Origin of the sequence: Faecalibacterium sp. Marseille-Q4896, assembly GCF_017377615.1 — a bacterium.
Taxonomy (GTDB): domain Bacteria; phylum Bacillota; class Clostridia; order Oscillospirales; family Ruminococcaceae; genus Faecalibacterium; species Faecalibacterium taiwanense.
Map to the genome: position 1 here is coordinate 507,561 of NZ_JAFREG010000001.1, position 57,671 is coordinate 565,231.

Here is a 57,671-nt window from a genome sequence, read left to right on the forward strand (position 1 = left end):
AACTGGCCTCAGACTGCCGACGGCTGCGGCCGGTACGAGCCGAAGAAAAAGTGGCGTAAAGAATAAAAGACACAAAAATGCCCTCTGAAAAACTTACCGTTTCTCAGAGGGCATTCTCATGTCTCTCTTTGTGAATAATCGCCTGATAGTATCAAAGCAGTATCACAGAGCCTTTTGGCTCTCGAAATATTGCATTGCATCAATACTTTTCAGATTTTGAAGATTACTCGAGCTCAATGGTTGCCGGCGGCTTACCGGTGCAATCATAGAACACGCGGTTCACATGCTTGACCTCATTGACGATGCGGCTGGTGACAGTGCCCAGAACATCCCAGGGCATATTATAGCTCTCCGCGGTCATAAAGTCGGTGGTGGTCACAGCACGCAGCGCCACAGCGTAATCATAGGTGCGCTCGTCGCCCATGACGCCCACACTGTGCATGTTGGTCAAGGCTGCATAGTACTGGCTGATCTCCTTATCCAGACCCGCCTTTGCGATCTCCTCACGCCAGATCGCGTCGGCATCCTGCACGATTGCCACCTTCTCAGGGGTCACTTCGCCGATGATGCGGATGCCAAGGCCCGGGCCGGGGAACGGCTGACGGCTGACCAGATATTCGGGCAGGCCCAGCTCACGGCCGGCCTGACGCACCTCGTCTTTGAACAGGTTGCGCAGCGGCTCCACCAACTCCTTGAAGTCCACGGTGTCGGGCAGACCGCCAACGTTGTGGTGGCTCTTGATAACAGTGGACTCACCGCCCAGACCGCTCTCAACGACATCCGGGTAAATGGTACCCTGTGCCAGGAAATCCACCTTGCCGATCTTCTTGGCCTGCTCTTCAAACACACGGATGAACTCTTCGCCGATGATCTTGCGCTTGCGCTCCGGCTCGGTGACACCAGCCAGCTTTGCAAAGTAGCGTTCGCGGGCATCCACACAGATAAAGTTGATATCAAAGCCGTTGGCATTGCCCGGGCCGAATACAGAGCAGACCTCTTCCTTCTCGTTCTTACGCAGCAGACCGTGATCCACGAACACGCAGGTCAGCTGCTTGCCGATGGCCTTAGCCAACATAGCTGCCAGAACGGAGGAATCCACGCCGCCGGACAAGGCGCACAGCACCTTGCCATCGCCGATGCGCTCACGCAGGGCCTTGACGTTGTTCTCCACAAAGGAGTCCATCTTCCAGTCGCCGGTGCAGCCGCAGACATTGTACACGAAGTTGCGCAGCATCTTCTTGCCTTCCGCAGTGTGCAGCACTTCCGGATGGAACTGGACCGCGTACAGGCCCTTCTCAGCGTTCTCTGCCGCAGCTACCGGACAGTTGACCGTGTGAGCAGTGATCTTAAAGCCGGGCGCTGCCTGCTCAATATAGTCGTTGTGGCTCATCCAGCAAATGGTGGAGGGCTGCACATCGGTGAACATCTTGCTGTTCGTGTCCACGAACACCTCAGTCTTGCCGTACTCGCGCTCCGGTGCGCGGCAGACATGGCCGCCCAGCAGATGCATCATCAGCTGGCTGCCGTAGCAGATGCCCAGCACAGGCACACCCCAGTTGAAGATCTCAGGGTCGATCGTGGGGGAATCCTCCAGATAAACGCTGTTGGGGCCACCGGTAAAGATGATACCCTTGGGGTTCTTTGCCTTGATAACCGACAGATCGGTTTTATAGGAATAGATTTCACAGTAGACATTGTTCTCGCGGACGCGGCGCGCGATCAGCTGATTGTACTGGCCGCCAAAGTCCAGCACGATGACAGTTTCATGCTGCATGAAGTTCTCTCCTCCCTTATCCATTCAATGTGTTTCTACAGATAAAATCAGTATAGCACATCTGCCAAATAAAAGCGACATCATTTGTGAATTTTCCTGTTTTTATTTTTCACGTATGGGATGCCGCAACACCGTTTTCAGTGTTCCCGGTGCAGCGCGGCGAGGATCACTCAGATAAATCTCGTGGTGGAAGCGTGTCTCTGAAAAATCAAGCATATACCCCTGCTCTACGGCAAAGGCATCCATCTGCGCCAGCGTTTTCGGTTCTTCATCATAAGGGCCGATATGCAGGCACTGAACGCAAAGTCCCTCGTCATAGGTCAGAAATTCCGCCTTGGAAAAATCCTTTTTCTTTTTTGCCGTTGCTTCCTGTACGGCCCAATCAAACGCTTCCGGCGTCACGAATTCTGGCAGTCGGATCATGGATGTCCACTCAAATGTTTCTTTATGTGCATAGTCAACGCCATCCACGCCCTTCTGATGCCACAAGCCCTCCAACGGTGGAACCACATATTCAAAATAGCCGTCCATCTTGTGGCTGCCCTTATAGCTCATTTTGATGGTGAAAGCAATGCCGTACAGCACTCCCATAGCCTCCTGATAGGCTCCACCCGGAGCATTCGGGTCGCCCTTGCCGTGCACTGCCACAAAATTCATACGCGGTATCGTAATCAGGTGCGGTTTTTTCGGCGGGAGATAAAATTCCCTGTACTCTTTCTTATAATCAAACGGCATTACTCTTCACCCCATCCAGAAGTTCATGCTGCTTCTTTTTTGCTGAATCCCCTCAGCACCAGCCGATAGGACTTTTCCAGCATTTCCTTTTTCAGTATACCAGAACAACCTTGTTTTGTAAACAAAAAGTTGTGACATGCCGCAAAAAAATCCCCTGCCCTTACGGACAGAGGATCTAAAACAAAAAGAGACCTTCCCACTCTCCGGAATGGGAAGGTCTCTCGTAAGTTTAACCTTTAGCCTTAGGAAAGGCGCGAAGGGTCAAAATCACTCAATGATCTTGCCAACAACGCCAGAACCAACGGTACGGCCACCCTCACGGATAGCGAAACGCAGGCCCTCTTCCATAGCAACAGGGGTCAGCAGCTCAACGTGCATCATGACGTTATCGCCGGGCATGCACATCTCAGTGCCTTCGGGCAGAGTGATGATACCGGTCACGTCGGTGGTGCGGAAGTAGAACTGAGGACGATAGTTGGAGAAGAACGGGGTGTGACGGCCGCCTTCGTCCTTGGTCAGAACGTACACCTGAGACTCGAAAGTCTTGTGGGGGTGCACAGAACCGGGCTTAGCCAGAACCTGACCACGCTCGATCTGGGTACGATCAACACCACGCAGCAGAGCGCCGATGTTATCGCCAGCCTCAGCGAAGTCCAGAGACTTACGGAACATCTCCAGACCGGTGATGGTGGTGCTCAGACGATCGGGCTTGATGCCGACGATCTCCATAGCATCGCCAACCTTAGCAATACCACGCTCAACACGACCGGTTGCAACAGTACCACGGCCAGAAATGGTCATGACATCCTCGATGGGCATCAGGAAGGGCTTGTCTTCCTCACGATCGGGGTTGGGGATATAGGTGTCAACAGCGTCCATCAGCTCCTTGATGCAAGCATACTCGGGAGCATTGGGATCAGTGGAGGTAGACTCCAGAGCCTTCAGAGCGGAACCACGAATGATCGGGGTGTCGTCGCCGGGGAAGTCGTACTCGGTCAGCAGCTCACGGATCTCCATCTCGACCAGATCCAGCAGCTCTTCGTCGTCGACCATATCGCACTTGTTCATGAACACGACGATATAGGGCACGCCGACCTGACGAGCCAGCAGGATGTGCTCACGGGTCTGGGGCATGGGACCATCGGTAGCAGCAACGACCAGAATAGCGCCGTCCATCTGAGCAGCACCAGTGATCATGTTCTTAACGTAGTCAGCATGGCCCGGGCAGTCAACGTGAGCGTAGTGACGAGCGTCGGTCTGATACTCAACGTGAGCGGAGTTGATCGTGATACCACGAGCACGCTCCTCAGGAGCCTTATCGATGTTGGCATAATCCATGAAGTCTGCGTCGCCCTTCAGAGCCAGGTACTTGGTGATAGCGGCGGTCAGAGTGGTCTTGCCGTGGTCAACGTGACCGATGGTGCCGATGTTCACATGCGGCTTAGAACGGTCGAACTTTGCCTTTTCAGCCATTGGAATATCCTCCCTTAATTTAGGTTTTGATATTTGGTTACAACAACCCTGCAAGATGCAGACATTGCATTGCAAGGCTATTCTACTAAATTTGCCCTGTAAAATCAAGTGCTTTTACAGGAAATTTTGCCGGAGTTACACTACCCCGGCAAAATCTTTATCCATTTTTCAGGAATCAGCCCTTGGTGCGGCCAGCAATGATCTGGTCAGCAATGTTCTTGGGCACCGGCTCGTAGTGAGACGGCTCCATGACATACTGGCCACGGCCCTGAGTCTTGGAACGCAGGTCGGTAGCGTAGCCGAACATCTGAGCCAGAGGCACAAATGCATTGACGCGCTGAGTACCAGCCATAGCTTCCATGCCCTGGATCTGACCACGGCGTGCATTCAGGTCGCCGATAACATCGCCCAGATACTCATCGGGAACGATAACTGCAACCTTCATGATAGGCTCAGTGATGATAGGATCAGCCTTGCGCATAGCATCCTTGAATGCCATAGAACCAGCAATGGAGAAAGCCATTTCAGAGGAGTCGACCTCATGATAAGAACCATCCCACAGGGTAACCTTGACATCAACGACAGGATAGCCAGCCAGAACACCGGACTTCATAGCACCCTGGATACCGTTGTCGATAGCCGGGATGTATTCCTTCGGGATGGCACCGCCAACGATGGCGTTGACGAACTCGTAACCCTTGCCGGGCTCGTTGGGCTCGATCTTGATCTTAACATGACCGTACTGGCCCTTACCACCGGACTGACGTGCGTACTTGGTCTCCTGGTTGGCCTCTTTGCGGATGGTCTCACGGTAAGCAACCTGAGGTGCACCCACGTTTGCTTCAACCTTGAACTCACGCAGCAGACGGTCAACGATGATCTCCAGGTGCAGCTCGCCCATACCGGCGATGATGGTCTGACCGGTCTCTTCGTCAGTGTAGGTCTTGAAGGTCGGATCCTCTTCGGCCAGCTTTGCCAGCGCGATACCCATCTTCTCGTTGCCGGCCTTGGTCTTAGGCTCGATGGCAACACGGATAACAGGCTCGGGGAACTTCATGGACTCCAGAATGATGGGATGATTCTCATCACACAGAGTGTCACCGGTAGTGGTGTTCTTCAGACCGACAACAGCAGCGATATCACCTGCGTAGCAGCAGTCGATATCCTTGCGGTGGTTAGAATGCATCTGCAGGATGCGGCCCATACGCTCCTTGCTGTCCTTCACGGAGTTGTAGACAGTGGTACCTGCCTCAACCTTACCGGAGTAAACACGGAAGTATGCCAGCTTACCAACGAACGGGTCGGTAGCGATCTTGAAGGCCAGAGCTGCGAAGGGAGCGTCGTCGGAAGACGGACGGGTCTCCTCTTCCTCAGTCTCGGGATTCACGCCCTTGATGTCAGGGACGTCGGTAGGAGCGGGCATATAGTCAACGATAGCGTCCAGCAGCTTCTGGACACCACGGTTCTTGTAGGAAGAACCGCAGACAACGGGAACCAGCGTGTTAGCGATGGTCTCCTTGCGGATCGCAGCCTTCAGCTCGGCACGGGTGATCTCCTCGCCCTCGAGGTACTTCTCCATCAACTCTTCGTCGTTCTCAGCAACAGCCTCGATCAGAATGTTGTGGTACTCCTCGGCCTGCTCACGCATATCCTCGGGGATGGGCTCAGTGCGCATGTCGTTGCCCATATCGTCGTAGTAGACCTCAGCGTTCATATCGACCAGGTCAACGATACCGCGGAAGGTATCCTCCTGACCGATAGGCAGCTGGATCGCCACGCCGTTTGCGTGCAGACGATCGTGCAGCATCTTGATGCAGCGGAAGAAGTCGGCACCCATGGTGTCCATCTTGTTAACGTACACCATACGGGGAACCTTATACTCGTCAGCCTGACGCCAAACGGTCTCAGACTGCGGCTCAACACCGCCCTTTGCAGCCAGAACGGTCACAGAACCGTCCAGCACGCGCAGGGAACGCTGGACCTCAACAGTGAAGTCCACGTGGCCCGGGGTGTCGATGATGTTGATGCGGTGACGGTTCTTCTTGAATGCAACCGGATCCTTCTGGGTCTCAGAGTGGCTCCAGTAGCAGGTGGTAGCAGCGGAAGTGATGGTGATACCACGCTCCTGCTCCTGAACCATCCAGTCCATGGTAGCGCCGCCATCATGAACTTCGCCGATCTTGTGATTGATACCGGTGTAGTACAGAATACGCTCGGTAGTAGTAGTCTTACCAGCATCAATGTGGGCCATAATGCCGATATTTCTCGTCATCTGAAGAGAAACTTCTCTGGGTGTAGCCATGAAATTAACCTCCTACAGAACAGATCAATAACGGAAATGAGCGAAAGCCTTGTTAGCCTCTGCCATCTTGTGAGTATCCTCACGCTTCTTCACGGCGTTACCAGTGTTGTTGGCAGCATCCATGATTTCAGCAGCCAGACGCTGAGCCATGGTCTTCTCACCACGGCTGCGGCTGTAGGCAGTCAGCCAGCGCAGACCCAGGGTCTCGCGGCGAGCCGGGCTGACTTCCAGAGGAACCTGGTAGTTAGCACCGCCAACGCGGCGGGTCTTGCACTCGAGGCTGGGCATGATGTTCTCCATCGCCTTCTCGAAAGTCTCCAGAGGATCGTTGCCGGTCTTCTCCTGAATCATGGAGAAAGCTTCGTAAACGATCTTCTGAGCGACGCCCTTCTTGCCATCCAGCATAACGCTGTTGACCAGACGAGTGACCATCTTGGAATTGTAAATAGGATCAGCTAAGACATCGCGCTTAGCAATGTTACCTCTTCTAGGCATCTTTCTTCCCTCCTTCACAGAATGATATCATCGGTACTCGAAAGTAATAAAACTCCCGTTGTGTCACAAAGAGCTGACCTTTACATAAACTGTTGCCCTCCGCTTTGCAAGCGGACTTGTTATTTATATAATGGAAAGCCGTTTATGGCGGTTGTCCTCAATTACTTCTTTGCAGCACCGGCCTTAGGACGCTTTGCGCCGTACTTGGAGCGGGCCTGATTACGGCCTGCCACACCCTGAGTATCCAGGGTACCACGGATGATGTGGTAACGCACACCGGGCAGGTCCTTAACACGACCGCCACGGATCAGCACGACGGAGTGCTCCTGCAGGTTATGGCCGATACCGGGAATGTAAGAGGTGACCTCGATACCATTCGTGAGGCGGACACGAGCAACCTTACGCAGAGCAGAGTTGGGCTTCTTGGGGGTCATGGTACGAACAGCAGTGCAGACACCACGCTTCTGGGGGCTGTTCAGATCAGAATACTGTTTCTTCTGAGAATTGTAGCTCTTCAGCAGTGCGGGAGCGGTGCTCTTGGTAGCCAGAACCTGACGGCCCTTGCGTACAAGCTGGTTAAAAGTAGGCATTTTGTTTCTCCTTTCTTAATAATGCACATCGGACTTTTTCCGACTTTTTTGCCGCACTATCCCCATGAGGGATGCGCAACAGTTATATAATACTCGCTTTACAGGCGGATGTCAACAGTTTTTGCAAAGTTTTTTGCATTTATTCCAGATTTTTTCTTTCAGCATTTTTTCGACGCAAAACGCACAGTTTTCTCCCCTGTTTCCGCTTTTCCGGGCATATAAAAACCGCCCTGCAGGCGGATGCCCACAGAGCGGTCCATTGTTTTATTTCAGAAGAAGGAGCTTTGCTTACTGTACAGCAGCTGCCTGTTCGGCAGCGATCTCAGCATCGCGCTCAGCCTCACGGTTCTTCAGATCCTCACGGACTTCCGGCAGACCGGTACCTGCGGGGATCAGTTTACCAATGATGACGTTCTCCTTCAGGCCGGCCAGCGGGTCGACCTTGCCCTTGATGGCAGCTTCGGTCAGCACGCGGGTGGTCTCCTGGAAGGATGCAGCGGACAGGAAGGAGTCGTTTGCCAGAGCAGCCTTGGTGATGCCCAGCAGCACCTGCTGGTACTCAACCAGCTTCAGGCCCTCTTCACCAGCGTCGATGCGCTGCTGCAGATCGGCGTTGATGCTCTCCACTTCCAGACGGCTTGCCAGTGCACCGCCGATCAGGTTGGAAGAACCGGAATCCGTCACGCGCACCTTGCGGCACATCTGACGGACGATGACTTCGATATGCTTATCGTTGATCTCAACGCCCTGCAGACGGTAGACCTTCTGAACTTCGTTGATCAGGTAGTTCTGGACATCCTCCAGACCCTTGATTGCCAGAATATCCTGCGGATACAGAACACCTTCACGGGTGATGATGTCGCCCTTCTCCACACGGTCGCCCGGCATCACGCGGGAATGCTGGGTGAACGGGATGGAGTAGCTCTTTACAACCTCGGCACCGTTCTCGTCCTTGCCGGTCACCTTGATAACGACATTCTTCTTGGTATCGTCCTGAGAAACGACACCAGAGATCTCGCTCATGATGGCCATGCTCTTGGGACGGCGGCTCTCGAACAGCTCTTCAACACGGGGAAGACCCTGCGTGATATCTTCAGCAGATGCGATACCGCCGGTATGGAAGGTACGCATGGTCAGCTGAGTACCAGGCTCGCCGATGGACTCTGCGGCGATAACGCCGACAGACTCGCCCAGACGGACCGGCTCGCCGTTTGCCATATCGGAACCGTAGCAGCGTGCGCAGACACCGGTCTTTGCACGGCAGGTCAGCAGGCTGCGGATCTTCAGCTTGGTAATGCCAGCAGCCTCGATCTCGTTTGCATCGTACAGGTCGATCATCTTGCCTTCCGGCACGATCACCTTGCCGGTGACGGGGTTGACCACATCGCCCACAGCGAAGCGGCCGATCAAGCGCTCGCGGAAGCTCTCGATCTTCTCCTTGCCCTCGTGGATCTCAGACACCCACAGGCCGTCGGTGGTGCCGCAGTCGATCTCGCGCACGATGACATCCTGAGAGACATCGACCATGCGGCGGGTCAGGTAACCGGAGTCAGCGGTACGCAGAGCGGTATCGGCCAGACCCTTACGGGCGCCACGGGCAGAAACGAAATATTCCAGAATATTCAGACCTTCACGGTAGTTGGCACGAATGGGCATCTCGATGGTGTGGCCAGCGGTGTTTGCCAGCAGGCCGCGCATGCCGGCCAGCTGCTTGATCTGGTTCATAGAACCACGAGCACCGGAGTCTGCCATCATATAGATCTCATTATCCTTGGGCAGGTTGTCTGCCAGAGCCTTGGAGACCTTATCGGTGGTAGCCTGCCAGATGGCGATGGTCTGGTTGTAACGCTCGTTGTCGGAGATCAGGCCGCGGTTGAACAGCTTGCCGACCTTTGCGATCTGCTGGTCAGCCTCAGCGATCAGTTCCTGCTTCTGCGGCGGGATCACAGCGTCGCACACAGCGACGGAGATTGCAGACAGAGTGGAGTACTTGTAGCCCTGTGCCTTGATGGCATCCAGCATCTTTGCACACTTGCGGGTGCCGTTGCGGGTCATGCAGCGGGAAATGATGTCGGGCAGAGTCTTCTTGGTCACGCGGAAGCTGACCTCATACTCCAGCCAGTGCTCGGGATCAGTACGGTCGATATAACCCAGATTCTGAGGAACAGGGTTATTGAAGATGATGCGGCCGACGGTGGTTTCCACCAGACCGGTGCGCTCCACGCCGTCAATGGTCATGGTGCGGCGCACCTTGATGGGTGCGTGCAGGGTAACGATGTGCTCTGCATAAGCCATCAGGGCTTCGTTCTCATCGCGGAACACCTTGCCTGCGCCCTCGTCATTTTCACGAACGGTGGTCAGGTAGTAGCTGCCCAGGATCATATCCTGCGTAGGCACGGTAACAGGTGCGCCGTCAGAGGGCTTCAGCAGGTTGCCGGAAGCCAGCATCAGCATCTTGGCCTCACGGCAGGCATCCTCGCCCAGAGGCAGATGCACTGCCATCTGGTCACCGTCGAAGTCGGCGTTGAATGCGGTACATGCCAGCGGGTGCAGCTTGATTGCACGGCCCTCCACCAGCACCGGGTTGAAAGCCTGAATGCCCAGACGGTGCAGGGTAGGTGCACGGTTCAGCAGAACGGGGTGGCCCTTGATCACGGTCTCCAGGCTGTCCCACACTTCGGGCTTAGCGCGCTCCACCATCTTGCGGGCGGACTTGATGTTGTTGGCAATGCCCTTCTCCACCAGATCCTTCATGACAAAGGGCTTGAACAGCTCCAGAGCCATTTCCTTGGGCAGACCGCACTGATCCATCTTCAGCTCAGGGCCGACGACGATAACAGAACGACCGGAGTAGTCAACACGCTTGCCCAGCAGGTTCTGACGGAAGCGGCCCTGCTTACCCTTCAGCATATCGGAAAGGCTCTTCAGTGCGCGGTTGTTGGGTCCGGTGACCGGACGGCCGCGGCGGCCGTTGTCGATCAGGCTGTCCACTGCTTCCTGCAGCATACGCTTCTCGTTGCGCACGATGATGTCGGGAGCGCCCAGCTCCAGCAGACGGCGCAGACGGTTGTTGCGGTTGATCACGCGGCGGTACAGGTCGTTCAGGTCGGAGGTGGCAAAACGGCCGCCGTCCAGCTGGACCATGGGGCGCAGGTCAGGCGGCAGAACAGGCAGCACATCCATGACCATCCATTCAGGACGGTTGCCGGAAATGCGGAATGCCTCAACTACTTCCAGACGCTTGAGGATGCGCACGCGCTTCTGGCCGGAGGACTTTTCCACCTCGGCAGTCAGCTCTTCACTCAGCTGATCCAGATCGATCTCCTTCAGCAGATCCTGAATGGCCTCAGCGCCCATAGCAGCCTCGAACTCATCACCGTAGTGGTCGCGCATCTCACGATACTCGCTCTCGGTGAGCAGCTGCTTCTTTTCCAGACGGGTAGCGCCCGGATCAGTGACGATATAGCTTGCAAAGTACAGCACCTTCTCCAGCAGGCGGGGGCTGATGTCCAGCATCAGGCCGATGCGGCTGGGGATGCCCTTGAAGTACCAGATGTGGCTGACGGGAGCGGCCAGCTCAATGTGGCCCATGCGCTCACGGCGGACCTTGGCCTTGGTCACTTCAACGCCGCAGCGGTCGCAGATCTTGCCCTTGTAGCGGATGCGCTTATACTTACCGCAGTGGCACTCCCAGTCCTTGGTAGGTCCAAAAATGCGCTCACAGTACAAGCCGTCGCGCTCCGGCTTCAGGGTACGGTAGTTGATGGTCTCAGGCTTTTTGACCTCGCCGTAGCTCCAGTTGCGGATCTGCTCCGGGGAGGCAAGGCCGATCTTGATGGAATCGAAAACGTTGTTTTCCATGAAACGAACCCTTTCTTAATCTCTAGTTGTCTCGATGATACAGGCGGCTTTCTTGTTCAGACCACAGGCCCCTCTCCCCTGCCGCAGCACGCGGAACAGGGGGCTTGAGGCTTGTGTTCTTTGTCTGATCAGAAATCTACTTCGTCAGAAGAAGCGGGAGCTTCGGCACCGGAGTTATTGTCCTCCAGCACAGAAGGATCATCGAAACCGGCATCGGCATCCTTAATATTATAATCGTTGAGCAGTTCGCTCTCCTGCACGACGTTCTCAGTGCCGGCAACATCGCGCATATCAAAGCCGGTCTCTTCGTCGTCGAAGTTCTGACGCATGTCGATCTCGTTGCCGTCCTTGTCCTGAACAACAACATCCAGACCCAGAGACTGCAGTTCCTTCAGCATAACGCGGAAGGACTCGGGGATGCCGGGCTGCGGGATCGGCTCACCCTTAACGATGGCCTCGTAGGTCTTCACACGGCCCTCCACGTCGTCGGACTTGACGGTCAGGATCTCCTGCAGAGTGTAAGCAGCGCCGTAAGCTTCCAGTGCCCAGACTTCCATTTCGCCAAAGCGCTGGCCGCCGAACTGGGCCTTGCCGCCCAGAGGCTGCTGAGTGACCAGAGAGTAGGGGCCGGTAGAACGTGCATGGATCTTATCATCGACCAGGTGATGCAGCTTCAGGTAGTACATATAACCGACGGTAACGCGGTTATCGAACTTTTCGCCGGTGCGGCCATCGTAAACGGTGGTCTTGCCATCGCGGTCCAGCTCGATCTTGGAGAAGTCGATGATGTGTCCCTTCTCGCCCATGATCTTGGGGAGCTTCGTGGGATATGCAGGAGCATTCTCACCATGCCACATCTCGCGGGCGGTATCAAAGGTATCGCCGATGTCGTTCTCACGAGCGGAATCGAAGACGGGAGTCATGACCTTGATGCCGCATGCCTTGGCAGCGTAGCCCAGGTTGACTTCCAGCACCTGACCGATGTTCATACGGGAAGGCACGCCCAGAGGGTTCAGCACGATGTCCAGCGGAGTGCCGTCGGGCAGGTAGGGCATGTCCTCCTGCGGCAGAATGCGGGAAACGACACCCTTGTTGCCGTGACGGCCTGCCATCTTATCGCCAACGCTGATCTTGCGCTTCTGGGCAATATAGCAGCGGACGACCTCGCGCACGCCGGGCTGCAGTTCGTCGCTGTTCTCCGGGGTGAACACCTTGACATCCACAATGATGCCGTATGCACCATGGGGCACGCGCAGAGAAGTATCACGCACTTCGCGTGCCTTCTCGCCGAAGATGGCGCGCAGCAGGCGCTCTTCAGCGGTCAGCTCGGTCTCGCCCTTCGGGGTGACCTTACCGACCAGAATGTCGCCGCTCTTGACCTCGGCACCGATGCGGATGATGCCGCGCTCGTCCAGATCCTTCAGTGCATCCTCAGAAACGTTGGGGATATCACGGGTGATCTCTTCGGGTCCCAGCTTGGTGTCGCGGCTCTCGGTCTCGTACTCTTCAATATGAATGGAGGTGTACACGTCCTCGCGCACGATCTTCTCGTTCAGCAGAACGGCATCCTCGTAGTTGTAGCCTTCCCAGGTCATGAAGCCGATCAGAGCGTTCTTACCCAGAGAAATTTCGCCGTTGCGCATTGCAGGGCCGTCGGCCAGCACCTGACCGGCCTTGACACTCTCGCCGACCTCCACGATGGGACGCTGGTTGATGCAGGTGCCTGCGTTGGAGCGTGCAAACTTGACCAGAGGATAATCCTCCAGCTCGCCCTTGTTGTTGCGCACAACAACATGATCGGCATCCATCTTCTCAACGATACCGTCATTCTTTGCCAGAACAGCGGTGCCGGAGTCGGTAGCAGCCTTGTACTCCATACCGGTAGCAACGATGGGCTGCTGGGTGACCATCAGAGGCACTGCCTGACGCTGCATGTTGGAACCCATCAGAGCACGGTTACAGTCATCGTTCTCCAGGAAGGGGATGCAGGCGGTAGCAACAGAGACCATCATTCGCGGAGAAACGTCCATGTAATCGACTTTCTCTGCATCAATTTCAAGGATCTCGTCGCGGCGGCGGGCAGAAACGCGGGGACGCACGAAGTGCTTGCCCTCATCCAGCGGCTCGTTGGCCTGTGCCACAACGTACTCGTCCTCGACATCAGCGGTCATATACTCGACCTCGTCGGTGACGACCTGTTCCTTCAGGTTGCCGTTCTCGTCATAGATCTTCTTGACCTTGCGGTACGGAGCTTCCACGAAGCCGTACTCGTTGATCTTGGCGTAAGATGCCAGATAGGAGATCAGACCGATGTTGGGGCCTTCAGGAGTCTCGATGGGGCACATACGGCCGTAGTGGCTGTAGTGAACGTCGCGGACCTCGAAACCTGCGCGGTCACGGCTCAGACCGCCGGGGCCCAGAGCAGACAGGCGGCGCTTGTGGGTCAGCTCAGCCAGCGGGTTGTTCTGATCCATGAACTGGGACAGCGGAGAAGAACCGAAGAACTCCTTGATGGCTGCCACCACCGGACGGATGTTGATGAGGGCCTGCGGGGTGATGACGCTCTGATCCTGGCTCTGCAGGGTCATGCGCTCACGGATGACGCGCTCCATGCGGGAGAAGCCGATGCGGAACTGGTTCTGCAGCAGCTCGCCCACGCTGCGGATGCGGCGGTTGCCCAGATGGTCGATATCATCGGTGGTGCCAATATTGTGGCCCAGACCGTTCAGGTAGTTGATGGAAGCCAGAATATCGGCGACCGTAACGGTGCGGCCGATCAGCTGGTCGTGGTTGCGGCGCAGCATCTCCTTCTGCTCTTCCACATCAGAGGTGGTGTCGAGGATCTTCTTGATCTCATCGAAGGAGCAGCGCTCGTTGATGCCGCACTCCTTCACGTCGAAGGAGAAGAAGCCCTGTGCATCCACACAGCCGTTGGTGATGACCTTGATCTTCCGGCTCTCTTCCTTCATGGGATCGTCGAGCTTCAGCACGACCAGATTCACACCGGCATTGTCAGCCTTCTCGGCCAGCTCGCGGGTGATCTTGGCACCAGCCTCGATCAGGATCTCGCCGGTCAGCGGAGCGACCACATTCTCAGCAGCCACCTGACCGGTGATGCGGCGTGCCAGAGACAGCTTCTTGTTCATCTTATAACGGCCGAAACGAGACAGGTCATAACGACGCGGGTCGAAGAACAGCATGTTGATCTGGCTGGTAGCAGACTCCACCGTGGGAGGCTCGCCGGGGCGCAGCTTGCGGTAGACTTCCAGCAGGCCCTCTTCCTGATTCTTGGTGGTATCCTTTTCCAGAGTAGCGAGGATGCGCTCATCGTCGCCAAAGAAGTTCAGGATGTCCTCGTTGGTGGACAGGCCCAGTGCACGGCACAGCACGGTGACAGGCAGCTTGCGGTTCTTATCGATACGGACATAGAACACATCGGAAGCATCGGTCTCGTACTCCAGCCATGCACCGCGGTTGGGGTTCATGGTGGCGCTGTACAGGTCGTTGCCCACCTTATCCTTGGCATCGCCGTAGAACACGCCGGGAGAACGCACCAGCTGGCTGACGATAGCACGCTCTGCACCGTTGATCACAAAGGTGCCGGCATCGGTCATCAGCGGGAAATCGCCCATGAAGATCTCCTGATCCTTCACTTCGCCGGTCTCCTTGTTCAGCAGACGGGCGGTGACGCGCAGGGGTGCTGCATAGGTCACGTCGCGCTCCTTGCACTCCTTGATGCTGTACTTCGGCTCCTTGTCCAGGCGGAAGTCCACAAAGCTCAGTGCCAGATTGCCGGTGTAGTCCTCAATGGTGCCGATATCGTGGAAGACCTCTTTCAGGCCCTCGTCCAGGAACCACTGATAAGAGTTCTTCTGGACCTCGATCAGGTTCGGCATACTGATGACTTCGTCGATGTGGGAGAAGCTCATGCGCTCGGTTTTGCCGAGCTTTACGGGCTTGACTTTCATCATAAAATCAACCACTCCTTACTTTTATACTCTACGGGATGTCGTATACACGGGTCAAATTTGAGCAGACACACATAATTCGACCCGCGTCGAAGGGAACCTTTCGGCGTTTTTCACAAACTTTTCGGTTTGACCCGTCCAGCCGCCGCCTGCGTATTCCCCTTTTTGGCGCACTAGTCCATTATGTGATACTAATGCAGTATACACCCTAAAAGCCTTGCTGTCAAGCCATTTTTCAGATTTTTGCCAAAACAAATTTATTTTTCTTTCATTTTCGCACGCCCGGCAGCGTGTTGCGTTTTGCTGTTTTAGGGCTTGATTTTTTTATTTTGCACGTTCCTGTTCATAATCCCCTTGTGCAATTTGTCTATCTTTGCCCTTGTGTTTTGGCGTATTACTTTTACAGTCGGATATGCCCGTTTTCCCTTGCGGCCCTTTTTTGTGAAAAAGCAGCTCAGAAAAGCTCGCAGGCTTTTCTGAGCTGCAAATATAAAAATAATGTTTTCTCTAATATTGCCAGAGCGCAAGCGGCGGCAATTATAATCGTTCACTCATCCAGATAATCCCGCAGGCGTTTTGCACGGCTGGGATGCCGCAGCTTGCGCAGGGCCTTGGCTTCGATCTGCCGCACCCGCTCCCGGGTCACATTGAACTCCTTACCCAGCTCTTCCAGCGTGTGCGCCCGGCCATCCTCCAGCCCGAAGCGCAGTGCGATCACCCGCTCTTCCCTCGGTGTCAGGCTTTTGAGCACGCTGAACAGTTCCCGCCGCAGCAGCTGCCGCCCGGCTTCATCCACCGGGACGCCTGCATCCTCGTCCTGAATAAAATCTTCAAGGTGGGCATCCTCTTCCTCGCCCACCGGCGTTTCCAAGCTGATAGGGTCCTGCGCCAGCTGCAGCAATTCCCGCACACGGTCCGGCTCCATGTCCAGCTGAACAGCGATCTCTTCCGCGGTAGGCTCCCGGCCATTTTTCCGCAGCAGGTCACCCGTCGTCTTTTTGACCCGGTTGATGCTCTCCACAAGGTGCACCGGGATGCGGATGGTCCTCCCCTGATCTGCAATGGCGCGGGTGATGGACTGACGGATCCACCACGTGGCATAGGTGGAAAATTTGAAGCCGCGCTCCGGCTCAAACTTTTCCGCCGCCTTCATCAGACCGAGATTGCCTTCCTGAATGAGATCCAGAAACGGCAGGCCCCGCCCTGCATAGCGCTTTGCCACCGACACCACCAGCCGCAGGTTCGCTTCGCTGAGCTTCCGCCGGGCATCCTCATCCCCGGCCTGCGCGGCACGGGCAAGCTCCGTTTCCTGTTCTGCCGTCAGCAGCGGCACCCGGCCGATCTCCTTCAAATAGGCCTTTACCGGGTCGTCCAGCGCCACCCCCTCTGCCGAAAGCTCATGTTCCAGCCTGCCGATCTGCGTTTCATCCAACGCAGGCAGGTCCGCTTCCTCTTCGGTCAGGTGCACGCCGCGGTCCTCCAGTGCCGTATACAGCTCGTCCAGCTGCGCCACATCGTAATCCTGTTCGTCCATGGCACGGCTGATCTGCTCCGGTGTCAGGGCATGGTGGCGTGCCCGCGCAGCCAATGTTCTGGCCAATTCCTCCGTTTGCGACAATTTCTGCATGGTTCCTGCTCCTTTCCTCTCCTGCTCCAGCCGGAGGGGAAAGCGGGGGATCATTCTTCTACAGGCACATTTCCCTGCTTCTTTTCGCGCATCGACTGGAGGTAATCACTCAGTTCCTCATTGGACATATGCGCCGCCTTGCCTGCCATGGGCATCCCCCGGGCAATGCGGTCCAGATACAGCCGGATATCATCCGGCGTACAATTCACATCGCTGTATTGTGCCGCAAGATGGCTCAGTTCATTCAGCGCTTCTTCGCTTACAAAAGCGCGCAGCGTGGTCAGGCTGATCTCAATGCCCTCCTGTCGGCAGCGCAGCATGGCTTCAAACAGCTCCTTCTGCTGCGGCAGCACGAACTGTTCTGCGGTCAGCTGCCCCTGCACCAGATCGATATAGTGCGGCTCCCGCAGCATGGCCGCCAGCAGTCGCTGCTGTGCGCTGGCAATGCCCAGCGCCTGACTGCCGCCCGCACTGTACGGCACGTTGATCTGATTCATCTCACCGGACTTGAGCGCCTGCTGCTTTTTCTCCCAGCGGTGCTTGCTGCCCGCCCTCTTCACGGCGGTCTCCAGCTGGGTCATGATAGCTGTTTTGGAGATGTTGGTCTCCTCAGCCAGACGCCCCGCATACACTTCCTGCTCGGTAGGGTTGGAGCGCTCTGCTAGCATATTCACAGCTTCCTTCACGTATTCCAGCCGCTGGGCATCCTGTGCCAGATCGTACTGGCTGCGCAGACGGCCCAGCCGGAAGTCCAGTGCATTGCCCACACCGTCCAGCAGGGCTTTGAATCGCTCTGCGCCATACTTTTTGATGTACTCGTCCGGGTCCTTTGCACCGGGGATCTGCAGCACGCCCACCTTTACCGGGCTGTTGCGGAACAGTTCCAGCGAGCGCAGCGTGGCCTTCTGGCCTGCTTCGTCCGAATCGTAGCTCAGGATCACCTCGTCAGCATACTCGCTGATGAGCCGCACCTGCTCCGGGGTCAGGGCCGTGCCGCAGGCGCACACTGCTGTGTCGATGCCTGCCTGATGCATACTGATCACGTCCATGTAGCCCTCGCACAGCACGAACCGGCGCACCGCGCTGCGCTTTGCGATCTGCAGCGCAAACACCGTCTCTGATTTGTGGTACACCAGCGTTTCCGGGCTGTTGACATATTTCGGTTTGGAATCGTCCAGCACGCGCCCACCAAACGCAATGATGTTGCCGCGCAGGTCAAAGATGGGGGTCATCACCCGCTTCCAGAACAGGCAGTAGATGCGGCCGGACGCACTGCGCTTGAACAGGCCGCTGGCATCCAGCTCCTGCTGATTGTAGCCCTTATCGCGCAGGAACTGATACAGCGCCTGTCCGTCGTTTGGCGCATAGCCCAGCCCGAACCGGACGATCGTCTTGTCGTCCAGACCGCGCCGCCGCCAGTAGGCACGGGCCTGCCGGGCTTCCTCCACGGTGGAGTTCAGGCAGGCGTGGAAAAACCGTGCCGCCTCCTTGTTCATGGAGAGGATGCGGCTGCGCATCCGGCCTGTTTTGTCGTCCTCCTGCGGCTCCGGCATACCGGCCCGCGCTGCCAGCAGCTTAACGGCCTCCGGGTAATCGATGCTGTTGATCTTTTTCGTAAAGGTAATGGCATCGCCGCCTGCGCCGCAGCCAAAGCAGTAAAAGCTCTGGGTGTCCGGGTAGACGTAGAATGAGGGCGTTTTTTCGCTGTGAAAGGGGCACAGGCCGCCATACAAACGTCCCTTGCGCTTGAGCTGCACATAGCTGCCCACCAGCTCCACAATGTCGGTGCGGCGGGTCAGTTCTTCAATGTATTCGTGTGGGATCATAGATCTTTCAAACGACCTTTCGGATTTATAGGACATGCCACTTCCGGGGCACAAACAATTCCTCAAAAGTACGGATGGCAAATTCATCGCTCATGCCACTGATGTAATCGGTCACTGCGCGTTCTCCGCCCTCCTGATAAGCCAGCTGGATGTAGAAGTTGGACATCCGGTCCACATGGTTCAGGTAGTAATCGTACAGTTCCCCGATCACCTTGTCCACCTTCTGCTCTTCCCGCTTGGCGGTCTTGTCCACGTACACGGTGGCGTACATGAAATCCCGCAGCGCAAGGAAGGCTTCGTTTTCCTCTGCGCCCACCTTCACATCCCCATCGCTGTTGGCAAGGATACTGTTGATCATGGTGGTGATGCGGGCAGATTTTGTCTGGCCCAGCACGGCGGTGCATTCCTTCGGCAGGGTGGCTGGGTCCAGCACACCGGCGCGCACCGCGTCCTCAATGTCATGGTTCACATAGGCGATCTGATCCGCCATGCGCACGATGCGCCCTTCCGGCGTTGCCGCCCAGGTGCCCTTTGTGTGGGTCACGATGCCGTTGCGCACCTCCCACGTCAGGTTCAGGCCCCGGCCGTCCTTTTCCAGCTTGTCCACCACACGCAGGCTCTGCATGTAGTGCTTGAAGCCGTCCGGGCACAGCTCATTCAGCGCGCGCTCCCCGGCATGGCCAAACGGCGTGTGGCCCAGATCATGGGCAAGGCTGATCGCTTCAGTCAGATCTTCGTTCAGCCGCAGAGCGCGGGCAATGGTCCGCGCGATCTGCGAGACCTCCAGCGTATGGGTCAGTCGGGTGCGGTACAGGTCTCCCTCCGGCGAGAGGAACACCTGCGTCTTTTGTTTGAGCCGTCGGAATGCCTTGCAGTGCAGCACCCGGTCACGGTCACGCTGGAACACCGGCCGGATCGGGTCCTGCTCTTCCGGCAGCATGCGGCCGCGGCTCTGGTCGCTGAAGGTAGCCCACAGCGCGAAGGTCATATGTTCGATCTCTTCTGTGCGCTGACGTACATCCATACAAAGTCGCCCTCCCTTTTTGTCGCCATTCCCCCTCTCTGTTTCGGCACAGCCGATCCCAATTGCTGCGTCTGCGGCAATTGTAGCACACCCGCTTTGTCGAAGGGGGAAAAAGCCTGTCGGTTCGCAAAATAATGCTTGCTTTTTTATTTTTGCCGCTTCCGGGTTCAGAACGGTGCGTAGAACGGGTCGGATACCGTCACCTGCGCGCTGCCGCGCGTCAGCTCCCGCAGCTGTTCCAGCAGCGGGCCTTCGGTGTGTTCCGGCATCTGCCAGCACAGGGTCACGCGATCCGTGAACTGCGGCGCGGCCTGTTTTGCTCCCGCCGCATCGATCAGCAGCGATGCACGCTCATAAAGGGAGTAATCCACCGTCACGCGCAGCTCCACCACGCTGCGCACCGTGACCACCTCGGCATTTTCCAGTGCACGGGCCGTAGCCGTGGTGTATGCACGCACCAAGCCGCCGGTGCCCAGCAGCACACCGCCAAAGTAACGGGTCACCACCACGATCAGATCCGTCAGGCCGCTGTGCTGCAGCACCTCCAGCGCTGGTGTGCCCGCCGTCTTGGCCGGTTCACCATCATCTGAATAGCGTTCCCGGTTGCCTTCCCTCAGGCGGTAGGCATACACATTGTGGCGGGCGGTGCGGTTGGCCGCACGCACCTGTTCCAGAAATGCAACGGCAGCTTCCTCGCTGTCCGCAAATGACAGCGCCGCAATGAAGCGGCTCTTCTTTTCTTCGTATTCTCCTGTGGCCGTGCCATGGATGGTGCGGTAATCCTCCACTGTGGTTCCTCCTGCATGTTATTCAAAACAAGTATAACATAAATCGTCCGTTGTGCAACCACTGCCGCATACGTTTTTGCGTCAAGGCCAGCTCCTGGTACCGCTGCCCGCATGTCCTCTGCCAGAAAAAAGCGCAGCAAAAAATCGGCCAAGCCTTGCAGCTCAGCCGATCTTTTGTTAGAAGAAAGCAGATGATCACTTCGTAAAGAGCTGGATCCACTGATGGCCCCAAGTACTGGAGCTGTTGTAGTAGTAGCCAACACCCATTGCACGGGCTTCGGGATCCAGAATGTTTGCGCGATGGCCTTCGGAGTTCATCCAGGCATTCACGACTTCTTCAGGAGAAACGCTGCCCCATGCGGCATTCTCGCCAGCAGCGGCATCCGTCACGCCGTACTCGCTGAGAACAGTGTACCACTTGGTACCATTGGGACGAACGTGAGAATTGACGGTTGCGATCTCTTCGGCGCGCCGCTGAGCAGCTGCGGTGAGCTTTGCATCGCCCATGACCAGGGGCTGCAGGCCGTACTTTGCACGCTCGGCATTGACCAGATTCAGAACTTCCTGACGGTAGTTGCTGGTGTAAGAGTTTTCGGGGCAAGAGAAGATCAGCACCCAGTAGTTGTTGTAAACGCCGCCTTCGTAGTGGCCCACGCTCATGGTGGTCACATCCGCATTCAGCATGCGCTCACGTGCGAAATCAATGTTCATCCACTGATCCACCGCTGCATCGGGGGTAGAAACGCCAGCTATGTAGTTTTCGCCAACGGACGCATCGTCGATACCATTCTCTGCGAAGATGGTAAAATCGCGCTGGCCATTGGGACGAACGTAGGAATAAGAAGAGGCCAGTTCCTTAGCGCGCTCCTGAGCGGCACTATTGTGGTTGCTGTCGCCCAGCTGAACGGGCTTCAGGCCAGCCTTTACGCGCTCGTTGTTTACGCGGCGCAGGAACTCGTTCTGATAAGCTTCGTCCTGAAAGCTGATGTAGGAATTTTCTTCTTCGATGGAGGCAGAAACCGAAGCCTCAGCTGCGTTTGCAGTAACGGGCTTAAGAGATGCAGCACCAAAAACCACAGCCAAAGTCATAGCTGCTGCTGCGATATTCTTCAGGGTGCGCATCTCGAGTTTCATAAGACATCCTCCGTAAGCTTTTGTATATAAAAGCTTTTTTGCATTCATGTGAATGCGTACTGCAACACATTTGCAACTCTTCCGTTTCAAATGTGTTGCTTTTGTGCAACAAAAGTATCACAATAGCATCTCATCGTCAAGGGGTTTCTGTCAATTTTTTGAGAGAAAATGCAAAAAAATCAAAATTTCCCGTTCCGAAAACGTTTCACAAGCGCAACAGGTTCATCCAAGATACCGTAAATTTGTTACGTCCGTGTTGCACTTCACCGTTTTCAGGATTGTTTCGTCACACTTAACGTGTTGCATTTTATTTTTCTACACCTTTTCTGCAATGTTTTTCATGCATTTTTCTGTATGTTTATTCGCTTATATGCATATTTCAAAGTGTAACAGACTTTTGTGTGCGCTTTTTCCGTCTCACTCCCCTTCCGCAGCCCTTTTCTGGGCTGCAGCCAGCCTTTGGCTGTACTTTCTGCAACAAAAAACAGCACAGGCAGCCTTTTCAGGGCCATCTGTGCTGTGCCGTATTCCTTATATAAAAAGAAGAGCGGCTCCGAAGAGCCGCCCTCCCACAATTCAGGCTATGCTATAAAAAGATCTCGCGTCAGTCGATCACTGAGCAGCCTTTGCTGCCTCGATCTGCTTGATCAGTTCGGGCACGACCTTGAACAGGTCGCCCACGATGCCGTAGTCGGCAACACCGAAGATGGGTGCGCCCTCATTCTTGTTGACAGCGATGATGCACTCGGAGTCCTGCATACCAGCGGTGTGCTGGATAGCGCCGGAGATGCCCAGAGCAACATAGATCTTGGGATGCACGGTCTTGCCGGTCTGGCCAACCTGATGGTCAGCAGTCATCCAGCCTGCATCGGTGACGGCACGGGAAGCACCCACAACGCCGCCGCCCAGAGCAGCTGCCAGCTGCTCAGCCAGCTCAATGCCCTTGTTGACATCCTTGCTGATGCCGCGGCCAACAGAGACGATCACGTCTGCGCCGATCAGATCGACCAGCTTCTCAGCGGCCTTCTCAACGCTCAGGACCTCGGTCTTGATGTCCTCAGCAGCCAGAGCGAATGCGGGCTTCACGATCTGGCAGGCATCAGCCTTGGCCTGATCGAAGGGAGCCTTCTTCATAACGCCGGGACGCACGGTGGACATCTGCGGACGGAAGCGGGGGCAGATGATGGTAGCCATCAGATGGCCGCCGAATGCGGGACGGGTCATCTTCAGGTTGCGGTCTTCCATATCGAACTTCTGCTTGGACAGGTCGATGGTGGAGCTCTCCTTCAGGAAATCGATGTACTTTGCAGTGTCGATGTCCAGATGGGTAGCATCAGCGGTCAGGCCGGTGTGCAGACGAGCTGCGCAGCGGGGGCCCAGATCGCGGCCGATGTTGGTTGCACCGATCAGCAGGACTTCGGGCTTGTACTCGTTGACCATGTCGCACACGACCTTAGCGTATGCATCGGTGGTGTAGTCCTTCAGCAGGGGGCTGTCGCAGACCATGACCTTATCGGCACCATAGCCGCCCAGCTCCTTGGCAATGCCTTCCACGTTGTCGCCCAGCAGCAGACCGGTGACCTCGCAGCCCAGCTCATCAGCCAGCTTGCGGGCCTCGCTCACCAGCTCGAAATCAGTGGGCATCAATGCGCCCTGGCGCTGCTCGCAGAAGACCCATACGCCCTTGTATTCGTTAAAATCAGCCATTGTAATCCTATGCTCCTTTCATCAGATCAGGTGCTTCTTGGCCAGGATACCAGCCAGCTGTGCGGCAGTATCGTCGCCCTTCAGCATGGTGCCTGCGCCCTTCTGCGGAGGAGTGAAGGACTTAAAGACGTTCGTCGGAGAACCCTTCAGACCGATGGTATCAACCTCGATCAGCGGATCGTCCTTCAGTGCGTTGTAATCAAACACTTCCATCGGCTTGTCGTAGCAGGTGAAGATGCCATTCACGCTCATGTAACGGGGCTGGTTCAGCTCCTTGATGCAGGTCAGCAGGCAGGGAGTCTGCACCTTGACCATCATGTAGCCGTCTTCCAGCATACGCTTCACGGTCAGGGTGTTGCCATCCTTCTGGATGTCTGCCACGTAGGTGACCTGAGGCAGATGCAGCTTTTCAGCGATCTGCGGGCCGACCTGTGCGGTATCGCCATCGATTGCCTGACGGCCGCAGAACACAACGTCCTCGGGGCCAACGCCGATCTTGTTGACAGCAGCAGCCAGGATCTGGCTGGTTGCAAAGGTATCGGAGCCGCCGAACTCACGGCCGGAGACCAGAACAGCCTTATCAGCGCCGCGGGCCAGCAGCTCACGCAGCATGCCTTCTGCCGGCGGGGGACCCATGGTAACAACAACGACTTCGCAGCCGGTAGCGTCCTTGAGCTTCAGAGCAGCCTCCAGAGCGTTCAGGTCATCAGGGTTGGTGATGGTAGCCATCGAAGCACGGTCCAGAGTGCCATCGGGCTTGACGGACACCTTGCCGGAGGTATCAGGAACCTGCTTTACACAAACAATTGCTTTCATTGTAACTCTTGCCTCCCTTACTTCAGCAGCGCGCCGGAAATGACCATCATCTGCACTTCGCTGGTGCCCTCGTAGATCTCGGTGATCTTGGCATCACGCATCATGCGCTCGATGGGATAGTCACGGGTGTAGCCGTAACCGCCGAACAGCTGCAGGCAGCGACGGGTCACATCGCTTGCGGTGCGGGCTGCGATCAGCTTTGCCTGAGCAGCCTCGACGCTGTAGCGGACCTTCTTGCCGTCCATAGCCTCCTGCTTCTTCAGAGCAGCAGCGTAGACCAGATACTTTGCAGCCTCAACGCGTGCCTTCATCTCAGCCAGCTCGAACTGGGTGTTCTGGAATGCGGAAATGCTGCGGCCGAACTGCTTGCGCTCCTTGACGTAAGCAACGGTCTCTTCCAGAGCGCCCTCGGCGATGCCCAAAGCCTGAGAAGCAATGCCGATACGGCCACCGTCCAGAGTAGCCATAGCCAGCTGGAAGCCGCGGCCACGCACACCCAGCATACGGTCAGCAGGGATGCGGCAGTCCTCAAAGATCAGCTCGCAGGTGGAAGAACCGCGGATGCCCATCTTGTCCTCAGCCTTACCGACGGAGAAGCCCGGGTCGGTGCGCTCCACGATAAAGGCGGAGCACTGCTTGGTGGGACGGCCCTTCTTGTCGGGCACGATATCGGTGACAGCAATAACGATAAAAACGTTTGCGTAGCCGGCGTTGGTGATGAAGATCTTGGAACCGTTCAGGATCCAATCACCGGTCTCGGGGTCCTGCTTTGCAAAGGTCTGCTGACCCTGTGCATCGGTGCCGGCACCCGGCTCAGTCAGGCCGAAAGCACCCAGCCACTCACCGCTGCACAGCTTGGGCAGATACTTTGCCTTCTGCTCGGGAGTACCATTTTCATAAATAGGAGCAGCACACAGGCTGGTGTGAGCAGAGACGATGACACCGGTGGTGCCGCAGACCTTGCTCAGCTCTTCCACTGCCATGACGTAGGACAGCACATCGCCGCCTGCACCGCCGACCTCAGTCGGGAAATAAATGCCCATCATGCCGAGCTTGCCCATCTTTTCGACGGTCTCTTTGGGGAAGTACTCTTCCGCATCAACCTTCTTTGCCAGGGGCTTGACTTCGTTCTCAGCAAACTCGCGGTACATTTTCTGTACCATCTGCTGCTGCTTGGACAGAGTAAAATCCATCGCTATATCCTCCTAACGGGTCTTTTTCATTTACCGGAATTGCCCGGTGCAAACAAATTCCTCCCGGCCGCGTTTCCGCGGTCGGGAGAAATGTTTATCAGAATTTACAGCTGGTCAACAGGGGTCTTGGTGCGGTCTGCGTTGTAAACGTAGAAGCCCTTGCCGCTCTTGCAGCCCAGGTTGCCGCCGCGGACCATCTTGCGGATCAGCGGGCAGGCACGATACTTGCTGTCGCCGGTCTCCTTGTACAGCACATCCATGATGGCCAGGCAGATATCCAGGCCGATGAAGTCGCCCAGCTCCAGGGGACCCATGGGGTGGTTGGCACCCAGCTTCATAGCGGTGTCGATGCCGGCGATATCGGAAACGCCTTCCATCTTGATGAAAGCAGCTTCGTTGATCATGGGGATCAGGATGCGGTTGACGACGAAGCCTGCAGCCTCATTGACCTGAACCGGCTGCTTGCCGATGGCAACAGAGATCTCCTTGATCTTCTCAACGGTCTCAGCGGGAGTGTTGCAGCCTGCGATGACCTCGATCAGCTTCATGCGGTCTGCGGGGTTAAAGAAGTGCATGCCGACCAGCGGACGGCTAACGCCCTTGCCGATCTCGGTGATGGACAGAGAAGAAGTGTTGGAAGCGAAGATGCACTCGGGCTTGCAGATCTTATCCAGCTCGCCGAAGGTGGTCTGCTTGACCTTCATATCCTCAAAAGCAGCCTCAACGACCAGATCGCAGTCAGCGCACAGGTCTTCCTTCAGGCCCGGGGTGATGGCAGCAACGATAGCGTCTGCCTTTTCCTGCGTCATCTTTCCCTTAGCAACCAGCTTCTCGTAGCCCTTCTTGATCTTTGCCAGACCATTCTCGGCCCACTCCTGCTTGATGTCGCACAGAGCAACGGTGTTGCCCTCAACCTGTGCAAATGCCTTTGCGATGCCCTGGCCCATGGTGCCAGCGCCGATAACACCGATCTTCATAGGAAACCTCTCCTTTAATATCAAAAATTATGTAGTAATGGATTAGTTGTTGGTGAACACTGCCTTGGGCTTCGGCTTCTCACGGCTCAGGAAGCAGGCCATGCCTTCCTTCTGGTCGTGGGTCTCGAAGCAGTCGCCGAACAGCTTTTCCTCGACCTCAACAGCCTTCTCGATGGGCAGGCTGATGCCGCCGTTGATTGCCTTCTTGCAGTTGCGTACAGCGATGGGTGCATTCTTTGCGATCTTGCCGGCCAGCTTCAGCACATTCTCCATCAGTTCAGCCTGAGGATACACAGCGTTCACCAGACCAATGCGCAGAGCCTCGTCCGCCTTGATGTTCAGTGCAGAGTAGACCAGCTGCTTTGCCATACCCATGCCGACCAGACGTGCCAGACGCTGGGTGCCGCCGAAGCCCGGGGTGATGCCCAGACCCACTTCCGGCTGGCCGAACACAGCGTTGTCAGAGCAGATGCGGATGTCGCAGCTCATAGCCAGCTCGTTGCCGCCGCCCAGTGCAAAGCCGTTCACGGCTGCAATAACGGGAATGGGGAAGCTCTCGATCATCAGGAACACATCATTGCCCAGCTTGCCGAAGGCCTCGCCCTCTGCCTTGGTCATGGTGCTCATGGAACCGATATCTGCGCCTGCCACGAAGCTCTTGTCGCCTTCGCCGGTCAGAACAATGCAGCGGACAGTCTCCTGATCCACAGCCTCAAAAGCTGCCTTCAGATCTGCCAGAACTTCGGGGTTCAGGGCATTCAGTGCCTTGGGGCGGTCGATGGTGATGATCTCAACTGCACCCTGCACCTCGGTTTTTACAAATGCCATTGTGAAAACCTCCTATTCAAATCTTATCAATTATCACAAACAGCCCCCGGACGGAGGAAAGGCTCTCCGGTTCCCTTCCCCGTCCGGGTCTGTCATTCAGTCAGGATTCCAAGAGGTGGAGCTTAGTCCATCTCAACGATGGTAGCGCAGCCCATGCCGCCGCCGATGCACAGGGTAGCCAGGCCCTTGTGTGCACCGTGATGCTTCATAGCATACAGCAGGGTGACCAGGATACGAGCGCCGGAAGCGCCGACCGGGTGGCCCAGAGCAATTGCGCCGCCGTTGACGTTCACCTTGCTCATATCAAAGTTCAGAGCCTGGCTGACAGCCACAGACTGAGCAGCAAATGCCTCGTTGGCCTCGATCAGATCCATGTCAGCAACAGTCAGGCCGGTCTTTGCCATGACCTTCTTGGTAGCGGCGATGGGGCCCAGGCCCATGACTTCGGGCTCAACGCCTGCCAGAGCACCGGCGACCCAGGTAGCCAGAGGCTTCACGCCCAGCTCCTTGGCCTTCTCCTCGCTCATGATGACCAGAGCAGCAGCGCCGTCATTGATGGCGGAAGAGTTGCCGGCGGTCACGATGCCGTCCTTGGTGAAAGCGGGCTTCAGCTTTGCCAGCACTTCAGGAGCGCTCAGACGGGGGCCTTCATCGGTATCGAACACGGTGTCGCCCTTCTTGCCCTTGATCACAACGGGAACGATCTCGTCCTTGAAAGCGCCGTCCTTGATGGCCTTGTCAGCCTTCAGCTGGCTGTTGTATGAGAACTCGTCCAGCATCTCACGGGTGATGGGGCTGTAGCCGTACTTCTTCTGATAGGTCTCGTTGGTGCAGACGTTCTCAGCGGTCATGCCCATGTGCTTGTTGAAGCCGCAGGCATCCCACAGAGCATCGTTGACCATGGTATCCACGATCTCGCTCTTGCCCATGGGTGCGCCCATGCGGTAGCCGTAACGAGCCTTCTGCAGTGCGAAGGGAGCCATGTCCATGTTCTCCATGCCGCCTGCGACCACGATGTCAGCATCGCCAGCCTCGATCATCTGAGCAGCCATGTTGACGCAGTTCAGACCGGAGCCGCACACCACGTTGACGGTGACAGCCGGGGTCTCGATGGGCAGGCCAGCCTTCAGAGCAGCCTGACGAGCGACGTTCTGGCCCAGACCGGCCTGAATGACGCAGCCCATGTAGACATGATCGACCTGCTCGGGAGCGACGTTTGCACGGTTCAGAGCTTCCTTGATGACGATGGAGCCCAGCTCAACTGCGGGAACGTTTGCCAGAGTGCCGCCGAACTTGCCAATAGCGGTACGGCATGCAGATGCGATAACGATCTTTTTCATGTGAATAGCCTCCTGAATTGTGTATGTGTTACTTTTCGTAAGCCATTTTTATCAAAACGCCCGTAAGCGCTTTTACAAATTAGGTCTCGGGGTCTTTTTTCTGCCGGATCAGCGCATACTTTTCGTTGACCGCCTTTTCCACATTGGGTGTGACGAACTTACCGATGTCGCTGCCGTAGTAAGCTGCCTCTTTTACAATGGTGGAAGAAAGGTAGCTCCACTTGATGCTCGTTGCCAGAAACATGGTCTCGATGCCGGGCATCAGTGCGTGATTGGTCTGCGCAAGCTGGATCTCGTTTTCAAAATCCGTCACCGCCCGCAGGCCCCGCACCATCACCGAAGCGTGCCGTTTCTTGGCGAACTCCACGGTCAGGCCGTCGAAGCTCTCCACCGAAACATTCTGGATGCCCTTGCAGCATTCCTTTAGAAGCTCCACGCGTTCCTCCACGGTGAACAGCGGATTCTTTGCGCTGTTGTTGAGCACCGCCACGATCAGATGATCGTTGATCTTTGCTGCGCGCTTGATGATATCGAGATGCCCTTTTGTGACCGGATCGAACGAACCGGGATAAACTGCTGTTGCCATCGTCTGGTGTCCTCCTTGAGCGCTGTGAAAAGCGCGTTTTGGTTCTGCCATGATAGCACTTTCCAGTCTTGGGTGCAAGATTTTTGTGCAAGCTGTACGTTTTATCGTTAAAATTTAAACAATCAATGTCGTGCTGCATCGCAGCTGCCTGCTACGCTATAAGTAAACCATATCGTCAAAATTTTATCAAGTCCTTTTGCAAAGATTTTGGTTTTTCAGTACCAAACAATCGTCCAAAAACTCCGCGAATTTTGTCCATATTGCCAGTCGGTCAAAATTTTCTCGATAAACTATTGATTCTGCACATTGTTAATGTTATAACTAAGTTGTGCAGATCTGCTGCCCTGTCCGACAGCTGCCTTCTGCTGGTTATCAGGATATCATCCGCCTGTGTCAGAGCTGTGTTCAAATTGCCAACAGGTGGTAAACATCCTGCAAAGATTTGTCCGTGCAGGAAGAGTAAATGATAAATTTACAATTCCTTTATGTTATTATAGGAGAGGATGGTTTATAATGGATTTTACGGAACTGTATGCTCAGAAGAAAATGACCGCCGCTCAGGCTGCCGCACTGGTCAAAAGCGGTGACTGGGTGGATTACGGCTGGGCTGTGAACACCCCTGTGGCGGTGGATGCCGAGATCGCAAAGCGTCTGCCTGAGCTGGAAGGTGTCAACTTCCGCGGCGGCATCCTGATGTGGGTGCCCGCGATCTTCCAGATCGACGATCCCGCTGCACACATGACATGGAACAGCTGGCATATGGGCGGCATTGAGCGCAAGGCCATTGCACAGGGCTTCTCCTTCTACTCCCCCATCCGTTATTCCGAGCTGCCCCGCTACTACCGCGAAAGCCCGGATCCGCTGGATGTGGCGGTGTTCCAGGTGACCCCCATGGACGAGCATGGCTACTTCAACTTCGGCCCCAGTGCATCTCATCTGGGTGCTGTGTGCGAAAAAGCCAAGAAGATCATCGTTGAGGTCAACAAGAACATGCCCCGCTGCCTTGGCGGCATGGAGAACTGCATCCACATTTCTCAGGTCACCGGCATCGTGGAAGGCGAGAACCCGCCCATCGGCCAGATGGCCGCTCCTGGTGCTGCTACCGAAGTGGATCTGAAGGTTGCCAACCTGATCGTTCCGCAGATCCCCAACGGTGCCTGCCTGCAGCTGGGCATCGGCGGTATGCCCAATGCCATCGGCAGCCTGATCGCACAGAGCGATTTGAAGGATCTGGGCGTGCACACCGAAATGTATGTGGATGCCTTTGTGGATATCGCCAAGGCCGGCAAGATCACCGGTGCATGCAAGCAGCTGGACAAGGGCCGTCAGGTCTACGCCTTCGGTGCCGGCACCCAGAAAATGTACGATTACCTGAACGATAACCCGGAGTGCATGTCTGCACCCGTGGACTACACCAACGATATCCGCAGCATCTCCGCACTGGATAACTTTATTTCCATCAACAACGCTGTGGACATCGACCTGTTCGGTCAGGTGAACGCCGAGACTGCAGGCCTCAAGCACATCTCCGGTGCCGGCGGTCAGCTGGACTTCGTTCTGGGCGCATACCTTTCCAAGGGCGGCAAGAGCTTTATCTGCCTGTCCTCTACCTTCTTTAATAAGAAGACCGGCCAGCTGGAGAGCCGCATCCGTCCCACTCTGGAAAACGGCAGCATCGTCACCGATACCCGTGCCAACATCCACTACCTGTGCACCGAGTACGGCTGCGTGAACCTGAAGGGCCTGACCACCTGGGAAAAGGCCGAAGCTCTGATCAACGTAGCACATCCCGACTTCCGTGAAGACCTGATCAAGGAAGCCGAAAAAATGCACATCTGGCGCAGGAGCAACAAAATCTGATAAGTGCCGCGGAGATTCCTGCTGTCCGCGGCTGAAATGGAGTCTATCATGATGGACAAAAAGCCGCACATCAAGCCCTATCTCTACGGGATGTTGGCAGGATTTGGAGCGATCTCCCTGAGCATCATCTTCTTTTTCCTGATCTACCGCTTCGATGGTTTTGGCGATGCCATCTCCACGCTGACCGGCATTCTGATGCCGTTCATCTACGGTGCCGTCATCGCCTACCTGCTCAAACCTGTATGCAACACCATCGAGAGCTTTCTGCGCCGGTTCATCCCGGAAAAGATGCATGGTCTGGTCAATATGCTGTCCATTACGCTGACCATCCTGTTCGGCCTGCTCCTCATCTACGCTTTGTGCATGATGATCATTCCGCAGCTCATTACCAGCGTGACCACCCTGTACTACACTGCGCAGCGCAACCTTGCAAAGTTCGTGCAGTGGGCGAATCATGTGGAGTTCATTGAGAACAACCAGCAGATCATGGACATGCTCAACTCTGCTTATGCCACCATCAGCACCAATATCGATGATCTGATCAAGACCCGGCTCCTGCCCTCCATGCAGAACATCGTCAGCGGTGCCGCAGCGGGTGTGCTGAACGTAGTGACCATGGCCAAGAACCTGATCATCGGCATCATCGTGGCCGTGTATATGCTGGCCAGCCGCAAGCGCTTTGTGCAGCAGGCCAAGCTGGTGCTCTACAGCATCTTCAAGCCCCGCTGGGCAGAGCTGATCAAGGAAGAAGTGAAGTACGCCGATAAGATGTTCGGCGGTTTCATCAACGGCAAGATCATGGATTCCGCCATCATCGGCGTGCTGTGCTATATCGGCTGCCTGATCTTCAAGTTCCCCAGTGCCCTTCTGGTTTCCGTGATCATCGGCGTGACCAATGTGATCCCCTTCTTCGGCCCGTTCATCGGTGCCGTGCCCGCCACCCTGCTGATCCTCATTCAGAACCCCATCAAGGCGCTGTGGTTCGTCCTGTTCGTTCTGGTGCTGCAGCAGCTGGACGGAAACGTGATCGGCCCCAAGATCCTGGGCAACACCACCGGTCTTTCCAGTTTCTGGGTACTGTTCGCCATCCTGCTGTTCGGCGGTCTGTGGGGCTTTGTGGGCATGATCGTAGGTGTGCCGCTGTTTGCAGTCATCTATGATGTGATCAAAAAGCTGGTCATCCACGGCCTGAAGCGCAACAAGGAGATCGACCTGCTGCAGACTTACCACGACAACTTCGGCGACCCGGAGGACGATGTTCCGGTAGAAACGTCTGCATCGGAAGCGCCTCCTGTCGAAACAAATAATCTATAAATCACAATGCCCTGGCATTCCATGTGATACGCTACCCCTAGAGTAGACAGAGTAAAGAACAAAAACTCTGAGTACTCTGGGGGTATTTTCATGTCAAGAAAGAGCGCTCACTCTTCACGATTGACTGCTGCAACAGCCGCCGTTGCCAGCACCGTCTGTTCATCCAGATGTCGATGCAGGCTCATGTCGGTGCCATGAACCGAGCTGCACAAAAAATTCGCCGTCTCTTTGTGGAAACGGCGAACAAAAACCTTATATTATTTTTTTGTCTACTTGACAGAATGCACTTCAGTGATTCAGAGCGGGTCCTGTTTTGTTATTTCTGTTTCGTGCAGGGCTTTCTGGCTGCGTTTTGTGCCGTCACTCCACGGTCACGCTCTTGGCCAGATTACGCGGCTTATCCACGTCACAGCCGCGCAGAACAGCCATATAATAGGCAAACAGCTGTAACGGCACAATGAGCTGCAGCGGCATCAGGATATCCTCATACTCATCCAGCCGGATCACGGCATCTGCCACGCCTTCCGGCACCACGGCATCCTTTGTGGTAAACAGCAGCACCCTTGCGCCGCGGCTGCGGGTCTCCTTGGCATTGGAAATGGTCTTTTCGTACACCTGTTTCTGGGTGGCCAGTGCGATCACCGGCACGCCATCGGTGATCAGGCTGATGGTACCATGTTTCAGTTCACCGGCTGCATAGGCATCCGAGTGCACATAGCTGATCTCCTTGAGTTTCAGGCTGCCCTCCAGCGAGAGCGCATAGTCGAACCCGCGCCCAATGAAGAAGCAGCTCTGGGTGTTCACATAGCGGCTGGCAAGGTACTTGATCTGCTCACAATCTGCAAGGCGCGGCTTGATGACCTCCGGTGCGCGCAGCAGCTGGGCCGTAAAGCGGCGGGTCTCTGCCTCGCTCAGCCGTCCGTGCGCATAGGCCAGCCGCAGTGCAAACAGATACAACACGCACATCTGCACCATATACGCCTTGGTGGATGCTACCGCGATCTCCGGCCCGGCGTAGGTGTACATTACATAATCTGCGGCACGTGCAATGGAGCTGCCCACCACATTCACGATGGCCAGCACCGGCACGCCGCGGCTCTTGGCCAGCTTGAGCGCTGCCAACGTGTCGCTGGTCTCGCCGGACTGGCTGATGATGATGACCAGATCGTTCTTTTCCAGAATGGGGTCCCGGTAACGGAACTCGCTGGCAATGTCCACCTCGGCGGGCACACGGGCCAGCGTTTCGATGGCAGATTTGCCCACCATACCGGCATGCATCGCCGTACCGCAGCCCACCAGATGCACTCGGCCAATACCGCGCAGCACTTCATCGGTCAGCTCCGGGATGCGCAGCACCGGCAGTCCGTCCTCTACACGGGGGCTGACCGTGGCCATAATGGCTGCAGGCTGCTCGTTGATCTCCTTGAGCATAAAGTGGGGATAGCCGCCCTTTTCGGCAGCTTCCATATCCCAGTCCGCCTTCAGCTGCTGGCGCTCCACCGGCTCACCAAATTCGTTGTAGAAGCGGATGCCCTCTGTGGTGCAGACGGCCATATCCCCTTCTTCCAGCACGCTGTATTTCCGGGTATACTTGAGCAGTGCCGGAATATCCGAAGCCACAAAGTTTTCGCCCTCGCCCCAGCCGACGATCAGCGGGCTTTCCCGTTTGACTGCAAAAATGGTGTCCGGGTAATCCCGGAACAGCACGGCCAGCGCATAGCTGCCGCGCACCTTGGCAAGCGCCTGCTGCAGTGCACGCAGCGGGTCACCGGTATAGCAGCTGTCGATCAACTTTACCAGCACTTCGGTGTCCGTCTCACTCTGGAAGGTATAGCCTTTTGCGGCCAAGCGCTCCTTGAGCAGGCCGTAATTTTCAATGATGCCATTGTGCACAATGCTCACACGCGGGGTCGAATGCGGGTGGCTGTTCACATCGCTGGGCTCGCCATGGGTAGCCCAACGGGTGTGGCCGATGCCGCAGAAGCTTTGTGCCAGCTGCTGCGCCGCCAGCTTTTCCCGCAGGGCGGTGAGCCGTCCTTTGCTTTTTACCACGCGGATGCCGCCGTCCAGCGCAAGCGCCACACCGGCGGAGTCGTACCCGCGATACTCCAGCTTTTCCAGACCATCCAGCAGCACGTCCTGCGCACTGCGCTTACCGACATAACCAACAATGCCGCACATACAAAACACCTCCATACCGACCGTTCCCGCGCAAAAAGGCGCAGTGATATCCAGTCAGCTTCCTAGTACAGTTTATGTTCTTGTATGGCTTTCTTTGAAGGGATCTGTTGCGGTATTGCTGCCGTTTTTTGCCCTTCTCTGCGGCTGGTCTAGCCCTCAGCCGGAGAAACATCCGCCGAATCTTTCGATGATTCCTCTCCTCGTCACCCTCGCGGCTGTCACCCGCGTGGCCCGGCGCTTTGCGTTACCTGTGTGCTGCGCTCTCCCCTTTCTGATGCCCCATTATAGCACAAAGGCTGGCTCAGCGCCAGCCCAAAGTTTTATGAAGTTTCGGCCGCCAGACCAGCCGGTACATCATGAGCATGTTATGCAATGCCCGGTCGTACAGCACAAAGGCAACATTGCCCATGACCAGCGTTGCCAGCGAGACAGCCAGCGCGGTGGTGCGCAGCTCCTGCGAAATGCTGCCTGCCGGCACCAGCAGAAATACCAGCCCGTACATGGCCAGCACTGCGCCGTTGCACAGCAGCAGCTTGCAGACAATGCGCAGAACCGCAGGGCGGATGCGCTCAAACTTCGGCTTTGCCAGCGGGTAATACCCCAGCAAAAACACAAAGATCAGCGCTACTTCCTTATCCGGCACGAACAGCAGTGCCAGCAGGCTGACTGCCGCATAGGCCGTCAAAGCCAGCTGCATCCCGCACTCCACGCACACCGTTGCAACAAGGAAGCCTGCCACTGCAGGCGCAATGAACATGGCAATGGGGATCACAGCTCCCAGCAGCATCAGTGCGACGCACAGCGCCGCCACAATGCCGCAGTAAGCCATGGCCCAGCTTTTTTGATGGTTTTGCTTCATGGGATCTCCCAGTTTTCGTGCTCAGCACCGGCTTCCAGCGGTTCCACCGCATGGTGCAGGCCAAGCAGCATGATGTTATCCAGAAGGCCGCGGTTCAATTTGATGTCCAGCATACTGTACACGCGGATCAGATCGTTGGCGGCAGCCAGTGCCTGACGGCGGGCATTCTCCACCGCCGCAGCCTGTCCCTGCAGGTCGTTGACTACGAACACGTTGTAGCGGCCGCTGCTCTTGTCCATCTCAAAGCGCTCAGCCTTATCCAGCAGGTAAAAAATGCGGCCGATGCTGCTGCCGATGTAGCGCATGCTCTTGCGCTGGCTGGGGTCGTCGGTGGCAAGGGTGGAATACAGTGCACCGTAAATGTTGCTCATGGGTTCAGCGGCAAGAGAGTAGTTCTTGGCGCTCAGGTTCATCTGCACCACGGCCTGATCCCGCTCCTGCACGAACAGCCGTTCCAGCGCCGGGTTCTCCTGCACGGCACGCTCATAGGCGCGGCGCAGCAGCAGACGGTCCACCGCACGGCGCAGGCGCTTGAGCGGCCGCAGCTCGCTGTATTTGCGGTCCTGCAGGTTGTGCCAGCCCAGCAGCACCTCCACCTGTGCGGCCAGCCGGATGCCCTGGGTCTGGCACATGAGCCTGCGCCAGGCCAGTGTGCCCGGGACCCGCTTGCGCTGGCAAGTGGCCTGCCGCCCGGCCAGACTGTCCGAAAGGATGGCAAACAGCACGCCGTTGCTCCGCAGCAGATGGCAGGAATATAATCCGTACGCCTCGTACAGCTGACGTCGCACCCCGCGCAGATAGCGCAGGTAGATATTGTAATCCCGGATGGTGAGCTCCGGCAGATATGGCCGCATCCTACCCTTCATACGCACCTTTTCCTCCTCGGAAGAACCGCAGAATAATAAGGTAAGTATAATCCATTTTCTGCCCGGGTTCAACCATCCTTTGTAAAAAGAGCATGAATTTGTCTCATCTTTGCCGCACGTGGCGCGGAACACAGCGTAAAACTTCCTGTGTTTGCGTCCATTTCCATCTCCTGCCAATTCAGGTCCCGCTTTGTTTTTTTCCGGTAATTACCGGCTGCAATGTAAAAAGCCGCACTGGACAGCTCCGGTGCGGCAGGTAACATTTTTCAATTACTTCTTGTTAAAGCGGTTCGGTGCAGTGCGCTTGCCGTCAAAGCCGGACTTCGGCATCGGCTTTGCAGTGTGCTCAAACTTGGGCGCGCTGTAGTACATATACAGCTGGCAGGGGATCATGCCGTTGTACATCTTGCGGCGCTTGTTGGCACGCTTGCCGTAGTGGGTCTCAAAATCCATATCGGCAGTGATCGCATACACGCCTGCACAGGGGTGTGCTTCCATCTGCCGGCCCAGCGTGCGGGCCAGCTTTGCAGCACCTTCAATGGTGCTCATGCGCTCGCCATACGGGGGATTCGTCAGCACGATGGCCTCCTGCTTTGCGGCAAAGTCGGCCACATCAGCCACTTCAAAGTGGCAGCGCTTTTCCACACCGGCCAGCTTTGCGTTGGCGTTAGCCAGAGCCACAGCGGCAGGGTCGATATCATAGCCAAAGGCTTCAAAGCCCACATCCAGCTTGGCCTCGGCCAGTGCCTTCTGACGCTGCTCGGCCCAGATAGCTGCCGGCACAAAGCCATAGCGCTCGGCGGCAAAGCGGCGCTTCAGGCCGGGGGCAATGTTCATGGCTTTCTGAGCAGCTTCGATCAGCAGCGTGCCGCTGCCGCAGAAGGGGTCCTCCACCAGACTGTCACGGCGCACACGGCCAAGGTCTGCAATGGTAGCCGCCAAAGTCTCGCGGATGGGTGCCTCCATGGCGTTGCGGCGGTAGCCGCGCTTGTGCAGGCCGTCGCCGGTGGTGTCCAGCATGATCTCACACTGATCCTTGCGCAGCATGAAGCGGATCTTGTACTCCGCGCCGGTCTCCGGCAGCACAGAGGTGTGGTGCTTTGCCATCAGGCGCTTGACCACAGCTTTTTTGATGATGCTCTGGCAGGCAGGCACACTGGACAGCTGGCTGTTCAGCGAAGAGCCGGTGACCGGAAAGGCTGCGTCTGCGGGCAGCAGCTCCTCCCACGGGATATCGTACACGCCGTCGAACAGGTCATCAAAGGTGGCGGCCCTGTAGCGGGCCAGCAGCAGCATCACGCGCTCCACCGTGCGCAGATTGAGGTTTGCAGCAGCGATCATCTCTGCGCCGCCGGCAAAGCTCAGACGGCCATCGTCCACGCGGATATTCTCTGCGCCGATGCGGGTCAGCTCAAATTTTGCAGTGGATTCACACCCAAAAAAGCAGGGCGCGATCAGTTCAAATTTTGCAGGCATTGTGGTTCCTTTCTTTTATTACGGAAAAAACAGACCTGCCCGATCAAATGAGACAGGTCTGTTTCCGTTATTTTGATTCGGCTTGAAAAGCGCAGGCCTTTCCGCTCAGCGGCGGCCACCGCGGCCGCGAGGCGCATAACCACCGCCGCGGCGGTTATTGGTCTCGTGATCAAGATCGGCCATCTTCTCTTCGCTCTGGCTCTTGAAGCGGCTCATCATGTCCTCAAAACTCATGTTATCGGAACGGACGGGAGCCTTGGGCTGCCATACACGGGGTGCGCTGTCGCGGGCAGGGCCTCTGCCGCCCTCACGCGGGGGGCGGCCAGCGCCGCCGCGGCCTGCACCAAAATGACCACCCTCGCGGGGGCCGCCCGGACGGGGACCACCAGAGCGCGGACCGCCTGCAGGGCCTCTGCCCTCACGCGCCGGGCGCGGAGGCGGCGGCAGCAGGCGCTTGATGGACAGCGCGATCTTGCCATCCGGTGCAATGTTGATCACCTGCACCTTGACGATATCACCATCGTGCAGAACAGCTGCAATGTCCTGCACGAACTCGTTGGACACCTCGGAAATATGGACCATGCCTACACGGCCCTCCGGCAGTGCGACAAAAGCGCCAAACGGCTTTACACCGGTGACGCGGCCCTCGAATACGTTCCCTACCTCAATTGCCAAAACTCAATACTCCTTGTTTTCCATAGAATGGGCAGCAATTCAGCTGCCGGTCACATCCACAAAGATGCGCTCGTTGGGTGCAGCGTAATTGTAAGAATCCCGCGCGACCCACTCGGTGATCTGGTCTGCATCGCCGCTGAGAATGCGCTGCATCTCCTCGTTTTCAGTCTTTTGCTGGGCGATCTGCTCGTTCAGCGTGTCCAGCTCCGCACGTTTGGAGCTGATGGTGACCTGATTGGAAATGTATGCTGCCAGCATACTCAGCAGCAGCAGGACAAAAAACACCCGTACAAGCGTTTTAACGACCACTTTCTTCTTGCGTTTTCTGCGGTCCGGTGCTGCCATGATCTCTTCTGCCCCCGTTGCATTTGACTCTTACTTTAACACATATGAATTATACATCATGCGGCGCTGGTTTGGCAAGTTCTTTTTGCGCTTTTTTGCAGTTCTTTTTGCGCTGCGGCGTAGTTTGTGCACCTTTCTCCGCCGGGCGCGCCGCCGCTCTGCCGGCCGGAGCACCCGGCGCTGTAAAACGCCTCCCGCTGCACGCAGCGGTGCACCCAGCACAAAGGCTGCTGCACCGGCACCGGCAAAGGCTGCCGCAGCCATGTACCAGCGCAGAACACCGGCACTGCTCTGCCCTGCTGCGTAGTTCTGCACAGCAGCCAGCACAGCACCCATCCACACCAGATCCGGCACAAAAGCTGCACGCCCTCTGGCCGGGAATACAGCCCGCAGTGCGCCGATACTGGCTCCCAGCACCGTGCAGGCAGCGATCTCCTGCCCAAGGGCTGCAGGCGGCAGTACCGGGATCATCGCAGCAGGCGGCGCAGGAAACCGCCCGCCGGTGCGCTGGCCGTATATTCCAGCGTGTCGATGCGGCCGGTGAACTTCGCCTCCCCGGTCTCCAGATCCAGCGCCGCCATGTTCAGCTGCGCCCCGGTCAGGTGCAGCGTGCCCTTGCCCGTTTCCATGGCAGCGCTGTCGGCATTGCAGTGCAGTACCTTCTGCACACCGGTCACCGTCAGGCGGGCGCGGCTTTCCAAGATCAGATCGTGCGGCGCGGGCTGCGGATCTCTGGGTGTTTTTTCCGGCATGGTTCGTCTCCCCTTTTCTGGTGCATCCTATGCACCGGACCGGGGCTTTTATGCCTGCTCGCCCTCTGCAATGATCTCGTACATCTCGCGGGCCACATCCTTGGTGCGCGGCTCCACATCCGAGAGCACCTTTACCTTGATGGGCCGGTTGCCGAAGGTCACCTCGATGATGTCGCCCGCCTTGACGGCCTGACTGGCCTTGGCGATCTTGCCGTTGATGAGGATGCGGCCTGCATCGGCCACCTCGTTTGCCACGGTGCGGCGCTTGATCAGACGCGAAACTTTCAAATATTTATCCAGACGCATGGTTCTTCCTCCTGTCACAAAAAAAGCCGCCGCACCCTCTTGCAGGCAGCGGCGGCAAAGCAGATACAGCTTACAGGGTGTCCTTCAGGGACTTGCCGGGCTTGAACACGATGCTGCGGGAAGCGGCAATGGTGATCGGCTCACGGGTGCGGGGGTTGATGCCCTGACGCTCGGCGCGCTCACGCATCTCAAAGGTGCCAAAACCGGAAATGGTGATCTTTTCGCCCTCAGACATGGCCTTGCTCAGTGCTTCAAACACAGCATTGACAGCCTGCTCAGCGCTCTTCTTGCTCATCTCAGTGTTCGCAGCAACCTGTGCGATCAGATCGGTCTTCGTCATAAAAATACCCTCCAGATTTGTTACTTGGTGTTCTTTTTTCTCTATCGGAGCAGGTCACTCGACCTGAGTACCGCTTTGTTCTTTCTGCGCCAGCAGTTCTGCACAATAGCGCTTGGATGCAAAGGTCAGCGCTTCCTCCGCGTCCACACCAGCCAGCCGCATGGCATTGGCCGCAGCAAACAGCAGTTCTCCCGCCGCCTGTGCGTCCTGTTCCCGGTTCCAGCCGTCCAGCGCTGCCTGCAAAGCCTGCCGTGCCGTTTCCGGCGCAGACTGCTCTGCCCCGCAGCGGTCGGCACGCTTCTGCAGCTTCTGGGCACGCATCAAAGCAGGCAGCGTAACCGGCACTGTGCCCAGCTCATCAGCCAGAGTGGTGCGGCCCTTTTCCTTATTTTTGAGCGCATCCCAGCCGTTTATACCCGCATTTTGTGCCGCCGAGGACGCAAAGATGTTCGGATGCCGGAACACCAGCTTCTCGCACACCTCACGGCAGACATCCTCAAAAGTAAAGCGCCCGCGCTCTTCTTCGATCACCGCGTGGAACGCCACCTGCATCAGCACATCGCCCAGCTCTTCCTGCATCAACTGCGGATCGTCAGCATCAATGGCCTCCAGCGCTTCGCAGGTCTCTTCCAGAAAGTTCTTCCGGATGGAAGCATGGGTCTGTACCTTATCCCACGGACAGCCGTTCTCCGGGTCCCGCAGGATACGCAGAATTTCCAGCAGCTGCTCTGCCGTATAGGGTGCCTTTGGCTGCCAGTCCAGCACAGCGCTCACCTGCCTTGTAAAAGATACTGTATATTGTATCGCATCTCATGCAGTTTTGCAAGACAAAGTGCGCAAATTTCCCGCATTTCGCCTGCATTTTCCGCTCGCAAAAACAGGACGGTGCCCTGTGGGGAGCGCCGCCCTGTTGCTGAACCGTTTTATTACAGCTGTGCACCGCACTTGTTGCAGAACAGTGCATCGTCCGAGACGGGAGCACCGCACTGCGGGCAGGCTTTGTGCTCTTCCGGTTGGTCAGCAGGAACTTCCTCGTGCACCACATATTCCACCTCGGCAGCTTCCGCCGGGGTCAGGGATGCTTTCAGACGGGCGATCTCCTGCTCGATGTTATCGATCATCTCGATATACTTATCCACCAGCGGCTGGTTTTCTTCCTTGCCCTTGGCCAGACTGTACACCAGTGCGCCCAACTGGCGCTGTGCCTTGAGCAGCTTGCCCTGCTCATTTACGATCAAAGCCTGAGTCTTGCCCTTTTCGGCCAGGTCCAGCGCAGCGTTCTTGCCTTTTTCGGCATATTCCAGACCCATTTCCTTGATCTTGTTGAAATCCATAAAAGACACCTCTCTTACTATCGGCCTGTTTATCGTTGGCCATGTGCGGATGTTATCTCCATTATAGCGCACAGGCCGCTCGTTTGCAATGAACGGACCGCATTTTTTACAGTTTGGTGCCGGTTTGGAAACAATTTTTTCGCATTCGGCCTAAATTCACACGATAATTTCACACATCGGCATTCTGTGCCCTGCGGTCGGCTGCGCCGCCATAGAATTCCCGCAGCATGCTGTCCTCCGGCAGCAGCTCCAGCTCCAGCGGTGCCACATGCTCAAAGCGGCGGGCTGTCTCGTCCCACAGCTCGGCATTGTGGCCTTCCAGCGTGAACTGACGGCGCACCACGCCCAGCAGCTTGGAGATCAGGCCCAGCTCGTAGGTAAAGGAGGTATCCAGCAAAAAGTCTGCCGTGGTTTTGAAGCCCTTGATATACCGCGTCTCACCGTCCAGCACGCGGTCCCACATGGCAAGGGTCTTTTCCGGGCTGCGGCCGCGCGCTGCAGCGTCCCGCAGGGTGCGGCGGCACAGGCGGATATCCTGCGTGTTGATGACGCGGCGGCCATCGATGCAGTATTCCTCCCGCAGGCCTGCATAGATGCGGTAGATGTCGTCGCCCTTTACAAGGCCGGTCAGCTCCGGGTTCAGCGCATGGATGCCCTCCACGATGCATACACCGCCCTGCAGGTCGATGGGCTCCACCTCTGCCGAGCGCTTTTCGGCAGAGAAATCGTAGATGGGCAGCACGGTCTTGCCCGTCTCGCTCAGCTCCCGCAGGCACTGCTTGATGAGCGGCAGATCCAGCGTATCGGGGTTCTCGTAGTCCAGCGTGCCGTCCGGCAGGCGCGGATAGAACTCTGCGCCTTTGAAGAAATTATCCAGACTGACCACCTGCGCCGGGGTCCCGCGCTTTTGCAGAGCCTTTGCAATGCAGTGGGCGCTGGTGGTCTTGCCGCTGGCCGACGGGCCGGTGAGCATGACGATCTTTGCGCCGGAAAGCTGCACTTTCTGGGCGGCGTAATCTACCCTTTGGGCATAGCTCTGCTCACTCAGGTCGGCAAGTGCCTGCGGGCTGCGGGCTGCCACATTGTACAGATCGATCTCAACCAGACGTTTGGGTACCCAAATCGTGATCATAAAAATCAGCCACTCCTTTTTTGCGTTCCAGCACCTCCGCAAAACGCTGGATATATTCGTTCGGATACTTAAAATTGAAAATGCGCTGCATCCGTTTTCCGCCGTCGGCCACCAGCTTGGTGCTGCCGCCTGCACCGGCGGAGAGGATGGTCTGGACTTCCTCCATGATATAGATGTTGTAATATCCCTCGTGGCCCGGCTTGCACCAGCCCACGTTCTCAAGGTTCTGCAGAGTATTCTTCTGGCGGTAGAGGTAGTAGGGCCGGTAACCCGCCTCGGCCAGCAGGTTGCACTTTTCCAGCATGGCGGCGACGTCGGCGTAGTCGTTCTCCTTCTGGTCCTCAATGACGATGCGGGAAGCGCGCTTGAGGGTGAGGGTGTGCACGGTGATGTTCTCCGGGTCCAGCGCGATGGCCTGCCGCAGGCTGCGCTCAAAACTTTCCACCGTGTCGCCGGGCAGACCGGCGATCAGGTCCATGTTGATATCATCATGACCGGCCTTGCGCGCTTCGGCATAGCAGTCCAGAATGTCCTGCGCCGAGTGCTTGCGCCCAATGCCCGCCAGCACCTCGTCCGAGAAGGTCTGCGGGTTGATGGAGATGCGGGTAGCGCCGTATTCCTTGATGACCGCCAGCTTTTCGGCATCCGTGCAGTCCGGACGGCCTGCTTCCACCGTATATTCCACGACCTTCGAGAGGTCAAAATTCGCCCGGACCGTGCCCATCAGCTGCCGCAGCTGGTCGGCAGACAGGCTGGTGGGCGTGCCGCCGCCGATGTAGATGCTGCACAGTTTCAGGCCCGCCTTGTCGGCCTGAATGCGGATCTCTTCCACCTCTCGGCACAGACAGTCCACATAAGGCTGCACCATCTTGCGGTCGCGGTCCAGATTGCAGCTGACAAAGCTGCAGTAGCTGCACCGGGACGGGCAGAACGGGATGCCGATGTACAGGCTGTAGGTCCCGGGTTCATTGCCCACTTTCAAAATCGGCTCCTGCAGGTCGGCAATGGCCTTGGCCATCTGGTATTTCTGCTGGGAGCAGTCGAACCGGTCAAGGAAAAAGTGGTCGATTTCCGCTTCCGTCCAGCCTGCGGCGCGCTTGTCGTGGATGAGCCGCACCGGGCGCACACCGGTCATTTTGCCCCATGGCGGGCGGATGCCGGTCCAATCCCGCAGCAGATCATAGGTCAGGCTGGCAAGGCTGAATTCCGGGGTCTCGCCGCCCTGTTCCACAGGCGCGGGCAGCGGTGCGTGTCGTTCAGCACTTCTGCCGTCCTGACGCACCAGTGCATGCAGGCCGTCCGGCGTTTTTTCTGCCCAGACGCAGTCCTCGGCGTTCTCCGGCGGGGTGAGGGTGAGCGGTGCCATGGGGTAAAACAAACGCACCAGATGCTCCACTTCGTAGCCGGAAGGCAGGCCGGTAATATAAATCTTCATGTTGTTCACTCTTTAAAATAAATCATTGTTGCCGCGCACAGCGCTGCGGATGAAGTAATTGTTGTCCAGTTCATCGCCAAAGGTGGAGAACTCGCCATGGCCGGGCAGCACCTGCGTGCCGCGCGGGATGGGCAGCTTTGCCAGCTTACGCAGACTCTCGGCCATCTGTGCACTACTGCCGCCCTCCAGATCGGTACGGCCGATGCTGCCTGCAAACAGGGTATCGCCGCAGAAGAGATACTCGCCGCACAGCAGCACCACGCCGCCGGGCGTATGGCCGGGCGTGTGCCAGACCGTGAACTGCAGCTCGTCTACCGAGACAGTCTCCCCTTCTGCGTAGCCGCAGTCCGCTGCGCTCAGCGGATACATGCGGTCGCCTGCAAGGTCGGCAGCCTCACAGTAGAGCTTTGCGTTCCACTCGGTACGCAAGGCTTCGGCGCTGCCCACATGGTCGTAGTGGCCGTGGGTGCACAGGATGGTGGTGAGCTGCGCATTGTTTTCCTTTAAAATTTTATCGTAGGTCTGCGCATCTGCCGCCGGATCAATGACCACGGCATGGCCTGCGTCGGAAATGAGCAGGAAGGTATTGGTATACAGCGGCGCAGCGCCCGGAATATGAAAAGCCTGCATGGCGGTCACTCCTTTTTCTTCCACTCGTCGGTATCGATGATAATGGTGCAGGGTCCTTCGTTCACAAGAGCCACCTGCATGTCCGCGCCAAACTCGCCGTGCTGAACATCCTTCAGGCCCTGTTTGTTCATCTCTGCAAGGAACAGCTCGTAAGCATCCACGGAGAGCGGCGGCTTTGCGGCCTTGATAAAGCTGGGCCGGTAGCCTTTTTTCGTGTCGCCGTAAAGGGTGAACTGGCTCACCACCAGAGCCGAATAGCCAAGGTCCTTTGCGCTGAGATTCAGCTTGCCCTCTGCGTCCGGAAAGATGCGCAGGCCCGCGCATTTATCGGCAAGCTTGGGCACGATGTCCAGACTGTCGGTATCCCTGACACCCAGCAGGATCATAAGGCCCGGCCCGATGGCCCGCGGCTCACCGCCGTTTACCCGCACACTGGCGGAAGACACCGCCTGAATGACTGCACGCATGTTTTAGCTCCTTGTCACCTTGAGCACGTCCTTCACCTTGGAAAGTCTTGCGACCACGCGGTTGAGGTGCTCGGTATTGTTGATGCCGATGGTCAGGCTGACCATGGCGCAGTTGTTTTCCACCTGACGGGCGTTCACCGCATAGATGGGCACCCGGATATCCGCCAGCGCAGCCAGCACATCCTGCAGCAGTTCGTTGCGGTTCAGCGCAATGATCTCAATGCCGGCCTTATAGCTGTCCTTGACGCTGTCGGCCCAGTACGCCTTGACCCAGCGGGGGGCGTTGGTGGGATCCTTCATGCTGGAAATGGCGTTCACGCAGCTCTGCTTGTGGATGGAAACGCCAAAGCCGCGGGTGATAAAGCCCACGATGGGGTCGCCCGGCAGCGGGCTGCAGCACTTGGCAAACTTGATGGGGGTGTTATCGAAGCCTTCCACCACCACGCCGTCGGTAGCGTGCACACGGCTCAGGTCCACCTTGGGCAGGTCTTCCCCGGCCTTTTCCTCCGAAGCTTTCAGCTTCTGCCACTCCTCCTTGAGCTTGGGCAGGCAGTTGGCAATGGTCATGCCGCCGTAGCCGATGGCGGCATAAAGCTCCTCGGCATTGTTCTGGCGCAGGCGGCGGGAACAGCTGTTGATAAAATCGTCCAGCTGGTCGTCCGGAATGATGATCATTTCCCTGCGCAGCTCACGGGCCAGTGCATCACGTCCCTGCGTGATATTTTCCTCGCGGCGCATCTTTTTGAACCAGTTTCGGATCTTACTCTTCGCTTCGCTGGTGCGCACGATCTTGAGCCAGTCGCGGCTGGGGCCTTTGTCCGCCGGGCCAAGGATCACTTCGATGATCTCGCCGGTGGAAACGATGTGGTCGATGGGCACCATGCGGTTGTTCACCTTGCAGCCCACCATGCGGTTGCCCACCGCCGAATGGATCGCATAGGCAAAATCGATGCAGGTAGCGCCGGTGGGCAGGTTGATGACATCGCCCTTGGGGGTAAAGGCAAACACTTCCTCCGGCAGCAGATCGCTCTTGAGGTCGTGCAGCAGATTGCCGGAATCCTCGCTGACGCGCTGGTTTTCCAACAGCTGGCTCACCCATGCCAGACGTTCGTCCAGCTTGTCGTGGCCATCCAGACCTTCTTTATACTTCCAGTGGGCCGCAACGCCGTACTCGGCCTGCTCGTCCATCTTGCGGGTGCGGATCTGCACCTCAAAGGGGATGCCCTCGTGGCCGATGACGGTGGTGTGCAGGCTCTGGTAGCCATTGGGCTTGGGAGTGGAGATATAGTCCTTGAAGCGGTTGGGCAGCGGATGGTACATATCGTGGATGAGGCCCAGAGTGCTGTAGCACTCGGCCAGCGTATCCAGAATGACACGCACCGCATAGATATCGTAGATCTCATCAAAGGACTTGTTCTGCATGATGGTCTTGCGATAGATGCCGTAAATGCTCTTGACGCGGCGCTTGATGGTAGCGCCCTCAATGCCGCTTTCGGCCAGCCGCCGCTCGATCACACCGGACACCTTTGCAAGGAACTCCTCGCCTGCACGCTCACTGAGCATCCGGCTGATCTCCTCGTAGCCCACAGGGTCAAGGTAATGCAGGCTGCGGTCTTCCAGCTCTTCCTTCACGTTCAGGATTCCCAGACGGTTGGCGATGGGGGCATACACCTCCATAGTCTCGCGGGCTTTATCGCGGCGCTTCTGTTCCGGCCATGCATCACCGGTGCGCATGTTGTGCAGCCGGTCGCACAGCTTAATGATCATCACGCGCACATCGCGGCTCATGGCCAGCAGCATCTTGCGCAGGTTTTCAGCCTGCAGTTCCTCAATGTTAGAGAACTGGATCTTGGTCAGCTTGGTCACGCCGTCCACCAGCAGGGCAACTTCCTCGCCAAAGGCGGCTTTTAGGTCGTCCAGTGTAGTGGGAGTGTCCTCCACCACATCGTGCAGCAGGGCCGCAGCAATGCTCTCGGAGTCCATGCCAAGATCCAGCACCAGCCGTGCCACAGCCAGCGGATGGCAGATATACGGCTCGCCGCTGCGGCGGCACACCCCCTTGTGGGCAGTGTTGGCAAGGTCATATGCCTTTTCGATCATCTCCATATTGTAGGAGCGGCCGCTGGCCTTGATGGCCTCACACAGCTTTTCCCAGGTAACGATCTCCGGCCGCACCTCCGAAGGCAGCGCGCCTTCCGGGGCATCGGCCAGCTGTGCTGTTGCAGAAACGGTAGCCGTTTCCTGCACCGGTACCGGCTGATGCAGGTGGGTCTTTGCGGAGTAGAGATCCTCTTCCCGCACCGGCTTCGGTGCAGGGACAGCAGTTTTCTTTCCCTCTGGCATTTTACATTCCCTCCAAACATTTCAGGACCGGGGCATCCGCAAGGTTCTTTTTGCCCTGCGCAGGCACAAGCTCCAGATATTTTGCTCCGCCCTTTTCCACCGTGGCGATCAGTCCCACCTGTTCCAAGGCCGTGACCGCCACCAGCGTTTTGCCTGTATTTTCCTCGCCCAGTTTTGCGCACAGCGGCTGCAGATCTTCTGCGTGCCAGCGACGCGCCTGCAGCTCACGGTACACTGTGACGATATCACTGCGCTCAGGCGTAATAAGCTTTTTCTGTTCCTCGGTCAGGGGTGTGCCGCGGCGCAGCGCCACCACAAAAGCAGCCTGCTCCGCAAGCTTTGTGCCCAGCCCTGCCGGATGCAGGTCCAGAATGCGGCCCGAAAGCTGTGCGCCCCGGGGCGAATCGTAGACCGAAAGGTTCAGCGCAGCATCCACCACATCGCCCATGGCATAGGGCAGCTGTTCCGGCGGCATACCGAACCACACGGCATACACGCTGGCATTGCCCTGCCGCAGGCGCAGGCGGCTGTGCCTGCCCTCCGATACCGGGTATACCCCATCCAGCACGGCGTTCTGCAAAAGGAACACCGGGGTCGGGTTCTCGGCCCCATAGGGAGCCAGCTGGTCGAGCTTCCGCACACTTTCCACGGTCACACGGTCCAGATGGATGGGCAGGTCGCACTCCAGCGGGGTGGTATGCAGCACCGGGCATTCCCGTGCTGCCCAGTCGTTCAGGCGGCGGCGCAGAGCGGGCAGATTTTCTTCCCGCACCGAAAGGCCCGCAGCCATGGCATGGCCGCCGTAGCGGATGAGCAGATCTGCACAGGCACCAATGCAGGCATGCAAATTGAATCCCTGCACGCTGCGTCCGCTGCCCTTGCATTCGCCGTGCTCGTCGATCGTCACCACGATTACAGGCCGGCCGGTGCGTTCCACCAGCCGGGATGCCACGATGCCAATGACACCGGGGTGCCAATCGCGGCCCCACAGCAGCATCACGCGGTCTTCCAGCCGCTCCGGTTCCTGTTCCAGCAGTTCCTGCGCGGCCTTGAAGATCTGCAGCTCTGTCTCCTGACGCTTTGTATTGATCTCGTTCAGTTTATGGGCCAGCTCTGCGGCGCGGTCCGGGTCCTCACACATCACCAGCTGCAAAGCCGTAACAGCGTTGTCCATGCGGCCAGCCGCATTGATGCGGGGCGCAATGGCGTAGCTGACATTTTCTGCGGTGACCGGTTTGCCCGCAAGGCCCACCTCTTCCAGCAACGCTTCCAGACCCGGACGGTCCGTGTTCTGCAGCTGGCGCAGGCCCGCCTTGACAAGGGTGCGGTTTTCGCCGGTAAGCGGCATCACGTCCGCCACAGTACCCACAGCGGCAAGGTCGCCGCAGTAGTCCAGCATTTCTTCCGGCGGGCAGCCATCCAGTGCGGCACACAGCTTGAACGCCACGCCCGCACCGCACAGGCCCTTGAAGGGACTGGTGTCGTCCTCACGACGGGGGTCTACCACGGCAATGGCCTTGGGCAGAGTTTCCGGCGGCAGATGATGGTCGGTAATGATCAGGTCAATACCCAGTTCAGCGGCATAATCGGCTTCTTCCACAGCAGAAATGCCGTTATCCACCGTCACGATCAGCTTGCAGCCCTTATCGTGGATGGAACGGATGGCATTGCGCGAAAGGCCGTAGCCGTCGCCCTCGCGGCTGGGCAGCATACATTTTACGGTAGCCCCCATGCCCTTGAGATGCTGGTACAGCAGGGCCGTGGCCGTCACGCCGTCCACGTCATAATCGCCGAACACCACAATGGTCTCGCCCTCGTCAATGGCCCGCCAGATGCGCTCACAGGCCTTGTCCATATCGGTGAGCAGCGAGGGGTCGCTCAACTCTTCCTCACCGGCAAGCAGGGTCAGTGCTTCGGTAGGGTCGGTAATGCCGCGGGCCGTCAGCACGCCCGCCAACAGGGCATTTTCCTTCTGCTGGGCGGCAAGGGCGGCCGCATATTTTTGCTCGCTCCACGGCTCGTCGTTCTGTGCGTTATATTCCAGTTCTTCGGTGGCCTGCTCCGCAATCGCCTGCGTCAGCTCCCGCAGCGCGGCACGGTCCAGCGGCTTCAGATTCCATGCACGGTAGGTCATTCAAAATTTCCTCCCGTCAGGCCGTCGTTGGCCAGCATTCCCTGCAGGGCGGCGATCTCAGAAGAGACATCCATCGCTACATCCGAGAGCAGCGTATCGTACAGGGTGTCGTAGGCCTGATTCAGCGTGTGAAGGATGCCCGCGATATCGCGGCGGATGGTCTCGGCGTTTTCGCCCTGCTGGCCCTGCACATCGTTGTAGGTGTGCAGCAGCTTGAGGGTGGTGGGGATATAGTATTCCGCAAAGCGGCGGGCCTTGGGCAGGCTTTCCGGGTGTGCTTCCAGCCAGTCACAGATGGCAGTGGTGGTGGTCTGCATATGGTCCAGCTCTTCGCGGCCCTGCGCATCCTGCATCAGCTGTTTTTCCTGCTGCAGCACGGCGGCAAAGCGGCGCGCCGTCTCAAGATTGAGCGGCACATCGTCCGTTTTTTCTGCCGCCGGTTCCGGCTGCGGCGGTGCCTTGGAGGCTGCGGCAGCTTCCTGCGCGGCACGGTAATCCTCAGCAGTCAGGTAAAGCTTTTCCGCTTTTTCGTCCACCCATGCACTCAGCCAGCCATTGCGGATGAATCTGCGCACCCGCTTGAGTGCCCGGGCCTTTTTCTCGTCCACGGCTTCCAGCGGCAGGCCCTTTTTGCAGTCAAAGCCTTCTGCTGCCTCGGCCAGACGGAGCAGCGTCTTGCTGGCCTTCAGGCGGGATGCACCGGCAGTGATCATCCACACGAACACGGCGGTGACAGCCGCAAAGCACCAGCCGGTGATCCGCACCGCCCCCAGCGCAAAGCTGCCCATGGCTGCAGCATTTTCAGCCATAAAGCTGTCCTGCAGAAGGGCCTGCAGAACCGCCGCATTGGGCGTAAACAGGCCCGCCGCACCCAGACAGGAAACTGCCGTGATGCCAAAGATCACCGTAAACGTGATGCCGACTGCCAGCAATGCACAGCCTGCGCTGTAGCGCTTTTTGGCACTGGTGCGGATCTCGTCTGCCGGGGTCGTCTCTGCCTTGCCGAACATCTGCCGGAACCAGCCGGAAACGCCTACGGCCTGCGCGTTGATATTGTCCTCATTCAAGCCCTGTTTTTTCGTATTCTGCGCATTCTGACGGCTGCGGTAGTATTCATCCCGGCTGCTGCGGAACGCCTTTGCCGCTTCGCCAAGGCCAAAGTTTGCAGCATTCACCGCCGCACGGCCCACACCATAGGCGCGGTCGCCAATGTCCTCCCCTTTGCCCTCAAAGCCATGGGCAAAGGCATCCGACATGGTATCGCCAAAGGCGCGCAGCTGGTTTTCCAGCTCCTGCTGCACCTGACGGCCCTCATTTTCTCTCATTGTATCGTTTTCACGATCGTTCATCAAATTCTTCTCACCCTTCTGCCGGTGCATACCGGCTGATGATGGCGCGGGCCACCCGCAGGCCATCCACGGCGGCGCTCATGATGCCGCCCGCATATCCGGCGCCCTCGCCGCAGGGATACAGACCTGCCAGCTGGGTGCATTCAAAATTTTCTTCCCGCTTCAGCCGCACCGGGCTGCTGGTGCGGGTCTCAAGACCCGTAAGGATCGCTTCCGGCGCGGTATAACCCGCAATTTTGCGCTCGTAGGCGCGCAGGCCCGCCCGCAGCGTTTCGGCCAGCTCCTGCGGCAGCAGTGTGCCGAGGTCTGCCGCAGCAACGCCGCGGTCATAGGTAGGTTGCACGCGTCCAATGTTCAGCTGGCCGCGCCCTTCCAGAAAGCTCTGGATGTTCTCTGCCGGAGCGGCATACTCCCCTGCACTGCGCCCAGCGGCGTAGGCTCTGGCTTCCAGCTCCCGCTGGAACGCGATGGCCCGGCGCGGATCGTCTGCAAAGTCCTTGCCTCCCACGCTCACCACCACGGCCGCGTTGGCATTTTTGCCATTGCGGGCGTGGAAACTCATGCCGTTGGTCACTACACGGCCTTCCTCGCTGGCCGATGCCACCACCTGCCCGCCGGGGCACATGCAGAAGGTGTAAACGCACCGCTCCCCCACATGCTGGGAGAGCTGATACTCGCCCCGCGGCAGAGCCGGATGCCCGGCAGCCTCGTGATATAAGCTCTTTTCGATCTCACTCTGCAGATGCTCGGCGCGGAAGCCCACACTGAACGGCTTGCATTCCAGCTGCAGGCCGCCGTCCATCAGCATCCCGAAGGTATCGCGGGCTGAGTGGCCCACCGCGAACACCAAAGCTTCGCAGGCAAAGGTGCCATTTGTGGTAAAAATGCCGGTGAGCTGACCATTTTTCTGTTCAAAGCCGGTCAGGGCCGTGTTGAAATGCACCTCACCGCCCAGAGCTTCGATCTCCTTGCGGATAGAGGTGATCACACCGCGCAGCAGGTCGGTGCCCACATGGGGCTTCTGCTTCCAGGCGATCTCCTCCGGCGCACCGTGCTGCAGGAACACCTCGGTAACAAAGCCGCACAGCTCATCGCCGATGCGGGTGGTCAGCTTGCCGTCCGAAAAGGTACCGGCACCGCCCTCGCCAAATTGAATGTTCGCATTCACATCCAGTTCGCCGGTAGCAGAAAAATGTTCCACCGCCTTTACGCGCTCGTCCAGCGCCGGGCCGCGCTCCAGCACAATGGGCTGATAGCCCTGCCGGGCCAGCAGCAGCGCTGCAAACAGGCCCGCCGGGCCAAGGCCGCACACCACAGGCCGATGTGCCAGTGGCTGAATGCCATTCTGCACCGAAAAATCCACCTTCTGCTGCAGAGAAGCATCACCACAGCGGGCTGCAAAAGCCGCTTCCTCGGCAGGTTCTTTCAGGGTGACAGCCACAGTATACACCAGCTTGGGCTGGCCGTGGCGGGCATCCACCGAGAGCTTTGCCACGCCCAGATGCTGCACCTTTCCGCGCGGGATGCGGGCGGCGTGCAGGGCTTTTTCAAATGCCTGCGGCTCTCCGGCAGAGAGCGGCAGACGGATGTTGCGAACCAGAATCATGTTATCGTGTGTTCCTTTTTGTTTCAGTTGCTTTCGATGCGGCACTGCAGCACATAGCTGCCCAGTGCAAAGATCTTGCCGTTGGAGGGCACATACAGGCGGCAGGCGATGTTCTGCTCGCCGGTCGCCACCGAGAAATCCTCGGCATCGATCTCAATGACCACCTGCTCCGGGGTCAGCGTTTCGATCGCGCCCTTGGGGCCGCAGAGCGTTACATTCATCAGGCGTTCGGTCTGCACCGTCAGCTGGTAGGTAGAGGGCAGGTTGACCACCTGCACGCAGGTATTGGGCAGGTTCATGGTCTTGGTTCCCAGATTGGAGCAGTCAAAGCTGACCGTTATGGTGGAAATGTTATCCAGCAGATAGATGTCTGCGGGCAGGTCGATGGGCAGCTCATAGCTCTTGTTCAGTGTAAAGGTGGAAAGGTCGATATTGCCGATGGGCAGCGTGGACAGCATATCGATCTTATCTGCCGGACCTGCCACCTTGAGCTGCTTGCGGCTGAGTGCATATACCAGCATCGAATCATCAAAATCACGCGGTGCATTGATGAAATTCACGTCCACCGGCAGCGTTGCCATCTTGTACACCTGCAAGGTCACATCCACGCTGTTCTCTTCCAGCTCCGTGTACTCAAACTTGACTTCCTTGCCGCCGGAGGTATAGAAGCGCAGCGGCGTGTTCAGCGTGATGGACTCGGTCAGTTCGCCGCTGTAGGTCACCTCTGCAGTGCAGGTAGCAACTTTATTCAGCTCACTGCTGGGGCCGGAAAGGGTGATATTCTCCTTGGAAACATCCGTACTATAAAGGATATAACCGTCCGCGATGGTCAGGTAGTTGGTGGTAATGGTAACGGGCAGGGTCTTTTCCTCCACCACGTCAAACACCACATCCACCGTGTTGTCATTGCCTTCCATGGTCACGGTCACACCGTTCAGCAGGCCGTTGGCACCGCGTACCAGCAGGCGCAGGGTCTTTTCGCCGCTGTCGCGTACGCTGGAAAAATCCGGGTAGACCACAAAGTCGGAAGCCGTCAGCCCGCCGATGGTGTAGCCGTCGCCGGAGATTTTCAGGTTCACGGTCTTATCCTCGGCGCTGACGATGCTCAGGCCCCGGGAGGTGTAAGCAGCGGAATCGTAGGTATAATCCACCGGCACATTGTAGATGGTGTTGCTGGTGCCGGGCTGGACGATGATCGTGACCACCATCCATGCAACGATGGCACCCAGCACCGAAAGTGCCAGCCGGATGCGGCGGTCGTCCAGAATGTTTTTCTTATGGGCGACCGCAGGCTTTGCGCCATTTTTCTTGTTGGGTTCGTTGTTCATTGCGCATCGTCCTCCTTCTGGCTGACCCATTTCCACAGACGGTCCAGCTGACCGCGCCAGCCGCTGACCGTCGTCTTTTCGGTGGTGGTCTCCTTAGGGATCATCTCATCCACCAGACGGGTATACAGGGTCTGGCGGTCAAAATGGCGGATCAGCACGCCGTTCTTTGCCATGGAGATGATGCCGGTCTCCTCGCTGACCACGATGGCGATGGCGTCGGAATTTTCGGCAATGCCAAGGCAGGCACGGTGACGGGTGCCCATATCCTTGCCAAGATCCAGATTGTTGGAAAGCGGCAGCACACAGCCCGCGGCTTTGATGCGGCCATTCTCAATGATGGCAGCACCATCGTGCAGGGGCGTGCCCTCGTAGAAAATGGTGCCCAGCACTTCCAGATTGACCGCACTGTTCACCGGCGTGCCGGTGCGCACGATCTCCGAAAGGTTCGTGTGGCGTTCCAGCACGATCAGTGCACCGGTCTTGGTCTCAGAAAAGCGCTCTGCCGCATCGCAGATGGCAATGATGGCACTGCGCCATGCACCTTTCAGGCTGGGATCGTTGTAGCGGCCTTTGACATTGAACAGCTTGGCGGCCCACTGGTCGGTCTGGCCCATGCGCTCCAGCGCACGGCGGATCTCCGGCTGGAACAGCACCACCAGCGTCAGCAGGCCCACCTGCAGCAGTGAGTTCAGCAGCCATGTGACGGTACGCATGTTCAGCGTTTCTGCCACCAGATAGACGGCCATCACCAGCAGCGCACCCTTGAACAGCTGGCCGGCGCGGGTGCGGTTGACAATGCCCAGCAGCTGGTAAATCAGGAAGGAAATGATGATGATATCCAGCAAATCGACCAGTTTGAAGGTCTGGAAATTTGCAATGATCGCGTTCAGAGTCATTGGTACACGCTCCCGTTTACAGTGTTTCGATCAGGGCAACAGCGTGGGCGGCAATGCCCAGCCCCTCACCGGTAAAGCCCAGATGTTCCTCGGTGGTGGCCTTCACACTCACGGCATCCACCGGCAGGCCGAAAGCATCGGCCAGATTCCGGCGCATGGCCGGAATGTACAGCGCAAGCTTGGGCCGCTGACACAACAGCGTCGCGTCGATATTTTCAATGCGGAAACCGTGCTCCTTTAAAATTTCGGCCACACGGCGGGCAAGCTTCAGGCTGTCAGCACCGGAGTAGGCCGGGTCATTGTCCGGGAAATGCTGGCCGATATCCCCCAGCGCAGCGGCACCCAGCACAGCATCCATCACCGCATGGGCCAGCACATCTGCATCCGAGTGGCCCAGCAGGCCTTTTTCAAAAGGCACTTCCACGCCGCCCAGGATCAGCTTGCGGCCTTCCACCAGACGGTGCACGTCATAACCATGTCCAATGCGCATTTTGTGTTCCTCTTTCTGTTCCGGGCGGGGCAAGTCCTCGCGGGTCGTGATCTTATAATTGGCGTAATCGCCCTGCGTCAGCTGCACGGCGCGGCCGGTCAGCTCGAACAGGCTGCAGTCGTCGGTGACAAGGCGGGCTTTTTCGGCATCCAGCTCTTCCAGCGCAGCAAGGTACTCTGCGCGGTCAAAGCACTGAGGGGTCTGCACCGCATACAGGGTGCTGCGGTCGGGCGTTGTGTACACAAGGCAGGCATCCGGCACGGTCTTTCCGTTGCCGCGCGCTGCAGCCTTGATGGTATCCTTTACCGGTACGGCAGGTGCAGCTGCGCCGCACCGGGCCGCTGCTTCCAGCGCTGCTGTGATAACGGCCTGACTGACGAAGGGTCTTGCCGCGTCGTGCACTGCCACAAGCTCCCCTGCTGCCGCCAGCACGCCGTTTTTTGCGCTCTCGGCGCGGGTAGTGCCGCCCGTTACGATCTGCACAGGCTTTGTGCAGTCTGCTGCCTGCTGCTCCACAAAGGCGCGGTTCTTACCGGCCACCAGCACGATCTCCGTGACAAGCGGATCCTGTTCAAACGCGCGGATGCTGCGGTGCAGCACGGTCTCGCCGCCCAGATCAAAGCTGAGCTTGTCAAAGCCCATGCGTGTGGAAGACCCCGCCGCCACCAGTACCGCGGATACTCTCTTTTCCAATTTCTTCACCTGCCCGATTCCTATAGTAAGCCATATTTTATTATAGCGTATAACTTCCCAAACTGCAACCAATATTCTACAGCAAAAATGCCCCTCTGCACACAGCAGAGGGGCACAAACTTGTTCTTGATGGAGTTTACTTCAGGATCGGCTCAATGGCAGCAGCCAGAGCATCCTTCTGTGCCTGTGCTTCAGCCAGATCCTTGCCCAGAGTGGTGAAATAGGTCTTGATCTTCGGCTCAGTGCCGGAGGGACGCACCACAACGGTAGCGCCGTTTTCCAGACTGTAGATCAACACGTTTGCTGCAGGCAGGCCGGTCTCCTCGGGCTTCTTGTAGTCGGTCACCTTGACCACCTTGTGGCCAGCCAGCTCGGCGGGCGGGTTATCACGCAGCTTCTGCATGATGGAAGCCATCTTCTCCATGCCGGTCAGGCCGGGGAACTCGAAGCTGTCCACCTTGTTCAGGTAGCGGCCATACTGTTTATAGATCTCTTCCAGACGCTGCTTGATGGAGGAACCGATGCTGCGGTAGTAAGCGGCCATTTCGCAGATCAGCATGGAACCGATGACGGCATCCTTATCGCGTACATAGGGGCCGGCCAGATAGCCGTAGCTCTCCTCGAAGCCAAAGATGAAGCGGTCCACCTCACCGGCAGCTTCCAGATTTGCGATCTGGTCGCCGATCCACTTGAAGCCGGTCAGCACGCTGCGCATTTCCACGCCGTAGTGTGCGGCAATGGCATCGGCCAGAGGAGTGGACACGATGGACTTGACGGCGACCGGGTTTTTGGGCATGGTGCCCTTCTCGATGCGGCCTGCGCAGATGTAATCCAGCAGCAGAGCGCCCATCTCGTTGCCGGATACCAGCTCATAGCTGCCATCCGGGCACTTCATGGCAATGCCCACGCGGTCGGCATCGGGGTCGGTGGCCAGCATCAGATCGGCACCAGTCTTGGTTGCCAGCTCCAGACCCAGCTTCAGAGCCTCGAAAATTTCGGGGTTCGGGTAGGAGCAGGTGGTAAAGTAACCGTTGGGGTACTCCTGCTCGGGCACGATGGTGATATCGGTGATGCCTATATCGTTCAGCACATGAGTGACAGGCACCAGACCGGAACCATTCAGCGGGCTGTACACCAGCTTCAGGCCGGCAGTCTTGCACAGGCCCGGGCGCACCTGACGGGCCTCGATGGCATCATACAGTGCCTTCTTGCAGTCGTCGCCCACAAAGCGGATCAGGCCCTGCTCCACGCCCTCGGCAAAGGAGATGTACTTTGCACCGGTCAGCACATCCGTCTTCTGGATCTCATCGTACACGATGGCAGCAGCATCATCGGTCATCTGGCAGCCATCCGGGCCGTAGGCCTTGTAGCCGTTGTACTTGGCCGGGTTGTGAGAAGCCGTGACCATGATACCAGCATTGCACTGGTAGTAACGGGTAGCAAAGCTCAGTGCAGGCACAGGCATCAGAGCATCGTAAATGCGCACCTTGATACCGTTTGCCGCCAGAACGCCTGCGGCGGTCTTGGCAAAGATATCGCTCTTCAGGCGGCTGTCGTAGCTGATGGCCACAGTCTGGCTACCGCCCTGAGTCTTGACCCAGTTTGCCAGACCCTGCGTGGCCTGACGCACAACATAGATATTCATACGGTTGGTGCCAGCGCCCAGAACGCCGCGCAGACCAGCGGTGCCAAACTTCAAAGCCACAGCAAAGCGGTCCTTGATCTCATCATCATTTCCCTCGATCTTGGCCAGCTCCGGCTTCAGATCAGCGTCTTCCAGCTCTGCAGCCATCCAGCGCTTATATTCATCCAAATA

General features: G+C 57.5%; 47 protein-coding genes (2 of these 47 cut by a window edge). 3 read left to right on the forward strand and 44 right to left on the reverse strand.

The window, feature by feature from the left end:
• A protein-coding gene (locus J3348_RS14450) for a hypothetical protein (protein WP_207698237.1) crosses the window boundary here: on the forward strand, nucleotides 1-66 show its 3' end. Its footprint begins 210 nt before the window's first position; 66 of the gene's 276 nt are visible here — the last part of the coding sequence; its start codon lies beyond the left edge, outside the window; it ends in the stop codon at nucleotides 64-66.
• 157 nt (nucleotides 67-223) lie between these two features.
• Here J3348_RS14450 and guaA read toward each other — a convergent pair whose 3' ends face one another.
• From guaA to coaD, 20 genes are all read right to left on the reverse strand, one after another.
• Nucleotides 224-1,774: a glutamine-hydrolyzing GMP synthase gene (gene guaA / locus J3348_RS02680; RefSeq protein WP_044953447.1), complete on the reverse strand. Its 1,551-nt coding sequence runs from the start codon at nucleotides 1,772-1,774 to the stop codon at nucleotides 224-226.
• 102 nt (nucleotides 1,775-1,876) lie between these two features.
• On the reverse strand, nucleotides 1,877-2,509 hold the full coding sequence (locus J3348_RS02685; protein ID WP_097781920.1) for a GyrI-like domain-containing protein: 633 nt from the start codon (nucleotides 2,507-2,509) through the stop codon (nucleotides 1,877-1,879).
• A 267-nt stretch (nucleotides 2,510-2,776) separates the two neighbouring features.
• Nucleotides 2,777-3,982 carry an elongation factor Tu gene (tuf, locus tag J3348_RS02690; RefSeq protein WP_005940209.1) on the reverse strand — a complete coding sequence of 402 codons (1,206 nt, stop codon included), beginning with the start codon at nucleotides 3,980-3,982 and terminating at the stop codon, nucleotides 2,777-2,779.
• Between the two features lie 175 nt (nucleotides 3,983-4,157).
• Nucleotides 4,158-6,284 (reverse strand): elongation factor G, encoded by a 2,127-nt coding sequence (gene fusA, locus J3348_RS02695; protein ID WP_097774838.1) that lies wholly within the window; start codon nucleotides 6,282-6,284, stop codon nucleotides 4,158-4,160.
• A 24-nt stretch (nucleotides 6,285-6,308) separates the two neighbouring features.
• Nucleotides 6,309-6,779: a 30S ribosomal protein S7 gene (rpsG, locus tag J3348_RS02700; protein WP_005930552.1), complete on the reverse strand. Its 471-nt coding sequence runs from the start codon at nucleotides 6,777-6,779 to the stop codon at nucleotides 6,309-6,311.
• A 161-nt stretch (nucleotides 6,780-6,940) separates the two neighbouring features.
• Entirely contained in the window at nucleotides 6,941-7,369 is a 429-nt protein-coding gene (gene rpsL / locus J3348_RS02705) for a 30S ribosomal protein S12 (RefSeq protein WP_005940205.1), read from the reverse strand.
• A 288-nt stretch (nucleotides 7,370-7,657) separates the two neighbouring features.
• Nucleotides 7,658-11,230: a DNA-directed RNA polymerase subunit beta' gene (rpoC, locus tag J3348_RS02710; protein WP_097781921.1), complete on the reverse strand. Its 3,573-nt coding sequence runs from the start codon at nucleotides 11,228-11,230 to the stop codon at nucleotides 7,658-7,660.
• Nucleotides 11,231-11,358: 128 nt separating this feature from the next.
• The gene (locus tag J3348_RS02715; RefSeq protein WP_097778125.1) at nucleotides 11,359-15,201 is read right to left on the reverse strand and encodes a DNA-directed RNA polymerase subunit beta; all 3,843 of its coding nucleotides are present in this window, start codon (nucleotides 15,199-15,201) and stop codon (nucleotides 11,359-11,361) included.
• Between the two features lie 544 nt (nucleotides 15,202-15,745).
• Entirely contained in the window at nucleotides 15,746-16,825 is a 1,080-nt protein-coding gene (gene rpoD / locus J3348_RS02720; RefSeq protein WP_120079519.1) for an RNA polymerase sigma factor RpoD, read from the reverse strand.
• Nucleotides 16,826-16,875: 50 nt separating this feature from the next.
• Complete coding sequence (gene dnaG, locus J3348_RS02725; RefSeq protein WP_005940187.1) at nucleotides 16,876-18,651, reverse strand: DNA primase; 1,776 nt, start codon at nucleotides 18,649-18,651, stop codon at nucleotides 16,876-16,878.
• A 25-nt stretch (nucleotides 18,652-18,676) separates the two neighbouring features.
• Nucleotides 18,677-19,675, reverse strand: coding sequence for a deoxyguanosinetriphosphate triphosphohydrolase (locus J3348_RS02730; RefSeq protein ID WP_207698238.1), 999 nt, complete (start codon nucleotides 19,673-19,675; stop codon nucleotides 18,677-18,679).
• A gap of 167 nt (nucleotides 19,676-19,842) precedes the next feature.
• Nucleotides 19,843-20,463: a YigZ family protein gene (locus tag J3348_RS02735; protein ID WP_097774833.1), complete on the reverse strand. Its 621-nt coding sequence runs from the start codon at nucleotides 20,461-20,463 to the stop codon at nucleotides 19,843-19,845.
• Nucleotides 20,464-20,658: 195 nt separating this feature from the next.
• Nucleotides 20,659-21,597 carry a CAP domain-containing protein gene (locus tag J3348_RS02740; protein WP_207698239.1) on the reverse strand — a complete coding sequence of 313 codons (939 nt, stop codon included), beginning with the start codon at nucleotides 21,595-21,597 and terminating at the stop codon, nucleotides 20,659-20,661.
• A 612-nt stretch (nucleotides 21,598-22,209) separates the two neighbouring features.
• Complete coding sequence (acrA, locus tag J3348_RS02745; protein WP_005940176.1) at nucleotides 22,210-23,304, reverse strand: acryloyl-CoA reductase electron transfer subunit beta; 1,095 nt, start codon at nucleotides 23,302-23,304, stop codon at nucleotides 22,210-22,212.
• 21 nt (nucleotides 23,305-23,325) lie between these two features.
• Nucleotides 23,326-24,120, reverse strand: a complete 795-nt coding sequence (acrB, locus tag J3348_RS02750) for an acryloyl-CoA reductase electron transfer subunit gamma (RefSeq protein ID WP_005940175.1) — start codon at nucleotides 24,118-24,120, stop codon at nucleotides 23,326-23,328.
• A 17-nt stretch (nucleotides 24,121-24,137) separates the two neighbouring features.
• Nucleotides 24,138-25,313: an acyl-CoA dehydrogenase family protein gene (locus tag J3348_RS02755; RefSeq protein ID WP_005940174.1), complete on the reverse strand. Its 1,176-nt coding sequence runs from the start codon at nucleotides 25,311-25,313 to the stop codon at nucleotides 24,138-24,140.
• A gap of 104 nt (nucleotides 25,314-25,417) precedes the next feature.
• Nucleotides 25,418-26,290: a 3-hydroxyacyl-CoA dehydrogenase NAD-binding domain-containing protein gene (locus J3348_RS02760; RefSeq protein WP_005940172.1), complete on the reverse strand. Its 873-nt coding sequence runs from the start codon at nucleotides 26,288-26,290 to the stop codon at nucleotides 25,418-25,420.
• Nucleotides 26,291-26,332: 42 nt separating this feature from the next.
• A complete protein-coding gene (locus J3348_RS02765; protein WP_097778134.1) occupies nucleotides 26,333-27,118 on the reverse strand; it encodes an enoyl-CoA hydratase-related protein in 786 nt (261 codons plus the stop codon).
• Between the two features lie 122 nt (nucleotides 27,119-27,240).
• Entirely contained in the window at nucleotides 27,241-28,458 is a 1,218-nt protein-coding gene (locus J3348_RS02770) for an acetyl-CoA C-acetyltransferase (RefSeq protein ID WP_097778135.1), read from the reverse strand.
• Between the two features lie 79 nt (nucleotides 28,459-28,537).
• Entirely contained in the window at nucleotides 28,538-29,044 is a 507-nt protein-coding gene (gene coaD / locus J3348_RS02775) for a pantetheine-phosphate adenylyltransferase (RefSeq protein WP_044953444.1), read from the reverse strand.
• Nucleotides 29,045-29,557: 513 nt separating this feature from the next.
• Between coaD and J3348_RS02780 the strand changes: the two genes are divergently transcribed.
• Nucleotides 29,558-30,904 (forward strand): butyryl-CoA:acetate CoA-transferase, encoded by a 1,347-nt coding sequence (locus J3348_RS02780; RefSeq protein WP_207698240.1) that lies wholly within the window; start codon nucleotides 29,558-29,560, stop codon nucleotides 30,902-30,904.
• A 48-nt stretch (nucleotides 30,905-30,952) separates the two neighbouring features.
• Nucleotides 30,953-32,218, forward strand: a complete 1,266-nt coding sequence (locus tag J3348_RS02785) for an AI-2E family transporter (protein ID WP_207698241.1) — start codon at nucleotides 30,953-30,955, stop codon at nucleotides 32,216-32,218.
• Between the two features lie 360 nt (nucleotides 32,219-32,578).
• Here the strand turns inward: J3348_RS02785 and glmS are convergent, their stop codons facing one another.
• From glmS to J3348_RS02905, 24 genes are all read right to left on the reverse strand, one after another.
• Nucleotides 32,579-34,399, reverse strand: a complete 1,821-nt coding sequence (gene glmS / locus J3348_RS02790) for a glutamine--fructose-6-phosphate transaminase (isomerizing) (protein WP_207698242.1) — start codon at nucleotides 34,397-34,399, stop codon at nucleotides 32,579-32,581.
• Nucleotides 34,400-34,700: 301 nt separating this feature from the next.
• A complete protein-coding gene (locus J3348_RS02795; RefSeq protein WP_207698243.1) occupies nucleotides 34,701-35,258 on the reverse strand; it encodes a hypothetical protein in 558 nt (185 codons plus the stop codon).
• Nucleotides 35,255-36,124, reverse strand: a complete 870-nt coding sequence (locus J3348_RS02800) for a DUF5685 family protein (RefSeq protein ID WP_207698244.1) — start codon at nucleotides 36,122-36,124, stop codon at nucleotides 35,255-35,257. Before J3348_RS02800 ends, J3348_RS02795 begins: the two co-directional genes overlap by 4 nt.
• A gap of 270 nt (nucleotides 36,125-36,394) precedes the next feature.
• Entirely contained in the window at nucleotides 36,395-37,600 is a 1,206-nt protein-coding gene (locus J3348_RS02805) for a class I SAM-dependent RNA methyltransferase (RefSeq protein WP_005940143.1), read from the reverse strand.
• Nucleotides 37,601-37,705: 105 nt separating this feature from the next.
• Complete coding sequence (locus tag J3348_RS02810; protein WP_005940140.1) at nucleotides 37,706-38,275, reverse strand: S1 RNA-binding domain-containing protein; 570 nt, start codon at nucleotides 38,273-38,275, stop codon at nucleotides 37,706-37,708.
• A 39-nt stretch (nucleotides 38,276-38,314) separates the two neighbouring features.
• Nucleotides 38,315-38,620, reverse strand: coding sequence for a septum formation initiator family protein (locus J3348_RS02815; RefSeq protein WP_005940137.1), 306 nt, complete (start codon nucleotides 38,618-38,620; stop codon nucleotides 38,315-38,317).
• A gap of 30 nt (nucleotides 38,621-38,650) precedes the next feature.
• Nucleotides 38,651-39,091: a hypothetical protein gene (locus J3348_RS02820; protein ID WP_207698245.1), complete on the reverse strand. Its 441-nt coding sequence runs from the start codon at nucleotides 39,089-39,091 to the stop codon at nucleotides 38,651-38,653.
• The gene (locus J3348_RS02825) at nucleotides 39,088-39,372 is read right to left on the reverse strand and encodes a YabP/YqfC family sporulation protein (RefSeq protein ID WP_005940132.1); all 285 of its coding nucleotides are present in this window, start codon (nucleotides 39,370-39,372) and stop codon (nucleotides 39,088-39,090) included. The genes J3348_RS02820 and J3348_RS02825 overlap by 4 nt, the downstream gene beginning before the upstream one ends.
• A 48-nt stretch (nucleotides 39,373-39,420) precedes the next feature.
• Nucleotides 39,421-39,678, reverse strand: a complete 258-nt coding sequence (locus J3348_RS02830) for an RNA-binding S4 domain-containing protein (RefSeq protein ID WP_005940129.1) — start codon at nucleotides 39,676-39,678, stop codon at nucleotides 39,421-39,423.
• A gap of 70 nt (nucleotides 39,679-39,748) precedes the next feature.
• Nucleotides 39,749-40,018, reverse strand: coding sequence for an HU family DNA-binding protein (locus J3348_RS02835; RefSeq protein WP_005940126.1), 270 nt, complete (start codon nucleotides 40,016-40,018; stop codon nucleotides 39,749-39,751).
• A gap of 54 nt (nucleotides 40,019-40,072) precedes the next feature.
• Complete coding sequence (locus J3348_RS02840) at nucleotides 40,073-40,783, reverse strand: MazG family protein (RefSeq protein ID WP_044953479.1); 711 nt, start codon at nucleotides 40,781-40,783, stop codon at nucleotides 40,073-40,075.
• A 161-nt stretch (nucleotides 40,784-40,944) separates the two neighbouring features.
• Entirely contained in the window at nucleotides 40,945-41,352 is a 408-nt protein-coding gene (locus tag J3348_RS02845; RefSeq protein ID WP_005940120.1) for a zinc ribbon domain-containing protein, read from the reverse strand.
• A 169-nt stretch (nucleotides 41,353-41,521) separates the two neighbouring features.
• The gene (locus J3348_RS02850; RefSeq protein ID WP_097778148.1) at nucleotides 41,522-42,484 is read right to left on the reverse strand and encodes a nucleoside kinase; all 963 of its coding nucleotides are present in this window, start codon (nucleotides 42,482-42,484) and stop codon (nucleotides 41,522-41,524) included.
• Entirely contained in the window at nucleotides 42,450-43,919 is a 1,470-nt protein-coding gene (hemZ, locus tag J3348_RS02855; protein WP_207698246.1) for a coproporphyrinogen dehydrogenase HemZ, read from the reverse strand. Before hemZ ends, J3348_RS02850 begins: the two co-directional genes overlap by 35 nt.
• Nucleotides 43,920-43,931: 12 nt before the next feature.
• Nucleotides 43,932-44,549, reverse strand: a complete 618-nt coding sequence (locus J3348_RS02860) for an MBL fold metallo-hydrolase (RefSeq protein WP_097774817.1) — start codon at nucleotides 44,547-44,549, stop codon at nucleotides 43,932-43,934.
• Between the two features lie 5 nt (nucleotides 44,550-44,554).
• Nucleotides 44,555-45,016, reverse strand: coding sequence for a D-aminoacyl-tRNA deacylase (gene dtd / locus J3348_RS02865; protein ID WP_005940113.1), 462 nt, complete (start codon nucleotides 45,014-45,016; stop codon nucleotides 44,555-44,557).
• 3 nt (nucleotides 45,017-45,019) lie between these two features.
• Nucleotides 45,020-47,359 (reverse strand): bifunctional (p)ppGpp synthetase/guanosine-3',5'-bis(diphosphate) 3'-pyrophosphohydrolase, encoded by a 2,340-nt coding sequence (locus J3348_RS02870; protein WP_207698247.1) that lies wholly within the window; start codon nucleotides 47,357-47,359, stop codon nucleotides 45,020-45,022.
• Nucleotide 47,360: 1 nt separating this feature from the next.
• Complete coding sequence (gene recJ, locus J3348_RS02875) at nucleotides 47,361-49,493, reverse strand: single-stranded-DNA-specific exonuclease RecJ (protein ID WP_207698248.1); 2,133 nt, start codon at nucleotides 49,491-49,493, stop codon at nucleotides 47,361-47,363.
• Nucleotides 49,490-50,842, reverse strand: coding sequence for a 5-bromo-4-chloroindolyl phosphate hydrolysis family protein (locus J3348_RS02880; protein WP_242702839.1), 1,353 nt, complete (start codon nucleotides 50,840-50,842; stop codon nucleotides 49,490-49,492). Before J3348_RS02880 ends, recJ begins: the two co-directional genes overlap by 4 nt.
• A gap of 10 nt (nucleotides 50,843-50,852) precedes the next feature.
• Entirely contained in the window at nucleotides 50,853-52,448 is a 1,596-nt protein-coding gene (locus J3348_RS02885) for an FAD-dependent oxidoreductase (protein WP_154255373.1), read from the reverse strand.
• Nucleotides 52,449-52,471: 23 nt separating this feature from the next.
• Entirely contained in the window at nucleotides 52,472-53,776 is a 1,305-nt protein-coding gene (locus J3348_RS02890; protein WP_097774813.1) for a CdaR family protein, read from the reverse strand.
• The gene (cdaA, locus tag J3348_RS02895) at nucleotides 53,773-54,672 is read right to left on the reverse strand and encodes a diadenylate cyclase CdaA (RefSeq protein WP_005940107.1); all 900 of its coding nucleotides are present in this window, start codon (nucleotides 54,670-54,672) and stop codon (nucleotides 53,773-53,775) included. Before cdaA ends, J3348_RS02890 begins: the two co-directional genes overlap by 4 nt.
• 16 nt (nucleotides 54,673-54,688) lie before the next feature.
• Nucleotides 54,689-55,855: a 2-C-methyl-D-erythritol 2,4-cyclodiphosphate synthase gene (gene ispF / locus J3348_RS02900; RefSeq protein WP_207698351.1), complete on the reverse strand. Its 1,167-nt coding sequence runs from the start codon at nucleotides 55,853-55,855 to the stop codon at nucleotides 54,689-54,691.
• A gap of 136 nt (nucleotides 55,856-55,991) precedes the next feature.
• Nucleotides 55,992-57,671 carry the 3' portion of a phospho-sugar mutase gene (locus J3348_RS02905; RefSeq protein WP_207698250.1) on the reverse strand. The gene runs 3 nt beyond the window's last position, so only the last 1,680 of its 1,683 coding nucleotides appear in the window; its start codon lies off the right edge, out of view; the stop codon is at nucleotides 55,992-55,994.

Excerpts from the sequence above, each read along its gene's own strand:
- guaA (WP_044953447.1), bottom strand. The coding sequence starts at position 1,774 with ATGCAGCATGAAACTGTCATCGTGCTGGACTTTGGCGGCCAGTACAAT.
- J3348_RS02685 (WP_097781920.1), bottom strand. The coding sequence starts at position 2,509 with ATGCCGTTTGATTATAAGAAAGAGTACAGGGAATTTTATCTCCCGCCG.
- tuf (WP_005940209.1), bottom strand. The coding sequence starts at position 3,982 with ATGGCTGAAAAGGCAAAGTTCGACCGTTCTAAGCCGCATGTGAACATC.
- fusA (WP_097774838.1), bottom strand. The coding sequence starts at position 6,284 with ATGGCTACACCCAGAGAAGTTTCTCTTCAGATGACGAGAAATATCGGC.
- rpsG (WP_005930552.1), bottom strand. The coding sequence starts at position 6,779 with ATGCCTAGAAGAGGTAACATTGCTAAGCGCGATGTCTTAGCTGATCCT.
- rpsL (WP_005940205.1), bottom strand. The coding sequence starts at position 7,369 with ATGCCTACTTTTAACCAGCTTGTACGCAAGGGCCGTCAGGTTCTGGCT.
- rpoC (WP_097781921.1), bottom strand. The coding sequence starts at position 11,230 with ATGGAAAACAACGTTTTCGATTCCATCAAGATCGGCCTTGCCTCCCCG.
- J3348_RS02715 (WP_097778125.1), bottom strand. The coding sequence starts at position 15,201 with ATGATGAAAGTCAAGCCCGTAAAGCTCGGCAAAACCGAGCGCATGAGC.
- rpoD (WP_120079519.1), bottom strand. The coding sequence starts at position 16,825 with ATGCAGAAATTGTCGCAAACGGAGGAATTGGCCAGAACATTGGCTGCG.
- dnaG (WP_005940187.1), bottom strand. The coding sequence starts at position 18,651 with ATGATCCCACACGAATACATTGAAGAACTGACCCGCCGCACCGACATT.
- J3348_RS02730 (WP_207698238.1), bottom strand. The coding sequence starts at position 19,675 with ATGGATGTACGTCAGCGCACAGAAGAGATCGAACATATGACCTTCGCG.
- J3348_RS02740 (WP_207698239.1), bottom strand. The coding sequence starts at position 21,597 with ATGAAACTCGAGATGCGCACCCTGAAGAATATCGCAGCAGCAGCTATG.
- acrA (WP_005940176.1), bottom strand. The coding sequence starts at position 23,304 with ATGGCTGATTTTAACGAATACAAGGGCGTATGGGTCTTCTGCGAGCAG.
- acrB (WP_005940175.1), bottom strand. The coding sequence starts at position 24,120 with ATGAAAGCAATTGTTTGTGTAAAGCAGGTTCCTGATACCTCCGGCAAG.
- J3348_RS02755 (WP_005940174.1), bottom strand. The coding sequence starts at position 25,313 with ATGGATTTTACTCTGTCCAAGCAGCAGCAGATGGTACAGAAAATGTAC.
- J3348_RS02760 (WP_005940172.1), bottom strand. The coding sequence starts at position 26,290 with ATGAAGATCGGTGTTATCGGCGCTGGCACCATGGGCCAGGGCATCGCA.
- J3348_RS02765 (WP_097778134.1), bottom strand. The coding sequence starts at position 27,118 with ATGGCATTTGTAAAAACCGAGGTGCAGGGTGCAGTTGAGATCATCACC.
- J3348_RS02770 (WP_097778135.1), bottom strand. The coding sequence starts at position 28,458 with ATGAAAAAGATCGTTATCGCATCTGCATGCCGTACCGCTATTGGCAAG.
- coaD (WP_044953444.1), bottom strand. The coding sequence starts at position 29,044 with ATGGCAACAGCAGTTTATCCCGGTTCGTTCGATCCGGTCACAAAAGGG.
- J3348_RS02780 (WP_207698240.1), top strand. The coding sequence starts at position 29,558 with ATGGATTTTACGGAACTGTATGCTCAGAAGAAAATGACCGCCGCTCAG.
- J3348_RS02785 (WP_207698241.1), top strand. The coding sequence starts at position 30,953 with ATGATGGACAAAAAGCCGCACATCAAGCCCTATCTCTACGGGATGTTG.
- glmS (WP_207698242.1), bottom strand. The coding sequence starts at position 34,399 with ATGTGCGGCATTGTTGGTTATGTCGGTAAGCGCAGTGCGCAGGACGTG.
- J3348_RS02795 (WP_207698243.1), bottom strand. The coding sequence starts at position 35,258 with ATGAAGCAAAACCATCAAAAAAGCTGGGCCATGGCTTACTGCGGCATT.
- J3348_RS02800 (WP_207698244.1), bottom strand. The coding sequence starts at position 36,124 with ATGAAGGGTAGGATGCGGCCATATCTGCCGGAGCTCACCATCCGGGAT.
- J3348_RS02805 (WP_005940143.1), bottom strand. The coding sequence starts at position 37,600 with ATGCCTGCAAAATTTGAACTGATCGCGCCCTGCTTTTTTGGGTGTGAA.
- J3348_RS02815 (WP_005940137.1), bottom strand. The coding sequence starts at position 38,620 with ATGGCAGCACCGGACCGCAGAAAACGCAAGAAGAAAGTGGTCGTTAAA.
- J3348_RS02820 (WP_207698245.1), bottom strand. The coding sequence starts at position 39,091 with ATGATCCCGGTACTGCCGCCTGCAGCCCTTGGGCAGGAGATCGCTGCC.
- J3348_RS02825 (WP_005940132.1), bottom strand. The coding sequence starts at position 39,372 with ATGCCGGAAAAAACACCCAGAGATCCGCAGCCCGCGCCGCACGATCTG.
- J3348_RS02830 (WP_005940129.1), bottom strand. The coding sequence starts at position 39,678 with ATGCGTCTGGATAAATATTTGAAAGTTTCGCGTCTGATCAAGCGCCGC.
- J3348_RS02835 (WP_005940126.1), bottom strand. The coding sequence starts at position 40,018 with ATGACGAAGACCGATCTGATCGCACAGGTTGCTGCGAACACTGAGATG.
- J3348_RS02845 (WP_005940120.1), bottom strand. The coding sequence starts at position 41,352 with ATGGATTTCAACAAGATCAAGGAAATGGGTCTGGAATATGCCGAAAAA.
- J3348_RS02850 (WP_097778148.1), bottom strand. The coding sequence starts at position 42,484 with ATGATCACGATTTGGGTACCCAAACGTCTGGTTGAGATCGATCTGTAC.
- hemZ (WP_207698246.1), bottom strand. The coding sequence starts at position 43,919 with ATGAAGATTTATATTACCGGCCTGCCTTCCGGCTACGAAGTGGAGCAT.
- J3348_RS02860 (WP_097774817.1), bottom strand. The coding sequence starts at position 44,549 with ATGCAGGCTTTTCATATTCCGGGCGCTGCGCCGCTGTATACCAATACC.
- dtd (WP_005940113.1), bottom strand. The coding sequence starts at position 45,016 with ATGCGTGCAGTCATTCAGGCGGTGTCTTCCGCCAGTGTGCGGGTAAAC.
- J3348_RS02870 (WP_207698247.1), bottom strand. The coding sequence starts at position 47,359 with ATGCCAGAGGGAAAGAAAACTGCTGTCCCTGCACCGAAGCCGGTGCGG.
- recJ (WP_207698248.1), bottom strand. The coding sequence starts at position 49,493 with ATGACCTACCGTGCATGGAATCTGAAGCCGCTGGACCGTGCCGCGCTG.
- J3348_RS02880 (WP_242702839.1), bottom strand. The coding sequence starts at position 50,842 with ATGAACGATCGTGAAAACGATACAATGAGAGAAAATGAGGGCCGTCAG.
- J3348_RS02885 (WP_154255373.1), bottom strand. The coding sequence starts at position 52,448 with ATGATTCTGGTTCGCAACATCCGTCTGCCGCTCTCTGCCGGAGAGCCG.
- J3348_RS02890 (WP_097774813.1), bottom strand. The coding sequence starts at position 53,776 with ATGAACAACGAACCCAACAAGAAAAATGGCGCAAAGCCTGCGGTCGCC.
- cdaA (WP_005940107.1), bottom strand. The coding sequence starts at position 54,672 with ATGACTCTGAACGCGATCATTGCAAATTTCCAGACCTTCAAACTGGTC.